We start from the raw sequence: 57,671 nt of genomic DNA on the forward strand, positions 1-57,671 counted from the left end.
TTGTTAGAACTAGTAAGAAACTATAAAAGACCGCTTATTATTTCAATCAATCTGGGAATTGCTCAGAATGCAATTGTCTACGCAGCAATAATGTTTTATAATATATCAATAAAAGAGCTAGTTATTTTATCTATTAGTGTTAAAGATTTAATGAGGATAGTAATACAGGTTGTATTTGCAGCATCTGCGGTACTTTTTGCAATTTTATCTGATAAAGTTGGAAGAAAACGCGTAATGATTCCTGTACTGATTATGCTATCTCTGATTGGTACATGTGTATTACCATTATTATCTTCCGTTAACCACTATGTCGTAATAATAACTTACTTATTGATTACTATACCAGTAGGTGCATCTTTTGGAATATATGGTTCTGTTATTTGTGAACTGTTTCCAACAAAAGTAAGATGCACTGGCGTAAGCTTAGCAAATAATATATCTGCAGGAATTTTTGGTGGCCTTTCTCCATACATATGCATGTGGCTTATAGAAAAAACCGAAACAAAACTTGCAGCAGGCATTTATCTTACTGCCTGCGCATTAATTAGCCTAATATCTGTGCTTCAAATTAAAGCCAAAGACAGAAAAGTTGATTGGTGAAATCGTTTCAGTCGAAAAATAGCGCTTCAATGGATTTTTCGATGTGTTTAGTGATAGGAGCGGTGATAGTGATTTCTTTATTGTTTGGCAGTTTTAAAGATAAAGAATGCGAATGAAGGTGAATTTTATTTGCTATCCCATCAATAAAAGCTTTTTTACCACCATATTTACCGTCACCAAGAATAGGGCAATTTATATGAGCTAAATGTGCACGTAACTGATGGGTTCTGCCGGTAATTGGTTGTAATTTTAAATAAGCAACATTGTGTTTGGATTTTGCTATAATTGAAAAATGCGTAGTGGCATTCTGAGGTGAATTTTCATCAACGACCACTTTTTCTTGACCTGAAACATATTTTTTCACCAATGGATAGTCTATTGTTCCACTATCCTTGCTCGGTATGCCAGAAGTTAATGCTAAATAAGTTTTTTTTACTCTTCGTCCTTTAAATTCTTCCATAAGGTATCTGGCAACATTAGCGTTGCGTGCGAATATTATCACTCCACTCGTATCTCTATCTAGCCTATGGACAATTTTAAATGTTTCTCCCTCTCTTATTTGGTCAAGCAAATCACTCATGCTAATCTTTACTTTTACGCCACCTTGAACGATGACCCCTGCGGGTTTGTTTATAGCTAGTATATATTCGTCTTCATATAATATGTTCTCTCTTAGTAGATTCACTAACTTTTCATTATATTTGCGATCAGAATTAGCGTTTTCAATATAATGCAAGTGCTTCAGCGTTATAGTTTGCCCAGAATTTACTCTATCACTGGACTTTGCTTTGCAATCATCAACTTTGATTAATCCTTTCCTTAAAGATTTTTCAATTACAGATTGCTTTAGATCAGGAAAGATTCTTCTGATGTACCTATCCAGCCTAACGTTATCGTCTTCTATTAATATGGTTTTTATACTTTGTAGCATTCCATTATTTATAATGAATATCTAGTGAAATGTCAATTATTGGTGTCATTCCAGTGTCAAGCACTGGAATGACACCGAAGGGGCTACTGCCGTCATAAAGGAACCAGTGTCAGCTACTCGGATGACAGGAGAAGGAGACTACTGAGATGACAGCTAGCCTGACAACCGTCATCCCGCTGCTTGTTAGCGCTTACTATTACCCACAAGTATAAAATTCATGAGCAAGTTTCCATCCTTCTGCTAAATCAAAGAGACGTTTCCATCCCTTCCACAAAGCTATAGGGCCTGGTTCTAAGTCATTTTTGCGAGCTAAAAACCCTCCTAACTTGGCCACCCACCTCACAATTTCTCTTATAGGTGGTGGTGTCTCAGGATAGTTTTTTGTCTTAAGCATTTTGGTATATAAAACCTTCCATTCGTCGTCAGTCAGTATGAAAGTGCAAGAAAGATTTGGATTTGTTCTAGCTACTAGTGTGATAAAAAATATTCTCCATGCAATTATACTCATTATTGTAAGAAAGCGGATTAATCTATCTGCTGCTTGGAGCCTACATTCTTCAACTTTAAGACCAGATTTCAAAATTTTATGAAAAACCTCTATTCTCCATCTTAAGCAATACCATTGTATTTTTTCTACTGCTTCTTCAAAATTATTAATATTTATATTTGTCAACAAAATCCAGTTCACAGGCTCTTCGCCAAATGGGGGGTATTTTTCTATAGCATAGACAGCATTTAAACTTAAATTAGGAAGTTTTTGGGTTTTACGTCTAGCGTTATTTTTTGATGCATTCATCACAAAGTTGCTAAACTTTACTTCTAAAACTGTTGTTCTTTGAGGTTTATCATTGCGAGCAGGAATATTCACTTGTATTTCTCCTTGATAAGACATGCGATTCATCAGATCCCACAACCTTTCACCACCTTTTTCAGAATAAGTCGACTTCTTATTTATTGTTCTGTTTTGATTTCCTCTTACTACAAAAAGAGATTGATTAGTGGAAGCAACTTCAAATAAATCATACATATCTGCTTCTCTGTCACAGACGGTAACTACCTTGATATCCTTTAATCCAGGATGATTAGTAGAATATTTAAGTGATTCTATCCACCGTATGCTTTCTTTCTCTTCTATGGGAACAGCAGTATTATGGCTTCTTCTTTTCAACTCTTTTAGGTCTTCAGCTAAGGAGGGTCTAGTACTAATTTTTTGATCCAATAATCCTATAGGCAGTCCTTCTGTTGTAACTGCAAACGTTGTATGCATCACTAATCCATGTGTTTTAAAATTAGTTGTTTTAGATGTTAATCTTGCTGCTATAATCCCTAATCCTTCGGTCTTTTTATGATTTTTATATGAGATATAACTCGTGTCTTGGATAGCTAAGATAGTTGAGTATTCTTTAGCTCTTTCAACAGTTTTAATTATATGACTTTCTAATATCTTTCTCTCAGAAATGGCATCGTTTTGGAAAAATCTATAAGCTGCTTTACTTTGATGCCAATCTTCACAAGCTTGATTTATTGAACGCTCAGGCGATTCAGCAAAACTATTAACTATTTTTAGAAGCCTTTTACTTAATCTTATATCACCAAAATTAACAATTCCAAATTCACTTTCTGCCCATTCGCCAGTTGAAGTATTTATAGTTCTTTTCATCATATATTCCATTTTTAGACCATAGATCCATTTATAATAGAAAGTTGAATTAGTAAAATATCAGCTTTTTTACTATTTATATACTTATGGGTAATAGTAAGTTGTTAGCGGGATCTAGAGATACCGCGAATGAATCGCGGTATGACGGTTCGCGGCGGCATGACGTAGAGCTTGCGTTAGCTATACTTTTATACTCACCAACTCAGCTGGATCCAAGTAGTCAGAGCACTGGGATGACAAAAAAAGGAGGGCACTTGGATGACGGGAGAAGGAGCTATTTGGATGACATCGTTTACTATACAATGTTTGTACAGTTCTGGATAAAAAAATTAGCTAACAAATTTATAAACATCAGTATACAGCTCATCAACGCTTGGTTCTTTACTATTTTTGGCAAAATCTTCCGACTTTTTTACTAAATCACGTATTTCCTTATCAATTACTTTGCACTCTTCTTCTGAAGCCATTTTATTATCTGTCATGTATTTCTTTAAAGTGCTTATAGGGTCATGATTTTGCTTCATATCTTCAACTTCTTCTTTTAAGCGATAAGTAGCAGGGTCTGACATTGAGTGACCGCGATATCGATATGTCTTCATTTCAAGCAGGATAGGCTCTTTTCCGCTGCGTGTGTGTTCCGCTGCTTCGCTTGTAGCCGCATAAACAGAGAAAAAATCCATTCCATCAACTTGTTTTCCAGGAATACCAAAGTTTTCTCCTCTTTTGTACAGCTCAGTTACTAAAGTTGATCTTTGCACAGAAGTTCCCATTGCGTATTCGTTATTTTCTATGATGTAAACCACAGGCAACTTCCACAAAGCTGCCATATTAAATGATTCATATACTTGTCCTTGATTTGCAGCACCGTCACCAAAATACGTGAATACCACGGTATCTTTTTTCTTGTATTTATTAGCAAATGCTATTCCTGTGCCAATTGGAACTTGTGCTCCCACTATTCCATGTCCGCCGAAAAATTTTTTTTCAACGTCAAATACGTGCATCGAACCACCTTTACCTTTTGAACATCCCGTTTCTTTGCCGGTGAGTTCTGCCATTACAACATTTGGATCAGAATCACATGCGAGCATTAAACCATGGTCTCTATAACTTGTGATAAAAGCGTCACCTAATTTTGATGCAGCTTGAGTTCCAACTGCAACTGCTTCTTGTCCTATTGATAGGTGACAGAACCCGCCTATTAATCCCATCCCATATAATTGTCCTGCTTTTTCCTCAAATCTGCGTATGAGTAGCATTTTCCTGTAGAATCCAATTATCTGTTCTTTAGTGAAATTTTCTGCTTTCATATCGATTTCTTTTTCATTAAACTAACACAATACCAGGAATTTTAAATTTTTGCTAATGAACTATTACCACTGGCTTGAGGCTTTTCACGTTATCTCTGTTATCATGTGGATGGCAGGTATGCTTTATTTACCCAGGCTTTATGTCTACCATGCAACTGTAAAACCGGGATCGGAAAATGATAGCTTGCTTCAAACAATGGAAAAGAGGCTACTTAGATATATCATAAACCCTGCAATGCTTTTCTCACTTGGTCTTGGAATTACACTAATGGTTATTAGGGAAGCATATCGTGAAGGATGGTTTCATGTAAAAGCATTTGCAATACTTTTGATGTTAATTATTCATATGCTACTTGCAAAATATAGGAAAAATTTTGCAATGGGTTCGAATAAGAAGTCACATATTTATTTTCGCGTTTTAAATGAAGCAGTTACAGTATTGATAATAGTTATAGTTATTATGGTTGTTGTAAAACCTTTTTGACTGACCTTACCCAAAAAAAGCAGAAAGCTCGTATCTGTTCAGATGCATGGCTAATGTACAATACTGAAATAAAAATTCCAGTGCTCCCTTTCTTGTCATCCCAGTGCTTGACACTGGGATGGCTTTGTTGCATCGCTCTTCGGATAGTAGGTAACGCACAATAAATTTATGAAGCTATCTCAAATTTAGCCATACCAATATCAGTGAACTTATTGAGCAAATAGCATTTAACAAGTAGTTCCTTCTCTCTATTTGTCTCAGATTTATTCCTAAAACTAAACCCGAATGTTTGTTTCAGTCGCGAGAAAAAACTTTCTATATAAGATCTTTTTCCGTAGTTTGTTTGCCTTTTCCACCTCTTCATTCCATCTTCGCTGCATGATTTTATTAGTCTAATTGCAGCATTTCTCTCAGCCATATAGTCTAACTTTGGATGCTCTGCTGCATTGTTTTTAGGAGGAATTTTCGTTTTTATACCATATTGATTACACAGCTTATAGAGCTTTTCTCTGTCATATGCCCTATCTGCATATAGTACTTTTATGACATACTGAAAATCGACTTCTTTTAGCAAATCACAAGCTCCATAGTGATCAGCCGTTACTGTATTTTACAGCTATGGCTTTTTTGCTGTTTGTATTCAACATTACATGCAATTTTCTTGTCTGTTCATAGCTGCGATACTTTCTATCTTCGCTATTTTCTTTGCTATGACCAGGAGTGTTGTTGTATATACTAATTCCTGTACTGTCTATAGCAATTTCGATATCTTCCATATTATTTTCTGCAATCATTGCTCTTAATATTGAGTTTCTTAAACCTTCTTGATGATTGTGAATAGCTGATAACTTGCAAATTTTTCCCAATTTGCTCAAGGTATCCTGCTATAAACCCAACTGTTTGCCTCAGGCCTATTCTAAATAAACAAGTTATTATGTGCACCAAAATTACAACTTTATCGCTATAAATATTGTTGCCACCTGGTATTTTTGGACCATTCTCGTACCACTTTTCTATGGCTTCGTTGATATAATGAAAAATATTTCCTCTTTTTTCTAGAAATTTGTTATATTCGCTATGGTTACTGACCCTCATTTTTTGTGGCATATTTTTTCTTTCAAGGTTAAATGGCTATTTTATAATGAATTTTGTCAGTAGCCACCAGATTTTTTCAGTTGCTATGCAACAAAGCCATCCCAGTGTTAGCTACTTGCATGACACCATTCTTTTTCCTGGATCCCAGTGGGCTTTGTTGCATCGCTAGCTATGATGGATAAAGATAAAAAAGGTAGAGAATATCAGTAGCTTATTATTCTGGTATTTATAACAAGAACGGTCAGTGAATACCTAAATTTGAGTAAAAGAAATTTCACTACCACTCACTAATCCGGCTAAAATTCAAGAATTTCAATGCTTTAGCTATTTTCAATAGAATTAAATTTATTAATATAAATAATAAATTACTATTCTTAAATTTGATCAGATTGATTGCAAAAAAACAAGATTTTCAATAGGTTGCTTATAATCCTAACTATAGTTAGCCTTTCATAAGTAGCGATGCAACAAAGCCATCCCAGTGTCAAGCACTGGGATGACAAGAAGAGGGCACTGCCCTCTTGGATGGAAGCCAGTGTTAGCTACTTTCATGACACCCTGACAACCGTCATCCCGCTACTTGTTAGCGGGATCTAGAGATACCGTGATGGCATGACGTAGGGGTTGCCGAGAACTTGTCATCCCAGTGCTTGACACTGGGATCCAGTTTTTCGTATAATTTTGTCAAAATCTATTGTGCTAGCAAGTTCACTAGCGTCACGCGCTGGTCTGTTAGACATTTACGTGTAGGGTGAAGAAATTTTGAAAAAGACATACCAAATATGAAAGGCCTATATATTAAAACTTACGGCTGTCAGATGAACGTTTATGACTCCGTTTTAATGGAAAATGTAATTAAACCTTTGGGGTTCAACGTTGTTAGTGATGCAGGGAAAGCCGATTTAGTGATACTGAATACTTGTCACATTAGAGAGAAGGCAGCAGAAAAACTTTACTCAGAGCTTGGGAAGATTCATTCGTTACGAAAAGAAATGACTATAGTGGTGGCTGGGTGTGTAGCGCAAGCAGAGGGAGAAGAAGTGTTCAGAAGGGCTCCTTTTGTTGATATTGTTGTTGGTCCGCAGAGTATCGCTACCTTACCGGAGCTGATAGTCAAAGCAAGCAGAAGTAAAGGTCATGTAATAAACACTGATTTTCCTGAAGTTGCAAAGTTTGATAAATTGCCAGATGAATGCTATGGCAATAGCCAGGGGTCTTCTGCGTTTCTTGCCATACAAGAGGGTTGTGATAAATTTTGTACGTTTTGTGTAGTGCCCTATGCTCGTGGAGCTGAGTATTCACGGCCAGTGAATGAAATATTTCGTGAAGCATTGAAATTAGTTGCAAATGGGGCAAATGAGATCAATTTGCTTGGTCAGAACGTCAATGCTTACCATGGGGAGTGCGAAGGGGAAGTGTGGGATTTAGGAAAATTAATTAGTCATATTGCTAAAATTGAAAAGCTAGAGAGGATTCGTTATACAACTTCTCATCCAAGAGATATGCATGAATCTCTCTACTTGGCACATGCGGAAGAGCCAAAGCTCATGCCGTTTGTTCACCTGCCTGTGCAGTCTGGTTCGAATAAAATATTGCACGCGATGAACAGGAAACACACTGCAGAGGAGTATTTGGAAATAATAGACAGATTTCGCAAATTGAAACCTGAAATCGAATTTTCTTCTGATTTTATTGTTGGTTTTCCTGGAGAAACCGAAAAAGATTTTGAAGAAACTATGAAATTAGTAGAAAAAGTTAGATATGCTCAGGCTTATAGTTTTAAATACAGCCCAAGACCAGGCACACCGGGAGCGGAAAGAAAAGATCAAGTACCAGAAGAGGTTAAAACAGAGCGCCTTCTTCGTTTACAGAAATTAATTAGTAAGCAACAACTTGAGTTTAACCAGAGTATGGTAGGTAAAACTATACCTGTTCTATTTAGCGATAAAAAAGGTAAACACCAAAACCAAATTATTGGTAAAAGCCCATATATGCAATCAGTGTGCATTGATGATTCTGAAGATAAATACAGGGACAAAATAGTAAATGTGAAAGTGTTGGAAGCTCGGCAGAGTAGTTTGCTGGGGTGTGCATTTCACTGATTTTAAGCAGCGTTAAATATAAATCTTAAGCAAAGAGTATTGAAAAAATGCAATCATAATCTTTTTCAAAAGTTACAAAGTTTAATTGCTACCTCTGCTGAACGGGTACCTTAAACCTACAAATTTGAGCTTACCTATATCAATTTTTTGTACAAGATGAGTTAGTAACAACTTTATGTATAAAATTGAAGAAGAATAAAAATACAATAACGAGCATTAAATTAAATATTCCCACCTTTAAAAAACCCTCTTTATATATTTCTAAAGATTCTAAATAATTTATTTTACCATTTACTGAAGGAACTGACATAAATTTTGATATTGCAACTCCGGCTAGGTTAGAAAACGCTAATGACAGCATTACTATACCCATCACTACTCCTCTAAGGTTTTTGGGGGCTAGTGTAGTTGCTTGTTCTTGGACTAATGGAGCAATACATAATTCTCCCAGTCCCATAAAGGAGATAGCAATTATTAAATATAAGTATTCTACTTTACCTTCAATGTTAGAGTTTAAACATCCTATGTACAGTGTGAAAAAACACATAGCCATTGTCAGAAGGCCAAGGGTAAACATGGAAGTTGCATATTTTTGCTTAAACTTCATGTATGTTCCAAAAAGAAAGCCAAATATTATAATTGACAAAGGATTTATGGCTTGAGAAACTGAAGCTGGGGTTGTTATACCTAATACATTGTTAATAACGTTTCTTTCGGTGAATAAGTTAACCAAAGAGCCAAGCTGCATTTCTAAAGCAAAAAAACACAAGAAAAATACCACAAGAATAGATAATGCCACTAATTTTCGTCTTTGTTCTGCTGATAATTTAGATATTATATAAATAAATATGCCCAGAGCTGTTATTCCAATAAATATGAGCATATTAGTAAAAAATTCACTATGTATAAGCATTTTAGCAATTATTGATGATGACAGAAAGCTTCCTATCAATACTATACCAAAAATTTTAATCCCTAATATGCGCTTATTCATAAGCTCTGGATAAGGAGAAAGGCCGCTATCTCCTAAAAGATTCTGAAATTTGAGAAAAAAGATTAGCCCTATAGACATCCCAATACCAGCTAAACCAAAGCCGTAGTGCCAGCCAAACAAGTGGGCTACATAACCACATGAAATAGAAGCCAATATTGCTCCAATATTCACACCTACGTAAAATAAAGTAAAGCCTCTGCTACGTTCAGGATCGTCTTTGCCATAGCATGAACTAAGTAAGTTAGTTACGTTCCCTTTAAACATACCAGTACCTATGGCTATTAGAGATAAACCTAAATATAATAAACCTGGTTCAAACTTAACCAATGACATGCAAGCATGACCTGCTATCATCACTATCCCTCCAAGCAACACCATGTTGCGGAATCCCATCAACTTATCAGCTAAAAAACCTCCAAGTATTGGTATAGCATAACCTGTTGCAGCAAATAATGAGTAAATAGTAAAGGCCCTCTCATCAGTGAAACCTAAGTGAGAAGTCAAAAATAGGACCAAAAGTGCCCTCATTCCATAGTAAGAGAAACGTTCCCACATTTCAACAAAGCACAACATTTTTAAAAATTGTGGAAACTTATCTGTCTTCTGATCCATAAAATACCCCTAAAGCTTTGGTTAATGTTAAGTAAAACAATAAAAACTGCAAGTAAAACTTAAAAAAAGGTATTGGAAGCTCGGCAGAATAGTTTGTTGGGGTGTGAGCTACGGAAATATTTTTGAATTTGTAATTTTTCAGAAAGCCCTATATTCTTTAGTTTTACATAGCGAACATGAAGTCAAAGCATTATCCTGATACAGTAAGTAGTCCTGATTTTTTATCGTTAGAAAAGGAAATCATAAAATTTTGGCAGGAAAACAAAGTTTTTGAGCGGTCAGTTGAAGAACGTTCCAAGGATAATTGTTTTGTCTTTTACGATGGGCCTCCGTTTGCAAATGGACTTCCGCATTATGGACATTTACTCACTGGTTTCATCAAAGACGCATTTGCAAGATATCAAACTATGCTTCAAAAAAGGGTTGAACGTAGATTTGGCTGGGATTGCCATGGATTGCCGGCTGAGATGGGTGCAGAAAAAGAACTTGGAATATCTGGTAGAACTGAGATAGAGAAGTTTGGTATAGATAAATTTAACGATCATTGCCGTACTTCTGTGATGAAATTTTCATCAGAGTGGGAGAAGTATGTAAATAGGCAAGCAAGGTGGGTAGACTTTCACAATGACTATAAGACTATGGATAAATCATTCATGGAGTCGGTCATGTGGGCATTCAAGCAGCTTTATGATAAGGGTCTGGTGTATGAATCAGTGCGCGTTGTACCATATAGCTGGGCATGCGAAACTCCATTATCTAATTTCGAAACAAGGCTTGATAACGCGTATAGAGAAAAAGTTAGCAAAGCTGTAACTGTTGCATTTGAGCTTTTAGAAAACCCACAGCAATTTAAAAGTGTTAAACGAAAGTGTAAATTACTTGCTTGGACTACAACTCCTTGGACGTTGCCGAGCAACTTGGCTTTAGCAATAGGAAAAGATATTAAGTATTGTGCAGTGTCAGTCCACCCTTTGATGTCATTCCAGCGCGTGACGCTGGAATCTATTTCTGGATCCCAGTGTCTGGGCACTGGGATGACAGGGAGTAGTGAAGGAAGTTCAATGAATGGTGAAATATACATTTTTGCTGAAAGCTACTTAGAGAAATTTATCAGCCACTCTGAACAAAACAATATTCCATATGAAAACTGCAATATAAAACTTAAAGCGAATGATCTTGCAGGTCTTTCTTACAAACCACTGTTTGACTATTTTAAAGACACAAAAAATGCATTTCGCGTTTTTATTGCTGATTATGTGACGGAAGAAGATGGTACTGGCGTTGTGCATACTGCTCCTGGATTTGGTGAGGAAGATTTTTACCTTTGCCAAAGCCATGATATTCCAGTTATTTGTCCAATTGATAACAGTGGAAAATTTACTGCTGAAATTTCAGATTTGGCAGGGGTTCATGTTTTTGATACCAATGATACAGTAATAAAAAAATTAAAAGAGCAAGGGAATTGGTTTAAAACTGAACAATATATTCACAATTATCCACACTGCTGGAGAACTGACACTCCTTTGATCTATCGCACTATGCCTTCTTGGTATGTTGCTGTTACAAAATTCAAAAGCAGAATGGTAGAGCTAAATAAGAGAGTTAATTGGATACCAAACCACATTAGAGATGGTCAATTTGGAAAATGGCTTGAAGGGGCACACGACTGGTCAATTTCACGCAATCGATTCTGGGGTACACCAATCCCTGTATGGAAATCAGACGATGCGAGATATCCAAGAGTAGATGTATATGGTTCAATAGAAGAACTGGAGAGAGATTTTAATGTTAAAATAGACGACTTGCACAGACCATTTATCGATACTTTAACAAGACCAAATCCTGATGATCCAACAGGAAAATCAGTTATGCGCCGTGTACCTGACGTGTTTGACTGCTGGTTTGAATCTGGCTCGATGCCATTTGCGCAAATCCACTATCCGTTTGAAAATAAGGAGTGGTTTGAATCTGCGGATTTTATCACTGAATACATAGCGCAAACCAGGGGGTGGTTTTATACGCTCTTTGTATTGTCCACTGCTTTGTTTGATAGGGAACCATTTAAGAACTGCATATGCCACGGTGTTGTTTTGGATGTAAAAGGGCAAAAATTGTCCAAACGTTTGAATAACTATGCAGATCCAATGGAGGTTTTTGATAGATACGGTTCTGATGCACTGCGTTTTCTTATGCTTTCTGGATCTATTGTTTGTGGTGGTAATTTGCTACTCGATAAAGAAGGAAACTCAATACGAGATGTTCTAAAAAATGTAATAAAACCTATTTGGAATAGTTATCACTTTTTTACTATGTATGCAAATGCAGATGGAATTAAAGCTGAAGTGTGTAAGGACTATAGAAGCACTATTGATCGTTACATGATTTCCAAGTGTTTTGAAGCTGTAGAAGGTATCCAAGCTTCTATGAACAACTATAACTCCCAAGAGGCTTGCAAAATTTTAATGAACTTTTTTGAAGTGCTAAATAATTGGTATATTCGTCGCAGTCGCGAGCGTTTTTGGAAAGGTGATTTGGATCAGGATAAAACTGATGCTTATAATGTTCTATATACGGTTTTTTATTACATACTAAGAGCTGCAGCTCCTTTGTTGCCACTTATAACAGAGAATATATGGCAAGGGCTTAAGTATGAAGAAACATCTGTTCATTTGGCTAATTTTCCACAATTAGAGAAGTTTGATAGTCAGCTCATTGCCAAAATGGATCTAGTGAGAGAGATATGTAACTCTGCACTCTCTATTAGAAACACTTTTAACATACGTATCAGACAGCCACTTGGCAGTATGAGGATTTATCATCAGTCTTCCTGTGGTTTTCTTGAAGGTGAATATCAAGAGATGATAAAAGATGAGGTAAATGTAAAAGAATTAGAAATAGTGGATAAGTTGAAAGAAGTTGCATCACTAGAGTTAAAACTCAACTTCCCTGTGCTTGGAAAGAGAGTTCCAGGCAAGATCAAGAAATTAGTTCAATACGTCAAAGAGGGAAAATGGAGGCAAGTTGGAAATGAACAGATATTTCTGGGAGACGAAACAGAGAACTATACTATAAAAAAAGGCGAATATGAACTATTATTAAAAGCAAACAGTGAATTCTCCTCTGTATTTGATAACAACAAAGGGGTTGTTATCCTAAACACTACTTTAAATGATGAATTGATTCTAGAAGGGCTAGCGAGAGATGTCGTGAGGCTCATTCAGGAAACTAGGAAACAAGCTGATTTTCATATATCAGATAGAATCAGAGTAATAATCAAAACAGAAGATGAGAAAATTAAGGAAGCAATAAATACGTGGTTTGAATATATAAAAGAGCAGACCCTTGCCTTATCTTTGGACATTAATACAGAAATTGGAACTAACTTCTATTCTAAGGAATATCAGGATTTAAGTGTTAGTATTGAGCGTTAAATTTTTAATAAAGTTGCAAGATTGTCAGTATTTATGCTATACTTAAGGTAATTGGATAAGGTTATAATATGAATAAAGCTGTTGCAGATGATTATGAAGAAGTTGTTAACAATAGTGGTGGTTTAGGTAAAGCAGAATCTGTTGTTACTTTGGAGGAGGAAGAAGAGTTTTTTGATGCTATGGAAGCTGTTTCTAATGTAGAAGAAGGGAATAATTTAGGTCTTGCTACTTCAGAAGAGGAAGAAGAATTTTTTGATGCTGTGGAAGAACAAGAGCCGTTAGCTAATTTTAACGTTCCACTCAGTATATTTCATTATAAAGATTATAACTCTGATTTTTTTACTTCCTGGTATAATATATCAAGCGAAATATTTAAGGAAATAAATAGAACTTGCCCAGAAAAGAAAATATTAAATTTAGCTCTGTCAGTTTTAATGCTTCCTTATATTGCTTTTACTGCACTGGGATTAGTCGTATGCAGTAGATTTCAAGCAAACAGCAAGACACAAGACAGTGTAGGGGAAGATAAGACAAAAAAGAGTGAAACTGGCGTGCCAAAAAGATTGGCATATGGTGTTCTTGCTGCAATAGCAATTTTTGTTAATATGGCTGTACTTGTAGCCTTAGTTGTTCCTGCAACAATTGCTTTGGCTACTTTTTATCTTTTAAATAGAGATTTATCTCACTCTTTAGTTACTGCTCTTAAAATAAGTATGGGGCGGTATTCTAATAAGCATCAAAATATTGAGGTGTCTTTTCATGAAAAGGAAGTTACTGGACCAAATATTGCGTGGGATATGGAAATAGAATTTCCACCGCAATTTAAACGATTGCTTAGAGATTTGTATGAAAATGAAAATAACAAGTGGTTTGATGTGACGCGGGATTCAGAGCATAGCATCGTACTGAAATTGTCAACTAACATCAATTTAAAAAATGGTCTTAAGCCCTTACGCAATGAAATCAAGGATGTGCTTGCAACTTCTATTCAGGAATTTGCGAAGACTATGGAAGAACTGATAAAGCTAGAAAAGAAAGAGATTACATATGATAAATTGAAGGAATTATTGAACGAATTCAAGTCGAAAGTGGTAGATAGTACAGGTCCTAATTTGACAAGTCACTTAATACAAAGTGCTTATCAAGTTGCCTTTATACAAGCAATTAAGTTTCAGCGAGATAGACGGGGAGAAGATTTTTCGCTGGAAGATGAGATAAAAAATTCTTTAGTGAGACAGGAATTAGAGAGCCAAGGTAAGGAATTACCAAGTAGAAAAGAGATTATAATAGAAGATTTGAAAAACGCAGGAATGGAAGTAGAAGACTCAAAAGATGATGAATTTTCTGTACATGAGGCGGAATGGAAAAAGCTTATAAAGGAAGGCGAAATAGTTAAAAGGACAGTAATTGATATTTATAAAAATAAGCATCTCCAAGCAACAGAGAAAGCCTTAGGTAATGCGAAAGAAGAAATTGAACGTTTAAGAGGAATAGGTCAAACAAGGTGTAACAATATATATAAGAAATTAAAAGAAATACATGAAAACAGTAGCTTAACAAATGACACCTTAAAAAGGGGGTTAGAAGACCTTTTTAAATTCGAATATGATGATCAAGAGATTGAGCGCAGGCTGATAAAATCAGTAATGAAAAAAGTTCAAGGTAAGTTAAGTCAATCAGATATACCGGATAAGGAGAAGCAAAGCCTAAGGAAGCAGCTTGAAGATTTAGAAAAAAAAGTAAAGGTTCCATCGGATAAGGAAGCTTCAGCTAAAATAAATGACTTTATAGAAAAGATGTATTTAGAAATAAAAAAATATAAAGTGCAAAGGTTACTTCGAGAACAAAAAAAGGGTGTTTTACGTTTATGCAAGAAATTAAGAAAATATGGTGAATCAGGTCTAGCAGAAATAATTGAAGCTTTTCGCGTGCAAGATGAAGGACATTTAGAAAAATCTACATTAGAACAAACACTCAAAGATCAAAATAAGCGTTTACAAGCTGAACAAAATAACAGGGAAAAAGGGCATCCGGGTACAAGATCAATAGAAGTGCTCTTAAAAAGGAATGAAGAAATTCTGAAAGCATTAAAACAGTTAGAATTAGGCAAAAAAGAATTATTGATAAATGAAGAAACAAAAAATGATTATAAAGAAGAACTAACGTCTCGTGAAAAAATAAAATTTGCAGTAATAGAAGATGATTTACTGAAGGTATTCAAGCTTGAAACTTTTGATGAAAAAGAAATCAAGAAGTTATTAGAAAGAGCAGAACTGGAGTACTGTTTAGCAGAAAAACGCATCAAATATCCTGTAATTAAAACAAAAGATAATATCAAACATTTTAGTCAAAATTTATTGTCTCCTTTGATAGACAATTTGACAAAAAATATAATAAATAATATACCAGGAAATAGTGAAGGTTGTATACAGAAAGTTAAGAACTGGAGTAAAGTTATGTTTGGTGCAATAAAGATTGGAGCATCAAATGCTTATAAAGAGACTACAGAGAGAAAAGCGTTAAATGTGGCACATAATACTTATAAAGAAGGAGAGACATTTCTTCAATGTTTTCAGTCAAATTATGAAGGTATTGGAGCCTTTTTAGGTAATTTATTTTCTGATGATGGGGTAACATTTAAAAATGATGTGTGGCCTAAAATAGAAGAGCATTTGCATGGAATGTGGGATAGATTTTTCAAGGATATTGAATTCAATATTGGAAATAAATTGGATGAAGTAAGTGTGACACAGCAACGGCAGGAAACTATGATTGTGACTCAACGATAAGTTCTCAAAGTTCCTCCGGTATTTTCACATACTAAATTAACTATAGCACTTGATTCTTTTTGGATCTCTTTTTCAGTTAAAGTGTGGATTGGAGAGCAAAAAGTAACTGACAACGCTATAGACATCTTATTCGGTTCTATATTATTTCCATGGTATACATCGAATATCAAAACTTCTGTGATGAGCTCTGAGCTTTTTTTTATCACATTGATTATGTTACCTACTTCCACATCCTTATTTACTATAAATGCAAAATCACGTTTTACACTTTGGTATTTATAATCGATAAATTTCTTTCTACTTACAGGTAAATTTTCAATATTTTCTAGTATTACCTCAAAACCTACAACTTTTTGCTTGATATCAAAAAGATCTAATATATTAGGATGCAACTCTCCAAAATAACCTGCTACTTTATTCTTAAAAGAGAGAGTGCCTGACTTTCCTGGGTGGTAATGTTCTTTTTCTGCTTTCTCTATCGTTAAATTATCACAATTAACGTTAAAAAACTCCAAAGCTGCTATGCAATCAGCCTTTGCGTCAAAAACATCTACTTTCCTATCAGTATTATAATGGTTTCGCGGTAAATTATTTCCTGACCTAATTCCACTTAAAACATACTTAGACTGAGCTTCACCATCGTAAATCGGCCCGATTTCGAAGATTGCAAGATCAGATATTCCATGGGCAATATTATCAGCAGTAACTTGCAATAAATTTGGCATAATACTTGGTCTCATTATATTAAAGCTATTGTTAAACGGATTATCGATGATAAATAACTTATTCGAGTAACCAAATTTTTCAGCTGTTGATTCACTCATAAACGACCAGGTTAGCACTTCATGAAACCCTCTGTTTGTCATCAAAATACGCAAATTGTCGTATGTACTATCTACTTCTTCAACATTATTTGGTAGTGGTTCTTCTTTTATTTTGTCATAGCCGTATATCCTTGTTACTTCTTCGATTAGGTCAGCCGGTATTGTCACGTCCGGTCTCCAGCTTGGTACTTGTACATTCCAATTGCCTTCGGTTTTTTTATCAATACTAAACCCTAGTTTCGTTAAGATATCAAGCACCTCATCAGGCGATACAGACACACTTCCAAACTTGTTCACATCCTGATAATCAAAGCTCACCTTGGTGTCAGCACTATCTAAACTGCCAGCAGACACTACGCTTGAGGTTTCTCCACCACATAAGTCCAGAATCATTTTAGCTGCAAGGTTGAGTCCATCAAAAGTAAATCCAGGATCAACTGAACGTGCAAATCTGTAACTAGCGTCTGTGGAGATGCCGAGCTGCCTTGAAGATTTAGTAATAGAGATGGGATCGAACCAAGCAGACTCTAAAAAGATATCAGTAGTTTCAAGAGTACATTCACTGCACTTACCACCTATAATTCCAGCAATTCCATGAATATTTTTATCACCTGCAATAACGCTTATGTCTTTGTTTAATAAGTATTCTTTACCGTTCAAACCAGCAAATTTTTCTCCGTCGTTTGCTTTGCGTACTGTGAGCTCTCCTTCTATTTTTTTTGCATCATACGCGTGCATTGGGCGGCTGAAAGATATCATAATATAGTTCGTGATATCAACTATTGCAGAAATGGAGCGCATTCCTATCGATTCCAGCCTATCTTTTAACCATTTTGGGCTTTCTTGATTTTTTACATTGGCGATGTATATTCCACTAATAAAACTTTCCCCGTCAGTAACTTCAACATCGATTGGTGAATTTATGGAGCTGGTAAGTTGTGGAATGCTTAAAGTCTTTAATGTCCCAATTCCAGTTGCAGCAAGGTCGCGAGCTATTCCATAAATGCCTAAGCAATCTCCACGGTTTGGAGTAACATTTATATCAATTACAGGGTCACAATTGAAAAATTTATCCCCTACTTTATAATCATCGGAAAGCTCGATTATTCCTTCACTTTCCTCTTGAACCAGCGCAAGTTCAGAAGCAGAGCAGAGCATCCCTTCACTTAGCATTCCTCGTATTTTTGTGGACTTAATTGTGAGATCACTTTCTGGCAACGTGCTACCAAGAGATGCAAGTACAGTTTTCATACCTTCTCTAACATTGTTTGCTCCACAGACTATTTGTAGAATTTTACTTCCATCATTTACTTTACATAATTTTAATTTATCAGCATTTGGATGAGGTACGACTTCTAATACCTCTGCAACAATAAACCCAGTCAATCTGGAATTATCGATCACATCTTCTACTTCTAACCCTATGTGAGTTAATTTATCGGTAATTTCTTCTAAACTAGCATTGGTTTCTAAGTGTTCTAATAACCAAGATAATGTGAATTTCATGGACCTAAAAAGAAGTGAAAAAGTTATTGTAATGTAAAATGTAGTGATTTTAAAGCTTATTGTAGTGGAATGAAAAGTGACTTCTGTATCACAAGCAATGATGCAGAAGTTTTTGTAACTTTATATCTTCTTGTAAAGAGAATTTATCTTCTTTATATCACCTTTTAAATCTATCTCCGTAAAGGATTTAAGATTCATATTGTGGGTATCTGCATGGAAGCTATGAATGTAGCCATCTATAGTTAAGTCTCCTATCATATTATGGCTTTCATCTAGTATTTCGCTTCCTATTTGATAATGGCCAGTATATTCGTTAAAGGAACCATCTGTCAATTTGATGTATCCGTTACCAAATTCCTGCTCTAAATTTAAAGGATGATTAGCGTTAATAAAATCTATTTCGTTCATTATATACCTCACTAAAAATTAAATTATAATTAAAATAAGATGTTAAGTTAAATAATTTAATAAGATTAGTAAATTTTAAAATACAGAGCTGACTGTAATTAACACTCTAATTACATATTTTGTTAATGTATCAATGTTATAATAACACAGAGCCTTATCTTAACCCTTGACTTTGTCCTATAAAATTCATACTTTATTTACTGTTATAGTTCAAGTACATAGGGTCAAAATGGCGTTAAATCCGCTAGAGCAATTTAAAGTATATACAATAATAGAGTTACCTAGGTTATTTGGGTATGACGTAAGCTTTACCAATTCATCTTTTTTCACGATGATTTCGGTGATATTGATGATACTCTTTTTGCTTTTTGGAATAAAGAAGGGGGCAGTAATACCAGGATATTTGCAAGCTGCAGTTGAGTATGTATATGATTTTGTTATTTCAATAATAGAAAATAACACTGGAAGCAAAGGCTTGCAGCACATTCCATTGATATTTACAGTGTTTATTTTCATTTTATCGTGTAATTTAGTTGGTGTTCTTCCTTATAGTTTCACGGTCACAAGTCATGTGATAGTCACCTTCGCTTTATCGATGGTGGTTTTTATTTATATAACGATTGTTGGATTTAAAGAAAGGGGAGTAGAATTTTTACGCATATTGCTACCAAAAGGAACTCCTTCGTGGCTTGCACCTATAATAATTATTATTAAGTTGTTTGCTTATTTAGTAAGGCCGGTTAGCCTATCAATAAGGCTTGCAGCAAATATGATTGCTGGTCATACAATCATCAAAGTGATAGCAGGGTTTATTGTAAATATGAACATATTTTTCACTCCTGCGCCGTTTTTGTTCATAATTGCATTGATAGGATTTGAAGTATTTGTTGCAATTTTACAAGCTTATATATTTACTATATTAACATGTGTATATTTGTCAGATGCAGTAAAGTAATTGACTTCCTTGTAGAATATTTTACAATTATATTATAAAGAAATAATTAAAGGTAATATATGGATTTAGTAGCTTTAAAATTTATAGCAATTGGTTTAGCTGTGTTTGGAATGCTCGGTGCTGGTTTAGGTATAGCTAATATCTTCTCTGCTATGTTAAATGGGATTGCGAGAAACCCTGAATCAGAAGGTAAAATGAAAAGTTATGTTTATATTGGTGCTGCCATGGTTGAAATCATGGGATTGCTTGCGTTTGTACTTGCAATGTTATTAATATTTGCTGCTTAACAGATGCCACAGCTTGATGTTTCAACCTTCTTTTCTCAAGTTTTTTGGTTTTTAATTTTTTTCTCTTCACTTTTTTTCGTAGTAAGTTGTTTATTTTTGCCAAAGTTAGATGAAATAATAAGCACTAGAAGTAAAGAAGTATTGGATTCTTTCAATAGTTCTGTTCATCTTTTAAGACTCACGGAAGATCAGGTTGCCAAGTATAATGCCGCTTTAAACCAAGCTAGAATACAGGCAAAAAAAATCATAGATGATGCACTTGCTCAGGTAGAAGAAATGAGAGCTAATGTTAAGAATATATTAGAAGAGGAAGATAAAAAAAAGAGCAAGCTTATTGAAAAAAAAGTGGCAGAATTTAAATCTGAATATACTGATCAGTTAAAACAAATGGCTACTAGTATTGCTTTAATTTATTATACTAAATTGACTAATTCTGAAATTGAAGAGGAATTTATTGCTGACTTGGTGTCCAAAGAATTTTAGGGGTTTTTATGTCTACATCACTGATTATCGGTCTTGCCTTCTTGGTAAGTTTTGTCCTTTCGTATAAATTGCTAAAGAAAGTGATAAAAAATGCGCTTAACAATAAGCGTAACAAAAGCAAATTTTCAAGTGAAGAAACTGAAAAATTCAGGAAAGATATGTTGGAGTATTACAAAAAATCTTCTAAAAAATACAAAGAATTAGATGCAGAAGTTAATAAAATGATGAATGAAGCACTTGATAAAGCTAATAGTATCATTAAGCACAATAGACAGCAGCTAGATCAGACATTAGATGACAATGCCCATTCTAACTTGAAGAAAGTCACTGACCAAGTTGAAAAAGCTCTTGGAGATTTACAGGCTAACACAGCGAATATAGCTGCTGATGCTGTAAAAAAAATAATGCATGAACGTAAAGATGATAAGCGTAGTAGCGAGGTCATATCTTCATTTTCACGTGACTTAAATAAAAAATTGCATTAGGTTCAATGCAACAATTGCCTATACTTCAAGCTGATAATGTAGAAAAAATTAAGTTTGATTCTAGTTTGTGCAAAGAGCCAGAGAAACTTTTTTACTATAAATTTAATATAATTCCTTGGCAAAAATTAAATAATACTACTTTTTTTATGGTTGAAGACACAAGCCGAGATATCAACCGTTGGGTCGAAGCTCATTACGGTATTGACTATGTATTAATAAAAGTGGATAGCGAACAGATTTTAAATCTTCTTAACTCGCACTTTGGTATTTCAGAATTTGCAAGCAACTACTTATATTACAAGAATCCTAATTTTTCAGCCAAAAGCATTAAACTAAGCTCAATATTTTTTGCTTCTTTCTTTATTGTAACTTCAATTTTAACACTAACAGAGAAATATACATATTTTGCTTTGATGTTGATATTTATAATCGGATGTTCTAGCTATTTATTCAAGTTTATAGCTACAATTTTTAACTTATGTGAAACCTCCAACCAAAAAGTGGATTATAGTAAGCTGAGTGAAGAAGATTTTCCTATATATACTATTTTATTGCCTGCTTTTAAAGAAAGTGCAGTGATAGAGCAATTGGTTGAAAGCATTGAAAGTTTGGATTATCCAAAATCAAAATTAGATGTGAAGCTTCAGGTAGAAAGTGATGACCAAGAAACGCTAGCAGCTATAGAAAAGTACACTTTACCGCAGTATTTTGAAGTAATAAAAGTGCCTTATTCTTTGCCTAGAACAAAAGCCAAGTCATGCAATTATGCTATGAGCTTTGCTAGAGGAAAGTATGCAGTAATATATGATGCGGACGATAAACCAGACCCATTGCAGTTAAAAAAAGCACTGATTGAATTTAATAAGGGCGACGATAAGCTTGCCTGTGTACAAGCAAAATTAAATTACTATAATTGTGATTATAATTTTCTTACACAATCCTTTTCTCTGGAGTATATGAACTGGTTTCAATACTTATTGCCTGGATTCCAAAAAATGAACATGCCAATGCCTTTGGGTGGTAGCAGTAATCATTTTTCAGTAAAAATTCTAAAAAAAGTGTTTTTCTGGGATGCTTACAGTGTTACCGAAGATGCTGACCTCGGTTTGAGACTTGCGCAAATGGGATATAAAACCAGGATGATTGACTCAGAAACATTGGAAGAGTCACCAATTGTTGTATTTGCTTGGATTAAGCAAAGAGCGCGCTGGATCAAAGGCTATATGCAAACTTATATTGTTCATTTAAAAAATATAAAGTCACTTTATAAACACACTGGATTTAAGGGAATTTTGCTATTGAATCTTTTTGTTGGTTCTGCAGCTTTTATATTTTTTACTACTCCATTTTTACTGCTTTCATTGATATTAACTAAAGTTTTAAATGAATTATTTTTGTACTACTTTGTAGTGGTATACGTTACTAACCTGATTCTTTTGGTAATAGCTGTCAAACAGCAAAAGATGCCTTTTTATTTTTATATAGTATCGATATTTTTTCCGGTCTATAGTCTGCTACATAGTGTTGCAGCTTTTCTTGCCTTATGGGAATTTATTCTTTACACTGAGCGATGGAACAAAACTCAGCATGGTTTATGGAAGCAAAACCTGTAGCTATTTGGCTTTTTCTCTGCTCGGTCATGGTAATTCTCATGGTAGGGATTGGTGGATTTACCAGACTTTCAAAAGCAGGATTGTCAATCACGGAGTGGAAACCAATTACTGGAACATTACCACCACTGAGTGAACAAGACTGGCTACAAGAAAAATTAAAATACGAAGCTACACCTGAATATAAAGCACTTAACTATGGTATGAGTATGGAGGAGTTTCGCGCTATATACTTAATAGAATATGTACACAGATTGGTTGCAAGACTAACAGGTTTAGTTTTTGTCCTGCCATTTATATATTTTACATTAAGAAGAAAAATATCTAAAAAGGTAGTAATAAAGCTATGTGTGGCATTATTATTTGGAGCTTTACAAGCTTTTGCTGGTTGGTATATGGTTAAAAGTGGTTTAGTAACTGAACCTCATGTTAGCCACTATAGGCTTGCACTTCACTTATTATTAGCATTAATTATCTTTGCATTATTGTCATATCAATTTTTTGATTACCAAATATGGATCCCAGTGTTACGTACACAACTATACGAACATTGCAGTATAAGAGTAATTTTCACCAAGAAAGATGTCATCCCAGTGCCCAGACACTGGGATCCAGAAAACTTAACTTTAAATAAGTGGCTGCATAGTAAAAGCTGGATTCCAATGTCAGCTACTTTCATGACACCATTTGCTGTGCAATTTATTTTCAAAAGTAAGCGTTCGTACAGTTATGTGTCAGCTACTCGGATGACAGGATTTCAATCTACTAACAGTAGTATATATTACACAATACTTATTCTGATTCTAATTGTAATACAAATAATTTTCGGCGCATTTGTTGCGGGATTAAATGCTGGTTTGATTTACAATACCTTTCCACTAATGGACGGACAAGTCGTTCCAGAAGATTTATTTTTCTTACAGCCTATATGGCTGAATATCTTTGAGAACAGAGCGACAGTGCAATTTATACATCGAGCACTGGCATTGCTAATACTAACTTTGGTAGTAATACTCACAGTAAAAAATGCTAGCGTAAAACCGGTATATATTATGCTGCTCTCCATCATCATTCAGATAATTTTAGGAGTGGTTACTCTTTTGTTACACATACCAATAGCCATTGCCATAGCTCATCAAGTGTTTTCATTTATCTTGTTTGGGTCAAGTTTGTACTTCTTGTGTTATTTAAGAAAGCAGACTACATCACCGATCTGCACATTTTTTCCTTCTTGAACGGGAATATTTTTTATCACCATTGCTGCTTCAGCACATATGATATTTTCCATTTTCATTGCCTCCACCACAAATAAAGGTTGTCCTATTTCCACCTGATCTCCTACATTTACGTGTAATTTAACTAATAAACCAGATATTGGGGATTTTACAGCATCTGCTGAAATCCCTTCTGTTTCATTATTTAGCATTAACTTACTTAATTCAGCTACATGAGGTTTAAATATACAACACTCAGCTTTCATACCTGCATGTCTTATGAAGTATTTACTGCCTTGTTTTTCTACTTTAAATGTTATATCAGCATCATCATTAATTGTAATATATAGTAACTCATGACTTGATTTCCACTTACCACTTACAGAATATACGTTATGGTTGTATATTGTTATTAACGTATTATCTTGGTACTTTACGTTTACAGAGTACTCATTGTCATTTATTACAACTACAAGCGTTTCATTCACTGCCTTATGATAATACCTTTCTTCATTTTCTAAATGAACATATAACGTAGTGAAAATAAATATTTTAATATACTCTTCTGTAATAAAATCGCCGTGAAACCCACTAGGGTAATGATCTGGAATGAATCTCGTATGGAGCTTTGCTGCGATAAAATTTGGGTGATGGAAGATGGATTCTAGAAATTCTATATTATTTGTTACTCCTTCTATATAGCATTCAGACAATGCTTTTTGCATTCTGCTAATCGCTTCTACTCTATCTTTTCCATATGTTATAACTTTTGCAATCATTGAGTCATAGAACGTGCTAATTTCTGAACCTGCAGCAACTCCATCATCTATTCTTACATAATCATTTTCACCCGGTTTATCGTAATATTTTATTCTTCCGCTGGAAGGGAAAAATTTCTTCGATGGGTCTTCAGCGCAAATTCTACTTTCTATTGCAGAACCAGTAAGTTTAATATCATCCTGATTGAATCTCAATTTCTCTCCACAGGAAGTTCTAATCATTTCTTCTACTATGTCTATTCCAGTTATAAATTCTGTTACTGGATGCTCAACTTGCAATCTCGTATTTACCTCAAGAAAATAGAAGTTTTGGTCTTTATCTACAACAAACTCAACAGTGCCTGCTGAAAAATAGCCAACTTGCTTTGCCAGAGAAACACATTGAACATACATTTTTTGTCTTACTTCTTCACTAATGAATGGACTTGGCGTTTCTTCTATTATTTTCTGATTATTCCTTTGTATCGAGCATTCTCTTTCTCCAAGACAAACTATATTGCCATATTTATCTGCTATGATTTGTATTTCAATATGTCTTGGTAGTTCTATATATTTCTCTATAAAGATACTGCCATCCTTAAAACTTTTCTCTGCTTCATTTGTTGCTGATGTGAACGCTAGTTCAATTTCTTTTTTGGAATTTACAATTCGCATTCCTTTGCCACCACCGCCTGATGCAGCTTTGAGCATAACGGGAAAACCGATCTCTTCAGCAACTTGAGCTGCATGGGCAGCATCGCTGATCTTACCCATATATCCTGGCACTACATTTACTCCAGCTTTTTTTGCCGCTTCTTTTGCTGTTATTTTGTTGGCTGTAACTTCTATTGTTTCTGCACTGGGGCCGATGAAGTCTATATTATGTTTTTGAAGAGCACGTGGAAAATCTGGATTTTCTGCTAAAAAACCATAGCCAGGATGAACCGCCTCAGCACCTGTTTCAACTGCTACTTCACATATTTTTTCAATGTTTAAATAACTGAGGCAAGATGGCGAAGGGCCGATATATCTTGACTCATCTGCTTGTCTTACATGCACAGAATTTACATCTGCATCCGAGTATATGCACACACAAGATATACCCATCTTATGGGCAGTTCTGATAATCCTGCAGGCAATCTCTCCTCTGTTTGCTATTAAAATCTTACTGTACTTCTTTTCTATCATCGTATGAGTATACTTTCTGAAGTTAAGAAAGTAAATTTCTATATCATTGCCTGCAAGTAATTTCTAGCTTCATCAAACACCCAAACTTTCTCCTGCAAGTTGTACATTAGCATTTTCCACTAAAGTGCTTTCGTTATGCAAGGCATGTATCTCGCTACATGCTTTAACTGACAGGTATGTGACTCCGCCAGAAGCTATTGCAACCATCGAGCTTAGTGCAAAAGATTGAGAAACTAAAAATAAAAAGTATAAAGACAAACATAAAGCAGCGATACATGCTATCGCTCCTATTATATATAAGCACAGGTGAAACTTCTGGTTACATATAAAGCTGTCTTTTATGCCTGCGATTTGCTTAATTTCTTTCTGTTGTGCAGCATTTAAGTAATAAAGAGTAGTTTCCCTCTTCTTATTAAAAGCATAGCCTTTACTGCAGAGCGCATCTTTAATATATTTTTTATTACATTTGAGTTCCTCTTTCAATCTGCTTACTTCTTTCCGATCTCCAGCTTCTTCTGCTTTCGTAATTTTGTTATTAGCTTCCTTCTCTAAGTCATTCACAATCTCTTGTACTGCAGGCAGCAAAATTCCACTTCTTGCTGCTTCATGAAATGGATTATCTCCATATTCATTATGCGCAGTTACAGAAGCAATGTTCTTCTTACAAATGTCTACAAATTTACCTTTGTTTTGTATTCTTGCAGCTAAATGCAGGAGATTATCTGCCTGTACTCTTTGTTTTGTTTTATCAAAAGGGCCGGTGTAACGCCAATTGATATTAGCTTCATTATCTGAAAGCAATTTTGCTATATCTACAAGTCCATCCATAACTCACCTCGCTATATTCAACCAATACTAAATTATACAACACAATTTATGAAAAACAAGTAAATTTTATCTCTCAGAACAAATAAATTCTAAATTGTTACAAACATAAATTTTAGCTATCATCATTTACATTACTGTAACAGACAAATATGCCAGGTATAGTCACGAGATTTGCTCCATCACCAACAGGATTTTTGCACATTGGAGGAGCTCGTACTGCGTTATTTAATTGGCTCTATGCAAAGCATCATGGTGGCAGGTTTTTGCTAAGAATTGAGGACACCGACAGAAAACGTTCAACACAAGAAGCAATTGATGCAATTATAGAAGGGCTAAGATGGCTCGGTGTGAGCTGTGATGGGGAAATAGTATATCAGTCAAAAAGAATAGAGCGGCATAAAGAAGTAGCAAACCTTTTAGTTGAGAAGGGTAGGGCGTATCACTGTTATTGCCCTGAAGATGAAGTTGCAGAAAAGAAAATAAAAGCAAGAGAAGAGGGCAAGATATACAAGCATAAATGTACTACAAAACCTCCTTCTTGTCATCCAAGTAGCCGACACTGGGATCCAGAAGAAAATATGTGGTCACGCGCTGGAATGACATCCGGTGTGAGGTCAGTTATCCGTTTCAAAGTGCCAGACTCACAAGAGATCGTCATTGATGATAAAATATACGGCCAAATCAAAGTAAATAGCAACCAGCTTGATGATATAGTGATCTTACGCTCTGACAACACTCCAACATATATTTTTGCTGTCGTAATTGACGATCATGATGCTGGAATAACTGATATAATACGCGGTTCTGACCATCTCACTAATACCTTTAAACATCTGCTAATATACCAGGCTCTTGATTTTGACATTCCACGCTTTGCACATGTGCCGCTTATCCATGGGGAAGATGGGAATAAGCTATCCAAAAGGCATGGTGCCACAAGCGTTTGCGATTATGAAAAGATGGGAATATTGCCAAAAGCGATGCGTAATTACTTGCTGAGACTTGGCTGGAGTCACGGCAACGATGAGATTATTAGCGATGAGCAAGCAATAGAGTGGTTTAATTTAGAAAGTATTGGTCGTTCACCTGCACGGCTCGATTTCAAAAAACTGGAGCATTTGAATAACCACTATATTAGTAATATGAGCAATGAAGATATTCTGACTCTAATGCTTAGAGAAAATACTCTAACTGACAAAAAAAAGGGCTATTTACTGCAGGGACTGACAGAGCTAAAAAAAAGAGCAAACTACCTGACCGAATTATTGGATTTAGCAAAATTTTATATTCAAGATCCGCCACTTGATTTAAGTGAAGAGGCTGAGCAAATTGTCAAATCTAACCTCGATATAATCAAGTTACTCGCGTCATTTCTGTCAAAGATCGGTGATGAAAATTGGAATAAGGGTTTTTTATCTTCTCAGATCAAGGAATGTGCAAAATTGCACGATATGAAAATAAGCGATGTATACCACTCATTACGCGCCCCTATAACTGGAGTAATGGATGCACCTGGAATCATTGATATCATGGTGATTCTTGGTAAAGATGAGTGTATAAGAAGGTTACAAGCAATTTAAATGAAATAAGAAAATTTCTTGACAAGCTTTGCCAGCCCCTTTATCATGACAGTGAAGCTATTGTATTTGCTTTCGCCAATCTGCAGATTAAAAGGTAAGGATTACTTAATGTATCGGCGTCTTATGTTCAATTTTTTGCAGTATATAGATACTGTATGTCTTTACAAAACTTCATCTACATCTAGATTTTTATCTAAATAAGCTGAACGCGCTTATAAAGCGTTACAAGAAATCAAAAAATGCCAATACTCGACAGAGATAGTAAAAGACTAGCTAACTCGGGGATTCTTTGTCTTTTTTTCTGCTTAGTAAATTTCTTAAACATTTGCAGCGTAAGTTAGTTGCAATTAAAAGCAGCTGAATTTCGCTTGTCAAGCGTTTAAAACATAAAAAACGCCAATATTTTAAAGCGGATAATAACCACGGGGCTTCTTTTGCCTTTTTTTTCGTTTGGTAAATTTCTTAATGTTTATAGCTAAAAGAGCCCAAGAGAGGTGTCATTCCAGTGCCTCTGTGATGTCATTCCAGTGCTTGACACTGGAATCCAGTTTTCCATATAATCTCATCGAAAACGTCGTATTTTAACATAAAACAGCTACTTTTATACTCACCAACTTAATAAAATTCCTGGATGCCAGTGTCAAGCACTGGCATGACACCCTACTAGTAGCACAATGTTCGTACAGCTGTACGTGTGACCAGAAAAAACATAGACCCCAAGTGTCAGCTACTTTCATGACACCCCGACAACCGTCATCCCGCTACTTGTTAGCGCCGCGGCGGCATGACGTCTTAACTATAGAAAACTTGTATAGATTTTTTCTACTTCTGTGATATCATAAGCCTGTAATGATAAAATAAGTAAATATGGATAAGTCAGCGTATGAGATCATAGAACATGAGTATGACGTGGTAGTAGTAGGTGCAGGTGGAGCAGGGCTCAGAGCAACGCTTGGGATGGCTGCAACTAATTTTTCAGTTGCCTGCATTTCTAAAATTTTCCCTACACGAAGTCATACAGTTGCAGCACAAGGCGGAATTAGTGCAGCTTTAGGTAATATCGGTGAAGACGATTGGCGCTGGCATGCATATGACACAATAAAAGGTTCAGACTGGCTTGGTGATCAAGATGCAATAGAATATATGTGTAAAAACGCTGCTAAAGCTGTTATTGAACTTGAAAATTTTGGCGTACCTTTTTCTCGTACAGAAGATGGCAAAATATACCAGCGTTCCTTTGGTGGAATGACAACTCACTTTGGTAAAGGAAAATCAGCGCAGCGCACTTGTGCGGCAGCAGATAAGACTGGGCACGCAATCCTTCACACTCTATATCAGCAGTGTCTTAAATTCAACGCTGAATTTTTTGTTGAATACTTTGTGATTGATTTAATTATGGATAGCGAAACCGGAGCATGCTGCGGAGTTCTTGCTTGGTCGCTATGCGACGGCACATTACATAGATTTCGTGCGCATAGAGTGGTGTTAGCAACAGGTGGATATGGACGTGTTTATTTCTCTGCAACAAGTGCGCATACCTGCACAGGTGATGGTAATGGCATGGTAGTAAGGGCTGGATTACCACTTGAAGATATGGAATTTGTACAATTTCATCCAACAGGAATGTATGGCTCAGGGTGCCTGATGACAGAAGGATGCCGTGGTGAAGGGGGGTACCTCGTTAATTCTCAGGGCGAGAAGTTTATGGAACGTTACGCACCAAAAGCAAGAGATTTAGCTTCCCGTGATGTGGTAAGTCGCGCAATAACAATTGAAATTAGAGAGGGAAGGGGGGTTGGACCAAAAAAAGATCATATGTATTTAACTATAGCGCATCTTGATCCGGAAGTAATAAAACTCAGATTGCCGGGCATCAGCGAAACCGCAAGAACTTTTGCTGGAGTTGATGTCACTAAAGATCCAATACCGGTCATTCCGACTGTTCACTATAACATGGGTGGCATTCCAACCAATTATTATGGAGAAGTGATCACGCTGAAGCAAGGTAAGGAAGAAGTGGTAGATGGACTATTTGCAATTGGAGAAGCTGCATGTGTTTCTGTGCACGGTGCAAATCGACTTGGTTCTAACTCGCTTCTTGATCTTGTGGTTTTTGGTAGAGCTGCAGCGCTCAGAGCAAGAGAGAAACTAAAATCCGGTACACCACATAAAAAATTGCATTCAGACTGCACAGACTGGATAGTAGATAGATTTAATAAAATGCGATTTGCCTCCGGTGGGCTAAAAGTAGCAAAAATACGCAGCGAAATGCAGAACACTATGCAAAAGTACGCATCAGTGTTCCGTGTTGCTGAAGTTTTAGAAGAAGGCAAAAAAGCTATAAAAAAGGTAGCAAAAATGATGCCTGATATTTCACTTGAGGATCGCAGTATGATGTGGAATAGTGATTTAGTTGAAGCACTGGAGCTTGCTAACATGATCCCACAAGCGGTTATTACCATGGAATGCGCAGCTAATCGCGAGGAAAGCAGAGGTGCCCATGCTCGTGAAGACTTTCCTGAACGTGATGACAAAAACTGGATGAAGCACACTATAGCGTGGCTTGAAGAAAAGAAAGGGCAAATTAACGTAAAAATTGATTATAAAAAAGTGGCTGAAAAAACTCTGAGCGGTGAGATTGATTTCATAGCGCCAGAGAAGAGGGTTTACTAGTTACACTATCCCTACACAATTTTTCAACGAGTTTTATTGATATGGCACTCATTTTAGTGTCTGGAGGACTCTCAGTATGCTCTGATTGATTTGATGATTTTTGCACCTCTTGCTCTTCTAAATCGTTGGACTTATTTTCTATATCTTTAACAGAGTTATTGCATTGTGTATCATTTTTTGGTGCGTTATCTTGAAGTGTAAGTTGCTTTTCTTCAGTAAACTTTCCTTTAATTTTTCCAAATCCTTCATAAATATTTTCTAAATTCAAGTAAATAAGATAACAAACTCCAATAACTGCTATAATAGATGAGGCAGTTGCAATTGTAATAATTCCTTGAGAAGCACTGAATATTGCTGCACAGGCTAAAGCAGCAAATACAAGCGTTGTCACTGCTTTACAAGCAACATTATTGATGTACTTCACAATATCGCGTGCTTTTAACTTCCTGCCAAAGTTGCACTTCAGTTCAGTTCTCATATCATCTGGAATAAGCGCTCTACCCATTGATTTCTCTATTCCTTTTATAGTTTTATAATACTCTTTGCTCCATAATCTTTCGGGTAGTATTAACTGCTTTGGGTCAACACCATTTTGCAATAATTTTACACAGAACTTGATCGTGTTATCACGGCTCTTAGGATTGACCAAATTATGTTTATCTTTTGTCGTCTTAGTAATTAGCGCTACTTGTAGTGGTGTGCGTTCTTTTTCGTTAGCGGCGTTTGCAGCTTTACTAAATTTCTCTTTTTCCACCGAATTTAAAATCAACTCTAAACATGTAACTTTTTGTTCTCCTTTGAATGAAGCAATATAGTGCAGAGCATTTTTTTCATCTTTATCTTGCACAGTAATATCTCCACCATTTTGTAAAAATAACTCTAAGGCTTTATATCTATTTGTTTTTTCAAATTTTCTATCTGTACATGATCGATCCTCATTCTTTTCTTTTATATGCTGAAGCAACTGATGAAGAGGTGTTTGCTCTTTCCCGTTAACAGCATTTATAGCCTTACTAAATTCATCCTTACCTAAAGTCAACTTCAAACATGCAACTTTTTGTTCTCCTTTGAATGAAGCAATATAGTGCAGAGCATTTTTTTCATCTTTATCTTGCACAGTAATATCTGCACCATTTTTTAGCAATAGTTCTAGGGTTTCATACCTTTTAGTTTTTTCAAAATTTTTACCTGTACATGATTGTTTCCCGCTCTTTTTTTTTATATACTGAAGTAATCGGTGAAGAGGTGTTTGCTGTTTGTTTCGAGTATTTACCAGTTCTTTGTTTTTTTCTAGTATAAGCTGAGTAAAGTTACACTTTGCTTCTTTCTTTAATGTCACAGCACAGTGTAAGACCGTATCACCATCTGCATTTTTAGTAGTAATATCATCACCTCTCTGTAGCAAATCATTAAATCTATCTATATTTTTATCTGAAACTGCTTTATGTAATGGGTAACCACCGTCGGTAATTTTCGCGATTTTAATTACTACCGAGTTTTCTGTCTTTTGGTCTAACTTAGACTTCTTTACTGACTCTGCTAATTTTTCTAAGAAATTACGATAGTATGTCTTTTGCTCCTCTTTTAAGTTTTGTAATTCTTCTGTAGATAATTCTAAATTATCAGAGCTGGCTCCATGCTCTAACAATTTTGTAAGAAACTTAAGTGTGTTATCGTTACTTCGAATTGTATTAGACTCATGTTTTTCTTTTGTTACCTTGTTAATTAGTGCTACCTGAAAAGGGGTCTGATTTTCACTATTAATGAGTTGTGCTAGATCTTCCTTGGTGACCGTTTTTATTAGGGTACCTAGAAACTTGCATTTCTGTTTCTTTTCCAATGACACGATAAGGTGTAAAATATTATTTCCTTTTTCATCTTTTATGCTGCTAATATCCGTACAATCTTTTAGATATTTTCTAAATTTCCTGTTATTTCCATTTTTGATCGCTTTTAGTAATTGAACATTATTATGCGTTGTTCCGTTGCTTTTCTCTACTTCTTGATCTTCATTTGCTGTATTAGGGTTACTGATTGAATGTTTCTCATAATCATCACCAGCATCGCTACTGTAGTCACTTTCAATTCCACTGTCCCTACGATCATTTTGGTTACAATATTTGCTATTATAAGTAATTTCTGAAATTGCTTGCTTTACTCGCTCTTTTGTTTCATTTGATATTTTTTTCGATCGTTCTATTGCTTTATCTAGCACTGGAAGGAAGCATTGGACATAATACCTATAATATTTTTCTTGTTCTCTAAGTGATTCTTCTAATTTAGTTAATACTTCAGGACTAGCATCTTTTTCAAATAACCTTTTACACTTCTTGAGGGTTCCATCTTGAACTCTTGATTTTTCACGCTTGTGTTCTTCTTTTTTTACCTTTCTCTCTATAGTGCAGTGCAATTGCTCGTCTTTTCTATCCTGCTCTTGCTTTTTATTTTTATCTATGCATTCACCTAATTTATCTGCATTAGTAGTTAGTGCAGTTATATCTATACCCATACTAAAACCTCAATATTAAAAGCTATTTAAGTTGTCAGCACTAAACTAACAACCAAGAAGTTTGACTTTTAAATTGAGCTAAACGTTGTATATGTATAGGTGGAAAGGCAGAAAATTAATTTCTGTGAGAAAATTTGCCGTCATAGTTAAACCTCACTTGAACAGTTGCTACTATTTTAACCATTTAATCTTAAAAAATAATAAATATAGCTAAACTGTGAAATGTGCTATTGGCTAAAATAGGATAAGAAACTATAGCTGCAAATATCCAAATTGATGTTTTTATCAGTCTTCCAGACTTGGTTTTTCTTTTAGTTTTTTAAGTCTTTCTTTATTTAGTATGGAGCTTATCTCTTCTACACTTTTATCAATATCATCATTGATTATTACATAATCATATTTATCACGTTTGCTTATCTCTTTTTGAGCTTCGGCTAATCTGCGCTCTATTTCGCTTGCATCATCACTATTACGCTTTTGCAAACGCAACCTAAGCTCTTCCATTGAAGGGGGAAGTATAAAAACACTCACAACTTTTTTTCTCATGAGCTTGAATAAGTGAAATGCTCCTTGCCAGTCTATGCTGAGTAAAACACTTATTCCATTGCTTAAGTTTTGCTCTATAAAATTTCTTGGTATACCATAAAAATTCTCAAAAACTTTGGCGTATTCAAGCATTTGGCCAGCTTTGCATAACTCGTGAAATTTTTCTTCGGTAACGAAAAAATAGTCTTTTCCATTTCTTTCGCCGGGGCGAGGCTTGCGTGTAGTCATAGAAACAGACCTAACTAAATTAGTTGATTGCTCAAGTAATTTTGCTGATATAGTAGTTTTTCCAGCTCCAGAAGGGGAGGATAGAACCAATAATACGCCCTCACTTTTTACGGTCATTTTTCTTTGCATTTTTTAACATGGTGCTTTTTGGATCAGAGTTTAAAAAGCTAGAACCTTCTAAATTAGAATTTGATAAGTTGGTGCCAATGAGAGAAGAGTTATCAAAGACAGTATAGCGCAAATCGGTCTTTTCAAAATTTGCCTTATTCAAATTAACGTTTACAAACTTTGCTCTACTCAATGTTGAATTAGAAAAATCGGCATTTTCTAAATTCATATTCTTAAATTCAAAGTAAGAATAATTTACATTAAATTTTTCACCCTGTGATATTTTCTCTTGCAAATCTTTAATCGAAGTTATAGCATTTTCTGAACCTGCAAGTTTTTTCTGTCCTTTATTTTCAATCAAAATTGAATTATCAAATTTGCAACCTGTTAAGTGAGCATCAACAACTGAACTTTTATATATGCTTGAAGAGAGAAAAGACATATCACTAATTGTTGAATTACTCAAATTGCTAAGAAAAAAGCTAGTTTTCCTAAAGGCATTAGCGTGAAGCAAAGAAGATCTGAAATCGCTTTCAATAAAATTTGAATTAGTTACTTTTAAATTGGACCAGCTCGAATTATCAGCTAATAAATTAAAGAATGTTGAATTTTCTATTTCACTGGAATCAATATTATGGCGAGAAAGTGTACTGTTATAAACTTGAGAGTCTTGGATTTTTATCTTATACATTGAAGTTGTAGAAAGGTCTGAATCTTCTATCTTCGCAGAGGTGAATAGTGAATGGTCAAAAAATGAGCCATTCATGTTAGAATTTGCAACTTTAGTATTATGAAACTTTCCGTGACGAATGTCAGCATTAGAGACATTAACTTGATGCAGTTCACTAAAACTAAAATCAATATTGGATAAATCAGCATCATGAAGATTTGCTTCAGAAACATATGCATGTTTTATCTTGGAACCATTTAGTATAGATTGAACAAAACTTGAATTATCGTCATTCACATAGGAAATTTGTGTGTTGCTTAAATTAGCCTCGTCGAAGTTACTGTTAATTATGATAGAAGAATTAAGGCAGGCATCGGAAAGATTGCTACCTGTAAAGTCTGATTCTTTTAACTCTGCACCATATATGTTAGCATTTTTTAATGAAGAAAATTGTATCTTTAATTTATATGCATCCACTCCAAAGAAACTTGCATTATCAAGGTTGTTTTTCTGCATAACAGTATCGTTTATTTCACTATCACTAAAATTTACGTGGCTAACATTTGAGTTTGATAAGTTGGAGAAATTCATTTTCACATTCGAGAAATTAGTATGCAAACCAATTACGTTGTGCATACTTACTTTTTTGAGATCGGAACTGATAAAATCAGCATAACTAACATTAGACTGATCAAATACGATATCTGTTAAGTTTGCAGAAACAAATTTTGTAAAACTCAAATTTGTACCTTTTATTTTAATGCCATGTAAATTAGCATTGGAAAAATTAGCACCACGTAAATCAACATCAATGAAAGACACATCGGATAAATCGGTGTTAGAAAAATCGGCACCAATCAGACTTACTCCATCAAAAACAGATTTACTTAGGTACAGTTGGTTAAAATTAGCTCCATTTAAGTTAGAACCAAAACCTTTCTTAAAATCTTCTGGCACGCCCTCTTTGTGGCACTGCACCAAAAATTCAGCAAAGTCTTTTTTACTGTAAGATACGTATTTTACATCATGCAGAGCTTTTAAAAAATCACTAATCTGATTTTTTTCATCATTTGTTTCGTTTCCATAACATAAATGACCAACTAAAATTAATATCAAAAATCTAATCATCTTGCTTATCACACTGCGACTCATTGTTTTCTTTCGTTTTCACAGCCCAATCGTACATTGCTGAGCTTTCTTTATTGTCTATTTTTCTATCCTCCAAAAGGTGTGGCATCATTTCGGCAATCGCATTTATTATATTGATCTGCTTTTTTTCGATTGCTATATCAATTGGGGATTGAAAATTATTGTTAACTACTCTAAGATCAGCACCTTGTAATAAGAGAAAGCGCACTATGTCTACCTCACCTTGTTTAACTGAATAAATGAGAGGAGTATCATCCAATTTATTTCTAAACCTTAGTATCTCTTGAATTGTTAATCCAATTTTTTCTAGCTTACTTATTACTCCTCTTAAGCAAGTTAAGTTGTTCTTCTTAATGCAGTAAAAAAATTGCTTACTGTAATCATCAATAAACACAGTTGTAGGAAGATGCTCATTAAGGCTATCATATTGTCGTTTATATATTGACTTGCTTTGTATGTCTTTATGACCCCATTCTTTTATTGGTTCTCTGTTTAGCTTTGTCCATTTTTGTAAATTTTTCTTTTCACTTTCATCTTTTTTAGTTATAGGTTTTACTCTATTGCGGTCCTTGGAATTACTGTTTGTTTCTTTCACTTTTTTTTCTTCAAACTGACTCTCTACTTTTTCTTTTTTTTCCTCTAATAATTGACTCGCATCACTTTTTGAAAGTTCATTATCTTTTATATCAATCTTCTGATCAGCTTGTAGATTTTTTTGCGGGTTAGCTGTATTCTCATTTAAATCAGCACTTAAAGGCAAAGGCTCTGGTTTCAAATCTTTATTCACTTCTTTATTGGCCACATTTGGTAAATTTTGAGCAAATTTGTCTGTGCTTCCTTCTAGCTGGTCATTTGGCAAATCTTTATCAATCCTTTCACCTTCACTTATAGTTTTTTCAACCACGAAAGCTTTGTTCTCGTTGTGTTGCAGTTTCTCTTTATCGGTAGTGCCGTCTAATCTTTTGCTCTCAGCCTCTTGTGTTTGTTTAGCATCGACGTTGCTTTTCAACTCATCTTTTTGATTTGTGCTATCTTGCTTCCTTACACCTACATTTTCGTTTTTATGAACTGATTCAATTTTCTTTTCTTCAAGCTGCTCTACGGCAAACAGGATGGGTGATCCGAATACGACAGCTAATAATATAAAATATAAAATATTCTTCATAAATATCCCAAGCATAAGCTTAATTAAAATGATACTATAATCAAATGATTAATCTACAGTAAAAAATGCCTTAGGATTTAATTTATAAAAAAACAATAGATTTTTTGTATCTGTTCAGGGGCATCGCAAATATTGAAGCAAAGTGGTCAGTGCTTACTGTACGAACATTGTGATTTGAGAGCAATCTCCGCTAGGGAGGATGTCATCCCAGTGCCCAGACACTGGGATCCAGAAAACTTAACTTTAAATAAGTGGCTGCATAATAAACTACACATTAAACCTAAAGTGCATTATATCACCATCTTGCACGATGTAATCTCTGCCTTCAAAGCGAATTTTTCCTGCGTCTTTACAAGCCGGTTCACTTCCATACTTTATGTAGTCTGCAAAGCCTATCGTTTCTGCTTTTATAAAGCCTTTCTCAAAATCAGTGTGGATTACACCTGCTGCTTTATCGGCTGTTGACCCTATTTTTACTGGCCAAGCTCGTGCTTCTTTTGGCCCTACAGTAAAGAAAGTTATCATACTCAGCACTTCATACATAATACGCGCTACTCCATCAAGCCCTGATTCTTGTAAGCCAAATTCTGATAAAAAACTCTGTTTTTCCTCTTCACTATCAAGATTTGCAATATCTGCTTCGAGTTTTGCTGAAATGCAATAAAATTTGCTTTTATTTTCCTCTGCCATTCTCTCTACCTTTTTAGATAATTCATTGCCAGTTATAACATTTGTATCTTCAACATTGCAAACGTACATAACGGGCTTTGTTGTCAGCAATTGAAGCAACTTCATCTCATCTCCATCAATATTCTCCAAACTTCTTGCAGGTTTACCTAATTTTAAAGTAGCTAATACCTCTTGCATTAATTCAAGTTGTCTCTTTAGCTCTTTATCACCTTGCTTTGCTTTCTTTTCCAATTGAGGAAGCCTTTTTTCTATGCTATCAATATCAGCTAGGATTAATTCCATTTCTACCACTTCAGCATCTGATATTGGATCTATTTTACTGTGTATATGGCTGATATCGTCATCCGTAAAGCACCTGAGCAGATGAACGATGGCATCAACTTCTCTGATATGGCTTAAAAATTTATTGCCGAGCCCTTCGCCTTTACTCGCACCCTTTACCAGACCTGCAATATCTACAACTTCTAATTGGTTGTAGATTACCTTCTCTGAGCCTGCAATTGCTGCGATTTGTTTCAAACGTTGATCTTTTATCGAAATCTTGCCTATATTTGGCTCGATTGTGCAAAAAGGATAATTTGCAGCTTCGGCTGCACTTGACTCTGTAAGCGCATTAAATAAGGTTGATTTTCCTATGTTTGGTAACCCAACTATACCGCAGTTAAAACTCATATTTGCTATGTAAAATTATAACTATTGCATAATTTAAAAATTTCTGCTATACTTAATTAGTCGCTTATTGACAATTTTGTTGGTATAGTAATATATAGCTTAAATTAAGGTAAAACTATGACTACAGCTAAGAAACGGAAACTACCAAGTGACTTTCATGATGTTGAGGTTGGAATAAAAAGGCCCAGGATCTCAGGGCAAGAAATAACTCTTTTAAATAGTAACCCTTACCCTGACAATTTCTATGTAGGACAAGCAATTGGTAATGGAAGCTGTTTTTTTGACTCGTTCAGGCAAAGTCTAGAACAACAGACAGGAGAGCAAGTTACTGCCGAAAAATTAAGAAATGATTGTAGGGAATTTGCGCAAAAGAATCCACCAAAGTGGTTTACAAATGCAATTGTCAATAGTCATGATAACAATGGCCAGCACCGTAGTGAAACTGTAGATGATTATACAGCAGACATTATGCGTAACAGTAGGTGGGGTGATCCTGACGTTGAAGGCAGAATACTTTGTGAAAAGTATAAGGTAAAGCTACATCTTATAGAGAACCAGACTGTTAATAACCAAGATCTGTCTTTGCATGAATTAATAGACAATTCAGGTTCAAAAAGTGCAGGTGAATACAATAAAGTTGATTATGATGATAGTAGTATTGTGCATATAATAAACAAAGGCGGATTGCATTTCGAACCATTGCTTGATAGAAATAAAAGTTTAGCAAAACAACTGCAAGAGGAAACCAAACTTAAACAAGAGCAAGAACAAGAAGATTTCCTATTAGCAAAAAAACTGCAGCTAGACGAGATCTTAGAATATTGTAACCTTTCAAAGGATATCTCTGAGAGAGCAGAGGTTGAAAAGGGATTTGATAAGTTATTGGCAGAAAATGCTGATGGAAAAATTGGTGATGTTGTAGGGCAGTGCGTTAGTGATATAAAGCAGCACATAGAGCAGCAAAACCCTTCAAGTTTACTAAGATGTGGTACGGAATCGATGGCAGAACCATTTCATCAACAACGAGCACCACAACTTGTAAAATCTTAATAGCCCTGTATATTTTTATATAGGGCTTTTGCAAGCATTTCATATAATATGAACTTGCAGTACGTACTAACCTAAATGCAAGTTGACCATGAGACTAGTTTAATTATTGATGCCATAGAGGAATTTGGTGGTGAGGCTAGGCTTGTCGGCGGGTGTGTGAGAGACTCAATTTTGCAGCGTGATGTCCACGACATCGATTTAGCTACTAATTTGCTTCCCAATCAAACGATTAAAGCGCTAAAACTCCGTAATATAAAAACTATTCCAACTGGCTTAAAACATGGAACTATCACTGCGGTTCTAAATCAAAGATCTTTTGAGATCACAACACTAAGGCATGATGTGAAATGTGATGGTAGGCATGCAAAAGTAGAATTTACCAATAATTGGCAAGCGGATGCTTCAAGGCGCGACTTTACATTTAATGCTCTGTATGCAGATAAGCATGGCCATATATATGACTACTTTGGTGGTATAGAGGACTTAAAAGCGCGAAGGTTAAACTTTATAGGCAACGCTGAAGATAGAATTAAAGAAGACTATCTACGTATTTTAAGAGCATTTCGTTTTCATGCAAAAATATGTGTCGGAGATTTGAGTGATGAAATACTAAACGTATGCAAAAAGCATTCGCATATGATTCAAAACCTCTCTGGAGAGAGAATAAGAGATGAAATACTTAAATTGCTGGAGTGCAATGATCCTTTTCCAACACTTAAGAGCATGCAAGAATCTGATGTTTTGCAAAAGATTATCCCAAAAGAAGTAAAATGCAAAATTCTGTCTTCGCCACTTCTTTTGGGCACTGATGCACTAGTAAAATTAGCGTTACTCCTTAGGACTACTAAAAAAAATGACAGGCTAAGTCTTGGAGAATATGTAAGCAAATTTTTACGTCTTTCGAACAAGCAAAAGAAAAAGCTGCTATTTTTACTATCCAACGATATCAAAACAGAACTCTCAGAAAAAGAGCAAAAAAAATACATATCTTTATTTGGTAGAGAATTATATTGTGATTTAGTGAAAATTTGTGGTGTTGAGTCTGGAGAAAATGTTGATGAATACATTTCATTTGCTAACACATTCAATATTCCAAAATTTCCTTTATCTGGCGATGATTTAATAAGTATAGGTCACCAGCCAGGAAAAAGTTTAGGTAGAAACTTGGAATTGCTAAAACAACATTGGGAAGATAGCTCCTACACTTTAACAAAAGAGGAGCTGGTGCTTTATGCTAAGAGCCTATTCTAACTGCTTTCTGACTGTTCAATGAATGTATGCTTGCAATATTAGGGGAACTCATAGAGGAATTAGGTATATGTTCTTTTTTAGCTTTTTCTGTTAATTGATATTCGTTTACTCCTCCTTGAGTTTGATTACACATTCCCTGATCTGGAGATAAAAATTTATCTCTTATGCTTAATGCCAGTTGTAACTCTTGAATCTTATTTGAAAAACATTTCATTTTAGCCTCTGTTAATTTTCCTGTAACAATTTCTTTAAGCAATTCTCCTGAGTCGTTATTATTATTATTCTTGCTATTAAAGCTGTGCAAGATAGAGTCTACAATCTTATTTACCCCTTCTTGTTTGTTAAATTCTAATTTTTTTACGCATTTTCTAACAGAAGGTGACAACTTGGCTTTTAACGTGTCATCTCGTAGTTCTTTACCCATATTTTTTCCAATGTTACAATGTTCGTTGACAACTTCTTTAACCTTAGCTTCTATGATCTCCCTTGCGGATTGTTTCAAATTACTTTCTAATAATTCAAGCAGCTTACTGCTTTCAAATTTGCCATCATCTTGATTTGATAGAGACTTTATAGTTTCATTAAGCACGTTATGGCAAAAGTGTTTCTCTTTAAATTCAGGAAAACCTTTTTTTAACTCCTCGTTTTTCCCAGATAAAAAGTTATTGAGACCCTTATCCCTAGAAAGCTTATTGGGCAAGTTTCGTAATTTTGAAAGAGTTGATTTTGCAGTAGATACTGTACTCACTGCACCTGCCTTTTTAGCCAATTGACCTTCTTTTGCTTCCTGTAGTTTCTTAGTGTCAGCTTTCAATTGACCTTCTAAATCAATCTCCAATTGTTGTTTAGATTCTTGAACACTTTGTAATTGCTTCCCCAAGTTCTCCATTTCACCCAATTGAGCAGTCAATGTATTCACACTTAATCGTAGAGCTTTGTTTTCATGACCTAAGTCACTGACTTTATTTTCTAATTCAGTATTTTTGTCTTTAGCCTGACACAATTTATCAGTCTGTGATTTAAGTAAAGCCACTAATTTGCTAGCTTGCCATTGTTGATTCAATTCAATTAATTTATCCTCCTTGTCCTTTAACCTACTCTTAAGTTCTATTATTTGTGCTTGCAGACTTTCATTATCTTTCCTAGTAGCTTCAATTTCTTCTCCTTGCTCTCTTATTATCATGTATTGATCAAATATAGTTTTCTGTTGTTCATCAACTTTATCCTGCATTGCTTTTTTATCTTGTTTGTATTTGGTTAGTTCCTCTTCTCGTTCGCCTGCATCTTCTGTAAGTCCCTTATAACTCTTTTCAAGTCCTTCAATTGCAGATCGTAATTCTCTATTTTCTTCTTTTAAGGAAGCATTTTGTAAACGTTCAAGTTCTAATTCCTGATTTATGCCCTCCAGCTGTTCTTCTAATGCTTCATCATCTTCCTCTGTTATCAATGCTACTCCATCCATACGCGTCAAGTTAAGAGATTGTGAGCAAATTTAGAGAGGTTAAAGTGGATACTCTAGCCCTTCTACGTTTGTCTTTTAATGAAAATCGCGACCAAGTTATAGTGAGTTTTTTAAGAAATGCTTTTAAACTATTAATTTTGGTTAATACTAAAAATAACTCTCTAACCCGCCTTTTTAGCTCAATAAATGCCTTTGTTAAGCTAAGTTCTGTATTCTTTTTCACTTCTGTGCAACCAACTATGCCGTGAAATATAAGAATTGCGCACAATTTAGCATATAGTTCACATAATACTCTGCATGGCTTTCCTTTTAGCTTATCAAGCCTGATATGGCTTTTATACAATTTAAATAATAACTCAATTTGCCACCTTACTCTGTAAATCGTTAATACTTGCTCAGCACTAATTTTATTTTCTGAAACATTAGTTATAAATATTGACCAGTTCAACAATTTTTGATTTCTTTTAGAGGATGTATATCCCTGCGATCTTGCTAATCTATTAGCTTTCCTTCTTCTGGCCATAGACTGTTCTTCAGTTAGTTTCTGACATATAATTCTTACTCTAATTTTTGCTTCTTTTCCTAACAATACCTCGTTTTCTAAAAATAACTTATCCTCTAAACATTCTAATAACTCCATTTTTTGATTTGTTTCTACATCATATATGTTGGTATCGGATTTATAACGACTTATGAAATAAGCTCCTATTTCATTGATTTGTTTAAAAGAACTTGGCACAAAATAACCGAGATCAGATATTAGCAAATCATTGCTTAATATATTACTTAAATGTTTCCTATATCCCTGGTCTGATCTTACCCCCTCCGTTAAATTAAGTTGGTCTATTATCTGATTCATGTAGTCGAAAACTAATTGTAACTTTATTCCAGACTTAGTATTGCTTTCATAGCCACTGTAGCTAGTACCATAACCTTTATACATCTCTTCCATACTGTTAGGTAGAGTAATATAGCTACTGTCCAATAATTTAACACTATTAAATTGCTGTAAGATTTTGCAATCAACTTGCAAGATATTTTTAAAGAGAATCACAGATTCATTATACATCCTTTTCATAAATTCCACTGCTTCTTCAGTAAATCTAAAATCCAAACCTTGTTTTGTTATATCTATCGAGTCCTCGTTTAGTAATTGACACATTGTTTCTACGCTACAATTATCAACTCCTATATTACCCAAGACCATGGCTTTTACGAATGATGAACCTTTTAGCTTTCTCTTTCTTTTTATAAACCTTGTTGTAATTGAGATTTTCTCTGCTTTTTCATTAAAAAATTCTTTGAGCTTTTTTGATAAGCAAGTTATTTTATTCATTGGTTCTCTCACTAAAAGTATATCTGGGAGAACTTATACCTTATTATTCTATCTCTTTCATACCTTTATTTCCTTAACTTGACGCGTATGGCTACTCCATCAGTCTGAACCCCTCCATCTTTGTTTATCACTACACTTTGGCTCTCTTTCTCTACAACTTCAGGTTTTAAGTCAACTTGAACACTTCCATCTATTGTCTTAAAAGCATCAGTTTGAACTTCATTGTTTGCAGTAGTTTTATCGTAGTACAAAATATTTTCTGCCCATCTATTCCATCTCTTGGGCAATATTCGTCCAATCGTTTTTAGATATAACCAAGCAAATACAGTAGACCAGCTGTATTTTTTTTCCTTTCGCTTAATATTAATTTCATAATTAACCTTATTATTAATATTTAGCATAAAATTACCTTATTTTTTAACTTTAATTTACAGAAAATTTTAATAGTAATAAAGTTATATATATTAGTATAAATGTTAAACAAATACTAACACAGGTGTCAAATTATGGTAAAGTCTTTGCCCGCCTAATACACTTTAAGCAGAAATGTACATGTCTGCAAGTACAGCATTTGCTTTTTCTATCGCTCTTGCTAACACTTCCTGTTCATTGTTCTGATTTTTCACATTGATTACCTGAGCAGCCAAGTTTGCAGGAAAAGTGACCAAACTGACTTCCCATAATTCCACTTGTTTTAACACTCTAGCTCCACTTTTATGATCAACATCATACTCTATAGGTATATAGCCGATGGAAAGTCCGTTAATTGCCCCAGTTTTGAGCATCAAATACACTTCTTCTGCTTTCTGAATACCCAAAAGTAAATGTGCGGTTATATACCTTACTATTACCCACAAATATAAATGTTTGTTGCATAGCTCTTAATGGCATAACTTTTGCTTGAAATAACTGTTTATATGGTGCAATTTACAGCTTTTAGTTGCTAAAATTATAACTCTTAGTTTAATAATTTTAATCTAATAAGCTTTCAGGTTAATAAAATTAAATTATTTGAGTAAATACAATACTATGTTTTTATTTGTGGGTAATAGTAAGGTTATATACAGGCCAACATCATTTTCATAAATATCTATGATGCTACCTATAGGTTCGTCAGGATTATGCTGCCAAAGGAGTTTTATTTTATTTCTGTTTAAATTTTCCTTAAATGCTCCAGGCAATATCAGATCATTTTGTTTATCAACTATATTAAAAACGCTAGCATAACCAGAAAATACACCGTTTTCTCCTATGCTTTTTATTGACAATGGTGAATAGAGAAATTTCTTATTCATAAAGCCTCCTGTAGTATTGGGAATTTTGTTTCGCAATGCACTGCGATATAATTCTATTATATGCAGTGCTCTAAAAGGGGGAAGCACTTTTCTTAGTTACTAAAAACGCTAAATTGTAATATGGTACAATGTTACAACGATGTCATGAAAGTAGCTGAAACTGGTTCCTTTATGACGGCAGTACCTTCTCCTGTCATCCGAGTAGCCTCCTTTTTTTGTCATCCCAGTGCTTGACACTGGGATGGCTTTGTTGCATAGCAACTGAAAAAATCTGGTGGCTACTGACAAAATTCATTATAAAATAGCCATTTAACCTTGAAAGAAAAAATATGCCACAAAAAATGAGGGTCAGTAACCATAGCGAATATAACAAATTTCTAGAAAAAAGAGGAAATATTTTTCATTATATCAACGAAGCCATAGAAAAGTGGTACGAGAATGGTCCAAAAATACCAGGTGGCAACAATATTTATAGCGATAAAGTTGTAATTTTGGTGCACATAATAACTTGTTTATTTAGAATAGGCCTGAGGCAAACAGTTGGGTTTATAGCAGGATACCTTGAGCAAATTGGGAAAAATTTGCAAGTTATCAGCTATTCACAATCATCAAGAAGGTTTAAGAAACTCAATATTAAGATCAATGATTGCAGAAAATAATATGGAAGATATCGAAATTGCTATAGACAGTACAGGAATTAGTATATACAACAACACTCCTGGTCATAGCAAAGAAAATAGCGAAGATAGAAAGTATCGCAGCTATGAACAGACAAGAAAATTGCATGTAATGTTGAATACAAACAGCAAAAAAGCCATAGCTGTAAAATACAGTAACGGCTGATCACTATGGAGCTTGTGATTTGCTAAAAGAAGTCGATTTTCAGTATGTCATAAAAGTACTATATGCAGATAGGGCATATGACAGAGAAAAGCTCTATAAGCTGTGTAATCAATATGGTATAAAAACGAAAATTCCTCCGAAAAACAACGCAGCAGAGCATCCAAAGTTAGACTATATGGCTGAGAGAAATGCTGCAATTAGACTAATAAAATCATGCAGCGAAGATGGAATGAAGAGGTGGAAAAGGCAAACAAACTACGGAAAAAGATCTTATATAGAAAGTTTTTTCTCGCGACTGAAACAAACATTCGGGTTTAGTTTTAGGAATAAATCTGAGACAAATAGAGAGAAGGAACTACTTGTTAAATGCTATTTGCTCAATAAGTTCACTGATATTGGTATGGCTAAATTTGAGATAGCTTCATAAATTTATTGTGCGTTACCTACTATCCGAAGAGCGATGCAACAAAGCCCACTGGGATCCAGAAGACTTAATTTCAACCAAGTGGCTGCATAATAAAGGCTGGATTCCAGTGTCAAGCACTGGAATGACATCACAGGGGCATTGACCTCTCTTGGGCTCTTTTAGCTACAAACATTAAGAAATTTACCAAATGAAAAAAAAGGCAAAAGAAGCCCTGGGGTTATTATCTGCTTTAAAATATTGGCGTTTTTTATGTTTTAAACGCTTGACAAGCGAGATTCAGCCGCTTTTAATTGCAACTAACCTACGCTGCAAATGTTTAAGAAATTTACCAAGCAGAAAAAAAGACAAAGAATCCCCGAGTTAGCTAGTCTTTTACTATCTCTGTCAAGTATTGGCATTTTTTGATGTCTTGTAACGCTTTATAAGCGCGTTCAGCTTATTTAGATAAAAATCTAGATGTAGATGAAGTTTTGTAAAGACATACAGTATCTATATACTGCAAAAAATTAAACATAAGACGCCGATACATTAAGTAATCCTTACTTTTTAATCTGCAGATTGGCGAAAGCAAATACAATAGCTTCAGTTTCATGATAAGGGGGCTGGCGGAGTTTGTCAAGCAAGTTTTTAGCCCTGTCTCCTTGCTATAATGTTCATATCGATAGAAAAGCAAAAGAATAGAATGAAATATCAAGTGATATCCTCTATAATTAAATTTTTTGAATGAAGAGATGACGGTTCGCGTAGGAATTAATGGTCTGGGTAGAATAGGCAGAGGCGTATTGCGTGCTATTTATGAAATAGAAAAGTATAGTGAGCAAATAGAAGTTGTAGCTGTAAATGGATCGCTCAGTGCAAAGCAGCACGCACATTTGATTAAATATGATTCTGTTCATGGCAAATTCAGTGGTGATATTGACTTTAATGAGTCTCAAAATTGGCTATCCATAAATGGCAAAAAGTTTTCTTTATATAGAGAACGGAGCCCTGAAAATATTCCTTGGAATGTTGATGTAATACTTGAATGTACTGGTGCATTCAACAAACGTGAAGAAGCAATAAGGCACAATGCAGAGAAAGTAATTGTCTCTGCTCCAGTTCCGGATGCTGATGTAACTATAGTTTATGGTGTGAATAATGATATGCTCAAAAAAGAGCATAAAGTAATATCAGCAGGTTCTTGCACTACAAATTGCCTTGCTCCGATTGTGAAAGTCCTACACTCCAGTTTAGGTATAAAAAGCGGTTTTATGACTACTATACATGCCTACACGAATGATCAAAATGTTCTTGATGGTAATCATAAAGATTTACGTAGAGCAAGGGCTTGCGGATTATCTATGGTGCCAACTACAACCGGGGCAGCAAAAACAATTGGTTCTATAATTCCTGAATTAAAGGGCAAGCTAGATGGCACTGCCGTCAGAGTTCCGGTTAGCAATGTTTCTATGGTTGATTTTACATTTACGACTGATAAGAAAGCGACCGTTAAAGAAATCAATGAAATGTTTAAGGATGCAGCTCTCTCCTCTACGTCATTCCAGCGCGTGACGCTGGAATCTAATTTCTGGATCCCAGTGTCAGCTACTCGGATGACATCAGAGGGTACTAGGATGACAGAGGGTTATCCAATGTCAAATGTACTTTCTATATGCGAGGAACCTTTAGTCTCAATAGATTTTGTGCATAACCCTTATAGTGCAATTGTGGATTTAACCGGTACATATGTTACAGGTGATATATGCAGGGTTGCAGCGTGGTATGACAATGAGTGGGCTTTTTCGCTGAGAATGTTAGACATAGCATTATTGAGCTATAGTAAAGTATGAACTGGAACTCAAGCAAATACGCCTCATTTTATGAGCACTTTGCGGAACTCAGAAAAAGAGTTATCTTTTGCTTTCTATTTTTTTGCGTTGCTTTTGGTTTTTGTTATTACTTTAAGGAAAATATATACCGTTTTTTACTCGCACCTTTAATAGAAGCAACAAAAGGTAGCGAAGGTTTTTCTTTAATTTACACAGACTTAACAGAGGCATTTTTTGTGTATCTCCAAGTTGCAATAATGAGCGCACTTTTGTTTTCTTTTCCTGTGTTTGCATGGCAATTTTATATGTTCTTAGCACCTGGGTTATATAAAAGTGAAAGGGCAGTGTTATTGCCATACTTGATTGCAACACCGGTTTTATTTGTAACGGGAGCTACTGTAGTCTATTACTATATATTTCCTTTAGCCTGGAAGTTTTTCATCACTTTTGAACATAGTGGGAAATCTTTCGGTATACCAATAGAGTTTATGCCATCAGTTAGCGAATATTTAGACCTCGTTCTCCAATTTATGTTTGCTTTTGGCACTGCATTTCAAATTCCAGTAATACTCACATTAATGGTGAGAGTAGGGTTACTCACTACACAAAGTTTGTCAAATAAACGCAGAATCGCGATAGTGGTAATTTTTATTATCGCTGCAATCTTAACTCCACCTGATGTATTAAGCCAAGTAGGGCTTGCAATACCAATGCTGATTCTATATGAATTGTCCATTCTGATATGTAGGTATATTGAAAAAAAGAAGACAAAGATTTAAACAAAGGAATCCCTCTCATCTCCTTTATATCACATTTTTAACTTACAACATTCTTATTCAGGACTTAAATATGGAAATGTTTCATAAATTGATTGTAATACTTTGTTAAGTTCAGCCTTACTTTTGATGATCAATAATACTGTATCATCACCTGCTATAGTTCCTATAATTCCTATGTTTTTGCTATTATTTAATGAATAAATAACATACTTCTGATCTAGAAAGTAAGCTAGGCTGCTAGCTTGTCCTGGTTGAGTGTGTAGTACTATTAAACCAAAATCCGAAATTTGCATATTAAGTATTAATGGTAATCGATATTGGTTGATGTCAATTACTTTATACATACCAGCAACTTTGGCAATTTTAAGTTCTTTCAATTTTCTTGATAAAGTAGCCTGAGAAATGTTATACCCTCTTTTTTTGAGTAAGGTCTGTAAATCGCTCTGTTCTAAAATTTCATGATTTTGAATAATATTTAAAATATGTTCACCTAGTGTGTTGTCATGCATTATGCATTTTCCTCATATTGAATATGTAATAAGTATATTTGAAATTATATTCATTATTTCTTGACTATTCAATTTTTAATGTCTATATTCACAAGATGAATAAAATATGAATATAAATTAGTAATATGAAAAAATACATTTTAAATGCTATTATAGCGATAAGTATTCTATTAACAGGATGCAAGGAAGATAAACACGATAATATCATTAGATTTGCAATTTCTGCAGATTATCCACCTTTTGAATATTATGAAAATGGTAAATTTACTGGCTTTGACATTGAGCTTGCTCAATTAGTAGCAAAAGAGTTAGGTAAAGAAGCGATATTTAAAGATATGCAGTTTAGTACTATATTTGCAGCATTGCAAAGTAATTCTGTAGATGCTGCTATATCTACTATTGGTAGCACAGAAGAGCGTGAAAAAAATTTTGATTTTTCAAATAGTTATTATACAGGGGAATTTGGTATTCTATATCACAAAAATAAACCCATAGCCGGTATAAACAACTTAACTCACAAGAAGATAGCCGTTCAACTAGGAACTGTCATGGAAATTTGGCTAAAAGAGCATGTTCCTACAACAGCTCAAATTATTGCTATAGACAATAATAATCAAGCTGTAGAAACATTAAAGTCTGGTCATGTTGATAGCGTCCTAATTGATGAATTCCAAGGTAAAGTATTTAGCAAAAAAAATCCTGGTCTATCATGGTCAGCCATCGCTAAGTCAGATAATGGTTATTCTATTGCTGTGAATAAAGGATCTGATTTAAAGGATAAAATAAACGAGGCGTTAAAAAGTTTAGAAAGTAAAGGTGTAATACAAAAGATAGCAGAAAAATGGCTAGGAGATAACTGATGCAAGAATTAATTTCTAATTTCTTGTTTGTTGGAACAGGCCTTGCCTTTACTTTAAAATTATTGATTGGAGGACTGCTTTTAGGTATGAGTCTAGGAGGGTTATTTTCAGTACTCAGATATAATAAGATCTGTATTCCATTAATTAATGGAATTATATCTGTAATACGTGGCACCCCCCTTATATTACAGTTAAGTGTTGTTTATTTTATGACTCCAACCATTGCAGGAATTAAATTAAACATATTTAGTGCTGGCATTATAGCATTTGGTCTAAATAGCTGTGCTTATATTGCTGAGATTTTACGAGCTGGTATTGAAACTATATCAAAAAACCAGTTTGAAGCAGCTAAAACTTTACAAATACCTAGTTTCTATATGTGGAGAGATATTATATTACCACAAGTTATTAAAAATATTCTTCCTGCAATGATAAATGAGATCATTGCACTCCTTAAAGAAACGGCATTAATCTCTACTATTGGTGGTGTTGATATTATGCGCTCTGCGCAAATGCTTGCAGCAGAACAATTTACTTATTTTATACCACTTTGTCTTGCTGGGGCTTATTATTACGCTCTTGTATTACTAATTGAATATATAGGCAAAAAGATTGAACAGAAAGGTATATATGATAAAAATGCATAATGTTTGTAAATTATTTAATAATATTCCAGTACTTAATAATATTAACCTGATTATAGAACAATCTATAGTTGGTCTTGCTGGTCCTTCTGGTAGTGGTAAATCAACATTGTTACGTTGTATACAAAAACTCGAAGTTTTAGATTCTGGTAGCATTGAATGCAATGATAGTACTGGTTTTGTATTTCAGGATTTTCAACTTTTCCCACATATGACTGTCTGGGAAAATCTTACATATGCTCCCAAACTTAAAAACAAAACTCAGGATCAAAGTGATTCACTACTTGAGTCTTTGGGTATTGCCTCTAAAAAAAATGATTACCCTAGTAATCTATCCGGTGGGCAAAAACAGCGGGTTGCGCTTGCCAGAAGCTTAATGATGAATCCAAGGATTCTATTATGCGATGAGCCAACGTCTGGTTTAGATGTAGCAACAATAGTCGACGTTGTGGAACTATTACAATCAGTTAGAGATATGGGTATTACTATGATTATCGCTTCTCACAATTTGGATTTTTTAACAAAAATATCAGATCGGATTATTCTGTTAAAAAACGGAAAAATAATTGTAGATATCAATCCTAAAGAAATTGATGAACCAACAAACTATTTAAAAAATAATTATTAAAAGAGAATCACTCATATCATACTGAGAGCTATAACAGATCTTAGCATCGAAAATTACATAATGTATATTATGGAAGATAAATTACATAATATAAGAAGCAACGCTAAAAATAAAATCACATAATATAGCAAACTATAGCTAACCCAAGAAAGGTTTTCCTACGTCATACCGCCGCGATATCTCAGCATAGATTCCGCTAACAAGTAGCGGAATGACGAATTTTTGTTTTTCAAACTGTCGGTAAATCTAAGTCAGTTTAGCTATATGTGTCAAGCACTGGGATGACACCCTCCTGATGGGCCAAAATCACAATGTTCGTACAGTTATGGAATGAATCGCGGTATGACGTGTTGCTTTGATCAGCTATAAAGATGATGCTGCGGAAGTTTTTAGTACTTGCTCGCAACTTTCAACAATTTAATAGCACTGGTGTTTACAACCTCTCCGCCGACACGCTTAGTGACAAAAAACCTCACATAAGGTTTATTCGTATAAGGGTCTCTTAATATTCTCATTCCTCTGTTATCTACAATCTTATAAGCTTGTTTGAAATCTGCCATCGCAATTACTGGTAGCTGATTGTTTGGCGCTGGTGGCATATCGGCAGATTGATATACTGGTATTCCCATTAAAGTATCTGGAGCTTCAAGCGACAGACTTGGCTGCCAGAGATACTGACCTGTTTGAGATTTTAGCAGCCTGATATCCTTCAACGTACTCCTATTCATCAAAAATGACGCATTTTTGGAATAATATTCGTCCAGAGAGTAATACAACATCATTATTGAATCACTATCTAATTTTTCAGTTTTAACTTGCTCTATTTTATTATAACTGTTTCCATTTTCATAAGCTAAAATTCCTTTTGGTTGAAAAGTGCCCTCACCCTTAATGAAGGCTTCGCTTTCTTCCTTACTAAAAGTCTCGGCAATCTTTTCCACCAGCCAACTCTCAACATCGACAAACGCATCATCGAGTAACTTTTGTGATATTTATGGTTGAGCATATAACTCGTAAGTTGTGACGGAAATCTTTTGGATTTTGGGCGTGTCCGTATCTTTTGCAAAATCATACTTAGACTTATTGCCACCGTCCTCATCATCTACTGTTTCACTGCTCCAACCTGCACCGGCGCGGTCAAAATCTTCTATAATGTAATCCAATGTTTCAGTAGAGATTCTTTGACTGGAGCATATTTGTCGCATTGGGGACGAATCAGTTACGCGCTTGTTTATGCGTTTTACAATATGCGGAGTAACTAGATACCCCCCGATATCACTGTCATCTCCACTGAGGGTTTTGTGTGATAAACCGCTTTCCATTCCCTTGCGGATATAATCAGAAAAATATTTATCGCTTGTGCTAAAATCTGTATTTACTTCTGGGCGTTGAGCTGCAGTTTCGATCAAGTCTAAACGCTCTTTGCAACTATCAATGGCATTATTTACCTTGCATAGCTGCTCAATTGTTGCAGAATCAGCACGCCCTTTGCTTTCAATTTCTTTTAGTTTGCGATCATTTATTAATTTAAATTGCTCCCATGATGAAGCGAGTTCATTGATACGGTGAGCGATATCGGTAAGTGACATAATAGCCTCCTTTGAAAATGAAATAAAAATGGAAATAAGGTAATAGGAATGGCATCCATAGATGTTTCCCACAGTTGTACGAATCATACGCGTCAAGTTAAGAGATTGTGAGCAAATTTAGAGAGGTTAAAGTGGATACTCTAGCCCTTCTACGTTTGTCTTTTAATGAAAATCGCGACCAAGTTATAGTGAGTTTTTTAAGAAATGCTTTTAAACTATTAATTTTGGTTAATACTAAAAATAACTCTCTAACCCGCCTTTTTAGCTCAATAAATGCCTTTGTTAAGCTAAGTTCTGTATTCTTTTTCACTTCTGTGCAACCAACTATGCCGCGAAATATAAGAATTGCGCACAATTTAGCATATAGTTCACATAATACTCTGCATGGCTTTCCTTTTAGCTTATCAAGCCTGATATGGCTTTTATACAATTTAAATAATAACTCAATTTGCCACCTTACTCTGTAAATCGTTAATACTTGCTCAGCACTAATTTTATTTTCTGAAACATTAGTTATAAATATTGACCAGTTCAACAATTTTTGATTTCTTTTAGAGGATGTATATCCCTGCGATCTTGCTAATCTATTAGCTTTCCTTCTTCTGGCCATAGACTGTTCTTCAGTTAGTTTCTGACATATAATTCTTACTCTAATTTTTGCTTCTTTTCCTAACAATACCTCGTTTTCTAAAAATAACTTATCCTCTAAACATTCTAATAACTCCATTTTTTGATTTGTTTCTACATCATATATGTTGGTATCGGATTTATAACGACTTATGAAATAAGCTCCTATTTCATTGATTTGTTTAAAAGAACTTGGCACAAAATAACCGAGATCAGATATTAGCAAATTATTGCTTAATATATTACTTAAATGTTTCCTATATCCCTGGTCTGATCTTACCCCCTCCGTTAAATTAAGTTGGTCTATTATCTGATTCATGTAGTCGAAAACTAATTGTAACTTTATTCCAGACTTAGTATTGCTTTCATAGCCACTGTAGCTAGTACCATAACCTTTATACATCTCTTCCATACTGTTAGGTAGAGTAATATAGCTACTGTCCAATAATTTAACACTATTAAATTGCTGTAAGATTTTGCAATCAACTTGCAAGATATTTTTAAAGAGAATCACAGATTCATTATACATCCTTTTCATAAATTCCACTGCTTCTTCAGTAAATCTAAAATCCAAACCTTGTTTTGTTATATCTATCGAGTCCTCGTTTAGTAATTGACACATTGTTTCTACGCTACAATTATCAACTCCTATATTACCCAAGACCATGGCTTTTACGAATGATGAACCTTTTAGCTTTCTCTTTCTTTTTATAAACCTTGTTGTAATTGAGATTTTCTCTGCTTTTTCATTAAAAAATTCTTTGAGCTTTTTTGATAAGCAAGTTATTTTATTCATTGGTTCTCTCACTAAAAGTATATCTGGGAGAACTTATACCTTATTATTCTATCTCTTTCATACCTTTATTTCCTTAACTTGACGCGTATGGTTGTACGAATATTGCAATATGGTACATAGTAAACGATGTCATTCCAGTGCTCCCTTTCTTGTCATCCCAGTGCTTGACACTGGGATGGCTTTGTTGCATCGCTAGCTATGATGGATTAAAGATAAAAAAGATAGGGAATATCAGTAGCTTATTATTCTGGTATTTATAACAAGAACGGTCAATGAATACCTAAATTTGAGTAAAAGAAATTTCACTACCATTTACCAATCCGGCTAAAATTCAAGAATTTCAATGCTTTAGCTATTTTCAATAGAATTAAATTTATTAATATAAATAACAAATTACTATTCTTAAATTTGATCAGATTGATTGCAAAAAAACAAGATTTTCAATAGGTTGCTTATAATCCTAACTATAGTTAGCCTTTCATAAGTAGCGATGCAACAAAGCCCACTGGGATCCAGCTTCTATGCAACTTAATTAAAAACGTTTGTTTTAGCGTAAGACAACTACCTTTAGCTCATCAGCTCAGTTATAAGCAAAATTTCTGGATTCCAGTTTCAAGCACTGGAATGACATCATCTGTTGTGCAATTTACCTTTAAAAATGAATGTTCGTACAGTTATGTGCTTGGCACTGAAATGGCATCATTTTTTATCTGTTGAAAATGTAAACCGAAAAATAGCGTGGCACTTTGTGCCACGCTTAGTACTGTAAGCTTAATCCAGTAATTAAATTAAGCGAGGTAAAATAAAAGATAATGACACTATATAATGTTCGTTCTTTTATGTCAAGCACTTTTTTGAATTTTTTTGGTGATAATTTTTATCCAGTTATTTTATTATTGTAGTATAATTTCAATGCCAGATACTATCATTATGATCACTATCTAAATTTAAATCGTAATTATCATCAAATTTATATATCCCCTCCATCTCTTCTCTATGCAATTCATGTGAATCACCTAAAGCTTTTTGATTAGAAACGTCAACACAATACTGTAACAGTGCTCTTAATGCTCCAGCACTATCTTGATCTAAATTAAAATTGCTAAAATCAAATTTCTGCATATTCTCCACATGTCCTTCTCTACATAACCTACATATCTTAGCAAAAGCCCTTTCACTTTCTCGACTCCAAGCATTAAGAAAGTAAGGATCTACTACTTTGCTAAATTGTTTCTCTATCTCTTCAAGAGAGCTCTCTGGATTAAGTTCTAATATTACTTTGAAAATCCCACTGCCATGGAATCCATAAAATTTACTAGATAAGCTATCTTTTACAAAATTAACTGCATCATCTATTGTAACACCAGAGCGAGATTCAAATATCATCTCAAATGCTCCATAACAACTATCAATACCAAAATTAATTATTTTTTCCATAAAATCAATTACCTCTTCTAAGGAAATTTGTGGCTTATTCCTCAAGATAACTTCTAAACTCTTGACAAAATTATGCCCATGCTGACCCATAGCATGGGTTTTCCCATTTATTGTATAATGATATAGCTTCTTATTTTCTATTATATGCTTATTGCACTGGTAGATATGTAGCTTATTCAATTTGCCAGAATATTCCTCTATTTCCTTATCTGGTAATTTTGAGCGGAATTCCTTGATTACTTCGCGTATTATTCTATTGATATTACTCATGCTTATTCCTAATTAATATGTTAGTATTTTTATAAATTAAGTTATTATATTAAAATTCTTTCATGGATTTCAATATTAGCTCCGCACTACTTGTAGTTTTTGTAATGGGTCTGCCAATGACGATATAATCAGCTCCTGAATTTATTGCTTCTTTTGGTGTTGCTGTTCTTTTTTGGTCGTCATGACCTGGATCTATACGAATTCCTGGAGTAATAATTTTAAAGTCTTCACCGCACTCTCGGCGCACTTCTTGAGCTTCTAGTGCAGAACAGACTACTCCATGGAGTCCAATCTTTTTTGCAAGCTTTGCAAGCAAAATTACCTGTGATTTTGCCTCTCTTGCTACTCCAAGCTCGTTTAAATCCTCATTGCTCATACTAGTTAGCACTGTCACTCCAATCAGCTTTATTTTTGTGCCTTGCACTACACTTAGCGCTTCTTCAAGCATTTTTGTTCCACCGCTGATGTGCAGAGTTAACATTTCAACGTTCAGAACTTTTATTACTTCAACTGTTTTAGCTACAGTGTTTGGAATGTCATGCAATTTCAGATCTAAAAAAATTGGTACATTGCATTTTGCAACTTCTTGCACTCCAGAAAGACCTTGAGCAGCAAAAAATTCTAATCCCAGCTTTACCATGCCAACTTTACCACGCAGAGCATTAGCTAGAGAAATAGCCTTATTTAAGTCTTGTGTATCCAGTGCGCATATTATTGGGTTCATTATCTTGCATGATTTATCTTATAATAAGACTCATTGTTGTGTTTTGCAAATACTTTCACTCTGATTACGTTCATAAGATTCTGTCAATAGTGAATTTGGCAATTTGATCGGAGTGGATGAGCGACTTGCATATCCAAGATCCTCCAGTAAACAATCAAACGTTTCCTCTGATGGTGATTCACATCTAGAATCTTCACCTAGCGTGAATTGCATAATTTCCTTCAATATAAACTTTATTTTTTGAGTCTCCTGTAATATTATTTTTCTACTACGATCTCCGATCGCTTCATTATTGTTTACCAATTTTTCTACCTTGTCTACCACAGATTCTAACATTTCCGGTAAATAACCCTTTTTCTCTTCTGCATTTCTCAACAAATCTTCTTCAAGTTGTTCTATTTGACTGTCTCGCTCTAAAAGTAAATTTTTTAAACCTTTTACCTCATTGTTACAATCTTTTCTTATTCCGTCTAACTCAAAAGACTGATTTTCAATTAAACCATTTGCTTCATCTAACTCGTCAAATTTCTTTTCCAATTTTTTAGATAAATTTTCCTTTTCTTTATTGATTTTTCTGATTTCACATTTTAGGTCATCTAATTTTGTATGCAACTTTTTTTCTTCCTCATATAATATATCTCTTTCTTTATAAAGTGTGTCTTCTTTCTTACGTAATATATCTCTTTCTTTATAAAATTTGTCTTCTTTCTCGTATAACTCCCTTATTTCTTTACGTAATTTTTCTACTTCCTCATTCAATTTTTTATTTTCTAATTCTTTGCATTGATTATT

48 protein-coding genes and 4 pseudogenes (2 of these 52 only partly in view) are annotated in these 57,671 nt (G+C 34.6%); 24 read left to right on the forward strand and 28 right to left on the reverse strand.

The window, feature by feature from the left end:
• Positions 1–600 carry the end of an MFS transporter gene (locus OM961_RS03105; protein WP_264339370.1) on the forward strand. The gene continues 663 nt to the left of window position 1, outside the view, so the window shows 600 of its 1,263 coding nt (coding positions 664–1,263); its start codon lies beyond the left edge, outside the window; its stop codon occupies positions 598–600.
• A 7-nt stretch (positions 601–607) separates the two neighbouring features.
• Here OM961_RS03105 and OM961_RS03110 read toward each other — a convergent pair whose 3' ends face one another.
• The 3 genes from OM961_RS03110 to pdhA all read right to left on the reverse strand — a co-directional run bounded on the left by OM961_RS03110 (position 608) and on the right by pdhA (position 4,501).
• Positions 608–1,531: an RluA family pseudouridine synthase gene (locus OM961_RS03110; protein ID WP_155968382.1), complete on the reverse strand. Its 924-nt coding sequence runs from the start codon at positions 1,529–1,531 to the stop codon at positions 608–610.
• A gap of 196 nt (positions 1,532–1,727) precedes the next feature.
• Positions 1,728–3,194, reverse strand: coding sequence for an IS4 family transposase (locus OM961_RS03115; protein ID WP_264339580.1), 1,467 nt, complete (start codon positions 3,192–3,194; stop codon positions 1,728–1,730).
• Positions 3,195–3,520: 326 nt separating this feature from the next.
• Positions 3,521–4,501: a pyruvate dehydrogenase (acetyl-transferring) E1 component subunit alpha gene (gene pdhA / locus OM961_RS03120; RefSeq protein ID WP_264339372.1), complete on the reverse strand. Its 981-nt coding sequence runs from the start codon at positions 4,499–4,501 to the stop codon at positions 3,521–3,523.
• A 55-nt stretch (positions 4,502–4,556) separates the two neighbouring features.
• Here pdhA and hemJ point away from each other — a divergent pair, with 55 nt between their 5' ends.
• A complete protein-coding gene (gene hemJ / locus OM961_RS03125; protein WP_010082641.1) occupies positions 4,557–4,985 on the forward strand; it encodes a protoporphyrinogen oxidase HemJ in 429 nt (142 codons plus the stop codon).
• 6 nt (positions 4,986–4,991) lie between these two features.
• On the opposite strand, the gene OM961_RS03130 is transcribed toward hemJ, so the two are convergent.
• Both OM961_RS03130 and OM961_RS07610 read right to left on the reverse strand, forming a co-directional pair.
• Positions 4,992–5,144 carry a hypothetical protein gene (locus OM961_RS03130; protein WP_264339374.1) on the reverse strand — a complete coding sequence of 51 codons (153 nt, stop codon included), beginning with the start codon at positions 5,142–5,144 and terminating at the stop codon, positions 4,992–4,994.
• Positions 5,145–5,151: 7 nt separating this feature from the next.
• A pseudogene (locus tag OM961_RS07610) lies at positions 5,152–6,092 on the reverse strand (IS5 family transposase).
• A 41-nt stretch (positions 6,093–6,133) separates the two neighbouring features.
• Between OM961_RS07610 and OM961_RS03150 the strand changes: the two are divergent.
• Together OM961_RS03150 and miaB are read left to right on the forward strand one after the other, a co-directional pair.
• Positions 6,134–6,262, forward strand: coding sequence for a hypothetical protein (locus OM961_RS03150; RefSeq protein WP_264339376.1), 129 nt, complete (start codon positions 6,134–6,136; stop codon positions 6,260–6,262).
• 600 nt (positions 6,263–6,862) lie between these two features.
• Positions 6,863–8,182, forward strand: a complete 1,320-nt coding sequence (gene miaB / locus OM961_RS03155; RefSeq protein ID WP_264339378.1) for a tRNA (N6-isopentenyl adenosine(37)-C2)-methylthiotransferase MiaB — start codon at positions 6,863–6,865, stop codon at positions 8,180–8,182.
• Positions 8,183–8,321: 139 nt separating this feature from the next.
• On the opposite strand, the gene OM961_RS03160 is transcribed toward miaB, so the two are convergent.
• The gene (locus OM961_RS03160; protein WP_264339379.1) at positions 8,322–9,788 is read right to left on the reverse strand and encodes a peptide MFS transporter; all 1,467 of its coding nucleotides are present in this window, start codon (positions 9,786–9,788) and stop codon (positions 8,322–8,324) included.
• 176 nt (positions 9,789–9,964) lie between these two features.
• Between OM961_RS03160 and OM961_RS03165 the strand changes: the two genes are divergently transcribed.
• Positions 9,965–13,219 (forward strand): isoleucine--tRNA ligase, encoded by a 3,255-nt coding sequence (locus OM961_RS03165; RefSeq protein WP_264339380.1) that lies wholly within the window; start codon positions 9,965–9,967, stop codon positions 13,217–13,219.
• Between the two features lie 68 nt (positions 13,220–13,287).
• Positions 13,288–16,008, forward strand: a complete 2,721-nt coding sequence (locus tag OM961_RS03170; protein ID WP_264339381.1) for a hypothetical protein — start codon at positions 13,288–13,290, stop codon at positions 16,006–16,008.
• Here OM961_RS03170 and pheT read toward each other — a convergent pair.
• The gene (gene pheT / locus OM961_RS03175; protein ID WP_264339382.1) at positions 15,999–18,338 is read right to left on the reverse strand and encodes a phenylalanine--tRNA ligase subunit beta; all 2,340 of its coding nucleotides are present in this window, start codon (positions 18,336–18,338) and stop codon (positions 15,999–16,001) included. The genes OM961_RS03170 and pheT overlap by 10 nt on opposite strands.
• A 120-nt stretch (positions 18,339–18,458) precedes the next feature.
• Entirely contained in the window at positions 18,459–18,746 is a 288-nt protein-coding gene (locus OM961_RS03180) for a hypothetical protein (RefSeq protein WP_077188073.1), read from the reverse strand.
• Positions 18,747–18,975: 229 nt separating this feature from the next.
• Between OM961_RS03180 and OM961_RS03185 the strand changes: the two genes are divergently transcribed.
• From OM961_RS03185 to OM961_RS03210, 6 genes are read left to right on the forward strand one after another with little or no spacing between them, the layout of a single operon-like run.
• Entirely contained in the window at positions 18,976–19,701 is a 726-nt protein-coding gene (locus tag OM961_RS03185) for a F0F1 ATP synthase subunit A (protein WP_264339383.1), read from the forward strand.
• A gap of 59 nt (positions 19,702–19,760) precedes the next feature.
• Positions 19,761–19,988 (forward strand): F0F1 ATP synthase subunit C, encoded by a 228-nt coding sequence (locus OM961_RS03190; RefSeq protein ID WP_006014985.1) that lies wholly within the window; start codon positions 19,761–19,763, stop codon positions 19,986–19,988.
• 3 nt (positions 19,989–19,991) lie between these two features.
• Positions 19,992–20,471 carry a F0F1 ATP synthase subunit B family protein gene (locus tag OM961_RS03195; RefSeq protein WP_065094794.1) on the forward strand — a complete coding sequence of 160 codons (480 nt, stop codon included), beginning with the start codon at positions 19,992–19,994 and terminating at the stop codon, positions 20,469–20,471.
• An 8-nt stretch (positions 20,472–20,479) separates the two neighbouring features.
• Complete coding sequence (locus OM961_RS03200; RefSeq protein ID WP_065094793.1) at positions 20,480–20,956, forward strand: F0F1 ATP synthase subunit B family protein; 477 nt, start codon at positions 20,480–20,482, stop codon at positions 20,954–20,956.
• 14 nt (positions 20,957–20,970) lie between these two features.
• On the forward strand, positions 20,971–22,569 hold the full coding sequence (locus tag OM961_RS03205; RefSeq protein WP_319606713.1) for a glycosyltransferase family 2 protein: 1,599 nt from the start codon (positions 20,971–20,973) through the stop codon (positions 22,567–22,569).
• A complete protein-coding gene (locus tag OM961_RS03210; RefSeq protein WP_264339385.1) occupies positions 22,527–23,801 on the forward strand; it encodes a COX15/CtaA family protein in 1,275 nt (424 codons plus the stop codon). The genes OM961_RS03205 and OM961_RS03210 overlap by 43 nt, the downstream gene beginning before the upstream one ends.
• Here OM961_RS03210 and OM961_RS03215 read toward each other — a convergent pair.
• Together OM961_RS03215 and OM961_RS03220 are read right to left on the reverse strand one after the other, a co-directional pair.
• Complete coding sequence (locus tag OM961_RS03215) at positions 23,750–25,726, reverse strand: acetyl-CoA carboxylase biotin carboxylase subunit (protein WP_264339386.1); 1,977 nt, start codon at positions 25,724–25,726, stop codon at positions 23,750–23,752. The genes OM961_RS03210 and OM961_RS03215 overlap by 52 nt on opposite strands.
• 72 nt (positions 25,727–25,798) lie before the next feature.
• Positions 25,799–26,554: an ankyrin repeat domain-containing protein gene (locus OM961_RS03220; protein ID WP_264339387.1), complete on the reverse strand. Its 756-nt coding sequence runs from the start codon at positions 26,552–26,554 to the stop codon at positions 25,799–25,801.
• A 149-nt stretch (positions 26,555–26,703) separates the two neighbouring features.
• On the opposite strand from OM961_RS03220, the gene gltX reads away from it, so the two are divergent.
• Positions 26,704–28,134, forward strand: a complete 1,431-nt coding sequence (gene gltX, locus OM961_RS03225; RefSeq protein WP_264339388.1) for a glutamate--tRNA ligase — start codon at positions 26,704–26,706, stop codon at positions 28,132–28,134.
• Between the two features lie 867 nt (positions 28,135–29,001).
• On the forward strand, positions 29,002–30,807 hold the full coding sequence (gene sdhA, locus OM961_RS03230) for a succinate dehydrogenase flavoprotein subunit (protein ID WP_264339389.1): 1,806 nt from the start codon (positions 29,002–29,004) through the stop codon (positions 30,805–30,807).
• Here sdhA and OM961_RS03235 read toward each other — a convergent pair.
• The 6 genes from OM961_RS03235 to ychF all read right to left on the reverse strand — a co-directional run bounded on the left by OM961_RS03235 (position 30,779) and on the right by ychF (position 38,544).
• A complete protein-coding gene (locus OM961_RS03235) occupies positions 30,779–33,316 on the reverse strand; it encodes an ankyrin repeat domain-containing protein (RefSeq protein ID WP_264339390.1) in 2,538 nt (845 codons plus the stop codon). The genes sdhA and OM961_RS03235 overlap by 29 nt on opposite strands.
• A 285-nt stretch (positions 33,317–33,601) precedes the next feature.
• Positions 33,602–34,207 carry a guanylate kinase gene (gene gmk / locus OM961_RS03240; RefSeq protein WP_264339592.1) on the reverse strand — a complete coding sequence of 202 codons (606 nt, stop codon included), beginning with the start codon at positions 34,205–34,207 and terminating at the stop codon, positions 33,602–33,604.
• Positions 34,191–35,996 carry a pentapeptide repeat-containing protein gene (locus OM961_RS03245; protein ID WP_264339593.1) on the reverse strand — a complete coding sequence of 602 codons (1,806 nt, stop codon included), beginning with the start codon at positions 35,994–35,996 and terminating at the stop codon, positions 34,191–34,193. The genes gmk and OM961_RS03245 overlap by 17 nt, the downstream gene beginning before the upstream one ends.
• Positions 35,989–37,182 (reverse strand): ankyrin repeat domain-containing protein, encoded by a 1,194-nt coding sequence (locus tag OM961_RS03250; RefSeq protein WP_264339391.1) that lies wholly within the window; start codon positions 37,180–37,182, stop codon positions 35,989–35,991. Before OM961_RS03250 ends, OM961_RS03245 begins: the two co-directional genes overlap by 8 nt.
• Before the next feature lie 146 nt (positions 37,183–37,328).
• Positions 37,329–37,457 (reverse strand): hypothetical protein, encoded by a 129-nt coding sequence (locus OM961_RS07450; RefSeq protein ID WP_410529689.1) that lies wholly within the window; start codon positions 37,455–37,457, stop codon positions 37,329–37,331.
• A complete protein-coding gene (gene ychF, locus OM961_RS03255; protein WP_264339392.1) occupies positions 37,450–38,544 on the reverse strand; it encodes a redox-regulated ATPase YchF in 1,095 nt (364 codons plus the stop codon). The genes OM961_RS07450 and ychF overlap by 8 nt, the downstream gene beginning before the upstream one ends.
• Positions 38,545–38,661: 117 nt before the next feature.
• On the opposite strand from ychF, the gene OM961_RS03260 reads away from it, so the two are divergent.
• Both OM961_RS03260 and OM961_RS03265 read left to right on the forward strand, forming a co-directional pair.
• Positions 38,662–39,594: an OTU domain-containing protein gene (locus OM961_RS03260; RefSeq protein ID WP_264339393.1), complete on the forward strand. Its 933-nt coding sequence runs from the start codon at positions 38,662–38,664 to the stop codon at positions 39,592–39,594.
• Positions 39,595–39,669: 75 nt separating this feature from the next.
• Positions 39,670–40,845 carry a CCA tRNA nucleotidyltransferase gene (locus tag OM961_RS03265; RefSeq protein ID WP_264339394.1) on the forward strand — a complete coding sequence of 392 codons (1,176 nt, stop codon included), beginning with the start codon at positions 39,670–39,672 and terminating at the stop codon, positions 40,843–40,845.
• On the opposite strand, the gene OM961_RS03270 is transcribed toward OM961_RS03265, so the two are convergent.
• From OM961_RS03270 to OM961_RS03295, 6 genes are all read right to left on the reverse strand, one after another.
• Complete coding sequence (locus OM961_RS03270) at positions 40,829–42,307, reverse strand: coiled-coil domain-containing protein (RefSeq protein WP_264339395.1); 1,479 nt, start codon at positions 42,305–42,307, stop codon at positions 40,829–40,831. The genes OM961_RS03265 and OM961_RS03270 overlap by 17 nt on opposite strands.
• A 10-nt stretch (positions 42,308–42,317) precedes the next feature.
• Positions 42,318–43,643, reverse strand: coding sequence for an IS4 family transposase (locus tag OM961_RS03275; RefSeq protein ID WP_264339146.1), 1,326 nt, complete (start codon positions 43,641–43,643; stop codon positions 42,318–42,320).
• Between the two features lie 65 nt (positions 43,644–43,708).
• The gene (locus OM961_RS03280) at positions 43,709–44,044 is read right to left on the reverse strand and encodes a hypothetical protein (RefSeq protein ID WP_264339396.1); all 336 of its coding nucleotides are present in this window, start codon (positions 44,042–44,044) and stop codon (positions 43,709–43,711) included.
• Between the two features lie 135 nt (positions 44,045–44,179).
• Positions 44,180–44,500 carry an HK97 family phage prohead protease gene (locus OM961_RS03285; protein WP_264339397.1) on the reverse strand — a complete coding sequence of 107 codons (321 nt, stop codon included), beginning with the start codon at positions 44,498–44,500 and terminating at the stop codon, positions 44,180–44,182.
• A gap of 150 nt (positions 44,501–44,650) precedes the next feature.
• The gene (locus OM961_RS03290; protein ID WP_264339398.1) at positions 44,651–44,938 is read right to left on the reverse strand and encodes an HK97 family phage prohead protease; all 288 of its coding nucleotides are present in this window, start codon (positions 44,936–44,938) and stop codon (positions 44,651–44,653) included.
• Positions 44,939–45,046: 108 nt separating this feature from the next.
• Positions 45,047–45,226: a hypothetical protein gene (locus tag OM961_RS03295; protein WP_264339399.1), complete on the reverse strand. Its 180-nt coding sequence runs from the start codon at positions 45,224–45,226 to the stop codon at positions 45,047–45,049.
• Positions 45,227–45,267: 41 nt separating this feature from the next.
• Here OM961_RS03295 and OM961_RS07615 point away from each other — a divergent pair.
• The 5 genes and pseudogenes from OM961_RS07615 to tatC all read left to right on the forward strand — a co-directional run bounded on the left by OM961_RS07615 (position 45,268) and on the right by tatC (position 48,795).
• Positions 45,268–46,208: pseudogene (locus OM961_RS07615) on the forward strand (IS5 family transposase).
• A 46-nt stretch (positions 46,209–46,254) separates the two neighbouring features.
• Positions 46,255–46,338 (forward strand): annotated as a pseudogene (locus OM961_RS07620) (WPE palindromic element domain-containing protein); the annotation flags it as partial.
• 57 nt (positions 46,339–46,395) lie between these two features.
• Positions 46,396–46,572, forward strand: a complete 177-nt coding sequence (locus tag OM961_RS03320) for a hypothetical protein (protein ID WP_264339401.1) — start codon at positions 46,396–46,398, stop codon at positions 46,570–46,572.
• Between the two features lie 367 nt (positions 46,573–46,939).
• Positions 46,940–48,037, forward strand: a complete 1,098-nt coding sequence (locus tag OM961_RS03325) for a type I glyceraldehyde-3-phosphate dehydrogenase (protein WP_264339594.1) — start codon at positions 46,940–46,942, stop codon at positions 48,035–48,037.
• Positions 48,034–48,795: a twin-arginine translocase subunit TatC gene (tatC, locus tag OM961_RS03330; protein ID WP_010962605.1), complete on the forward strand. Its 762-nt coding sequence runs from the start codon at positions 48,034–48,036 to the stop codon at positions 48,793–48,795. The genes OM961_RS03325 and tatC overlap by 4 nt, the downstream gene beginning before the upstream one ends.
• Before the next feature lie 53 nt (positions 48,796–48,848).
• Here tatC and OM961_RS03335 read toward each other — a convergent pair whose 3' ends face one another.
• On the reverse strand, positions 48,849–49,304 hold the full coding sequence (locus OM961_RS03335; protein ID WP_064125001.1) for an arginine repressor: 456 nt from the start codon (positions 49,302–49,304) through the stop codon (positions 48,849–48,851).
• A gap of 125 nt (positions 49,305–49,429) precedes the next feature.
• Here OM961_RS03335 and OM961_RS03340 point away from each other — a divergent pair, with 125 nt between their 5' ends.
• From OM961_RS03340 to OM961_RS03350, 3 genes are read left to right on the forward strand one after another with little or no spacing between them, the layout of a single operon-like run.
• A complete protein-coding gene (locus OM961_RS03340; protein ID WP_077188142.1) occupies positions 49,430–50,164 on the forward strand; it encodes a substrate-binding periplasmic protein in 735 nt (244 codons plus the stop codon).
• The gene (locus OM961_RS03345; protein ID WP_007548901.1) at positions 50,164–50,811 is read left to right on the forward strand and encodes an amino acid ABC transporter permease; all 648 of its coding nucleotides are present in this window, start codon (positions 50,164–50,166) and stop codon (positions 50,809–50,811) included. Before OM961_RS03340 ends, OM961_RS03345 begins: the two co-directional genes overlap by 1 nt.
• Positions 50,795–51,436 carry an amino acid ABC transporter ATP-binding protein gene (locus OM961_RS03350; protein ID WP_077188144.1) on the forward strand — a complete coding sequence of 214 codons (642 nt, stop codon included), beginning with the start codon at positions 50,795–50,797 and terminating at the stop codon, positions 51,434–51,436. The genes OM961_RS03345 and OM961_RS03350 overlap by 17 nt, the downstream gene beginning before the upstream one ends.
• Before the next feature lie 389 nt (positions 51,437–51,825).
• On the opposite strand, the pseudogene OM961_RS03355 reads toward OM961_RS03350, so the two are convergent.
• The 5 genes and pseudogenes from OM961_RS03355 to OM961_RS03375 form a co-directional block, all read right to left on the reverse strand.
• A pseudogene (locus OM961_RS03355) lies at positions 51,826–53,112 on the reverse strand (phage major capsid protein).
• Positions 53,113–53,122: 10 nt separating this feature from the next.
• Positions 53,123–54,448, reverse strand: coding sequence for an IS4 family transposase (locus OM961_RS03360; protein WP_264339402.1), 1,326 nt, complete (start codon positions 54,446–54,448; stop codon positions 53,123–53,125).
• 909 nt (positions 54,449–55,357) lie between these two features.
• Positions 55,358–56,155, reverse strand: coding sequence for a hypothetical protein (locus OM961_RS03365; RefSeq protein WP_007548904.1), 798 nt, complete (start codon positions 56,153–56,155; stop codon positions 55,358–55,360).
• A 49-nt stretch (positions 56,156–56,204) separates the two neighbouring features.
• A complete protein-coding gene (pyrF, locus tag OM961_RS03370; RefSeq protein ID WP_264339403.1) occupies positions 56,205–56,879 on the reverse strand; it encodes an orotidine-5'-phosphate decarboxylase in 675 nt (224 codons plus the stop codon).
• Positions 56,880–56,909: 30 nt separating this feature from the next.
• Positions 56,910–57,671, reverse strand: the 3' portion of a protein-coding gene (locus OM961_RS03375) for a coiled-coil domain-containing protein (protein ID WP_264339404.1). The gene runs 597 nt beyond the window's last position; only the last 762 of its 1,359 coding nucleotides appear in the window; the start codon falls outside the window, past its right edge; its stop codon occupies positions 56,910–56,912.

Source organism: Wolbachia endosymbiont (group A) of Cydia splendana, assembly GCF_947179475.1.
Classification (GTDB): domain Bacteria; phylum Pseudomonadota; class Alphaproteobacteria; order Rickettsiales; family Anaplasmataceae; genus Wolbachia; species Wolbachia pipientis.

What these genes read in the sequence shown, in the direction of transcription:
- OM961_RS03245 (WP_264339593.1), bottom strand. Translation starts at nt 35,996, where the DNA reads ATGATTAGATTTTTGATATTAATTTTAGTTGGTCATTTATGTTATGGA.
- gltX (WP_264339388.1), top strand. Translation starts at nt 26,704, where the DNA reads ATGCCAGGTATAGTCACGAGATTTGCTCCATCACCAACAGGATTTTTG.
- OM961_RS03220 (WP_264339387.1), bottom strand. Translation starts at nt 26,554, where the DNA reads ATGGATGGACTTGTAGATATAGCAAAATTGCTTTCAGATAATGAAGCT.
- tatC (WP_010962605.1), top strand. Translation starts at nt 48,034, where the DNA reads ATGAACTGGAACTCAAGCAAATACGCCTCATTTTATGAGCACTTTGCG.
- pdhA (WP_264339372.1), bottom strand. Translation starts at nt 4,501, where the DNA reads ATGAAAGCAGAAAATTTCACTAAAGAACAGATAATTGGATTCTACAGG.
- OM961_RS03160 (WP_264339379.1), bottom strand. Translation starts at nt 9,788, where the DNA reads ATGGATCAGAAGACAGATAAGTTTCCACAATTTTTAAAAATGTTGTGC.
- miaB (WP_264339378.1), top strand. Translation starts at nt 6,863, where the DNA reads ATGAAAGGCCTATATATTAAAACTTACGGCTGTCAGATGAACGTTTAT.
- pheT (WP_264339382.1), bottom strand. Translation starts at nt 18,338, where the DNA reads ATGAAATTCACATTATCTTGGTTATTAGAACACTTAGAAACCAATGCT.
- OM961_RS03335 (WP_064125001.1), bottom strand. Translation starts at nt 49,304, where the DNA reads ATGCATGACAACACACTAGGTGAACATATTTTAAATATTATTCAAAAT.
- OM961_RS03200 (WP_065094793.1), top strand. Translation starts at nt 20,480, where the DNA reads ATGTCTACATCACTGATTATCGGTCTTGCCTTCTTGGTAAGTTTTGTC.
- OM961_RS03195 (WP_065094794.1), top strand. Translation starts at nt 19,992, where the DNA reads ATGCCACAGCTTGATGTTTCAACCTTCTTTTCTCAAGTTTTTTGGTTT.
- gmk (WP_264339592.1), bottom strand. Translation starts at nt 34,207, where the DNA reads ATGACCGTAAAAAGTGAGGGCGTATTATTGGTTCTATCCTCCCCTTCT.
- OM961_RS07450 (WP_410529689.1), bottom strand. Translation starts at nt 37,457, where the DNA reads ATGTGTAGTTTATTATGCAGCCACTTATTTAAAGTTAAGTTTTCTGGA.
- OM961_RS03275 (WP_264339146.1), bottom strand. Translation starts at nt 43,643, where the DNA reads ATGAATAAAATAACTTGCTTATCAAAAAAGCTCAAAGAATTTTTTAAT.
- OM961_RS03290 (WP_264339398.1), bottom strand. Translation starts at nt 44,938, where the DNA reads ATGAATAAGAAATTTCTCTATTCACCATTGTCAATAAAAAGCATAGGA.
- OM961_RS03110 (WP_155968382.1), bottom strand. Translation starts at nt 1,531, where the DNA reads ATGCTACAAAGTATAAAAACCATATTAATAGAAGACGATAACGTTAGG.
- OM961_RS03170 (WP_264339381.1), top strand. Translation starts at nt 13,288, where the DNA reads ATGAATAAAGCTGTTGCAGATGATTATGAAGAAGTTGTTAACAATAGT.
- OM961_RS03265 (WP_264339394.1), top strand. Translation starts at nt 39,670, where the DNA reads ATGCAAGTTGACCATGAGACTAGTTTAATTATTGATGCCATAGAGGAA.
- OM961_RS03235 (WP_264339390.1), bottom strand. Translation starts at nt 33,316, where the DNA reads ATGGGTATAGATATAACTGCACTAACTACTAATGCAGATAAATTAGGT.
- pyrF (WP_264339403.1), bottom strand. Translation starts at nt 56,879, where the DNA reads ATGAACCCAATAATATGCGCACTGGATACACAAGACTTAAATAAGGCT.
- ychF (WP_264339392.1), bottom strand. Translation starts at nt 38,544, where the DNA reads ATGAGTTTTAACTGCGGTATAGTTGGGTTACCAAACATAGGAAAATCA.
- OM961_RS03215 (WP_264339386.1), bottom strand. Translation starts at nt 25,726, where the DNA reads ATGATAGAAAAGAAGTACAGTAAGATTTTAATAGCAAACAGAGGAGAG.
- OM961_RS03210 (WP_264339385.1), top strand. Translation starts at nt 22,527, where the DNA reads ATGGAACAAAACTCAGCATGGTTTATGGAAGCAAAACCTGTAGCTATT.
- OM961_RS03250 (WP_264339391.1), bottom strand. Translation starts at nt 37,182, where the DNA reads ATGAAGAATATTTTATATTTTATATTATTAGCTGTCGTATTCGGATCA.
- OM961_RS03340 (WP_077188142.1), top strand. Translation starts at nt 49,430, where the DNA reads ATGAAAAAATACATTTTAAATGCTATTATAGCGATAAGTATTCTATTA.
- OM961_RS03320 (WP_264339401.1), top strand. Translation starts at nt 46,396, where the DNA reads ATGAAAAAAAAGGCAAAAGAAGCCCTGGGGTTATTATCTGCTTTAAAA.
- OM961_RS03115 (WP_264339580.1), bottom strand. Translation starts at nt 3,194, where the DNA reads ATGATGAAAAGAACTATAAATACTTCAACTGGCGAATGGGCAGAAAGT.
- OM961_RS03180 (WP_077188073.1), bottom strand. Translation starts at nt 18,746, where the DNA reads ATGAACGAAATAGATTTTATTAACGCTAATCATCCTTTAAATTTAGAG.
- OM961_RS03280 (WP_264339396.1), bottom strand. Translation starts at nt 44,044, where the DNA reads ATGCTAAATATTAATAATAAGGTTAATTATGAAATTAATATTAAGCGA.
- sdhA (WP_264339389.1), top strand. Translation starts at nt 29,002, where the DNA reads ATGGATAAGTCAGCGTATGAGATCATAGAACATGAGTATGACGTGGTA.
- OM961_RS03270 (WP_264339395.1), bottom strand. Translation starts at nt 42,307, where the DNA reads ATGGATGGAGTAGCATTGATAACAGAGGAAGATGATGAAGCATTAGAA.
- OM961_RS03350 (WP_077188144.1), top strand. Translation starts at nt 50,795, where the DNA reads ATGATAAAAATGCATAATGTTTGTAAATTATTTAATAATATTCCAGTA.
- OM961_RS03365 (WP_007548904.1), bottom strand. Translation starts at nt 56,155, where the DNA reads ATGAGTAATATCAATAGAATAATACGCGAAGTAATCAAGGAATTCCGC.
- OM961_RS03185 (WP_264339383.1), top strand. Translation starts at nt 18,976, where the DNA reads ATGGCGTTAAATCCGCTAGAGCAATTTAAAGTATATACAATAATAGAG.
- OM961_RS03190 (WP_006014985.1), top strand. Translation starts at nt 19,761, where the DNA reads ATGGATTTAGTAGCTTTAAAATTTATAGCAATTGGTTTAGCTGTGTTT.
- OM961_RS03165 (WP_264339380.1), top strand. Translation starts at nt 9,965, where the DNA reads ATGAAGTCAAAGCATTATCCTGATACAGTAAGTAGTCCTGATTTTTTA.
- OM961_RS03345 (WP_007548901.1), top strand. Translation starts at nt 50,164, where the DNA reads ATGCAAGAATTAATTTCTAATTTCTTGTTTGTTGGAACAGGCCTTGCC.
- OM961_RS03325 (WP_264339594.1), top strand. Translation starts at nt 46,940, where the DNA reads ATGACGGTTCGCGTAGGAATTAATGGTCTGGGTAGAATAGGCAGAGGC.
- hemJ (WP_010082641.1), top strand. Translation starts at nt 4,557, where the DNA reads ATGAACTATTACCACTGGCTTGAGGCTTTTCACGTTATCTCTGTTATC.
- OM961_RS03360 (WP_264339402.1), bottom strand. Translation starts at nt 54,448, where the DNA reads ATGAATAAAATAACTTGCTTATCAAAAAAGCTCAAAGAATTTTTTAAT.
- OM961_RS03260 (WP_264339393.1), top strand. Translation starts at nt 38,662, where the DNA reads ATGACTACAGCTAAGAAACGGAAACTACCAAGTGACTTTCATGATGTT.